Annotated in this window: 52 protein-coding genes (2 of these 52 running past the window's edge); 31 read left to right on the plus strand and 21 right to left on the minus strand. The window is 68.4% G+C overall.

The features are described from left to right. The 4 genes from LQ566_RS12265 to LQ566_RS12280 all read left to right on the plus strand — a co-directional run. Nucleotides 1–109: the final stretch of a carbohydrate ABC transporter permease gene (locus LQ566_RS12265; RefSeq protein WP_231091995.1), read on the plus strand. The gene continues 701 nt to the left of window position 1, outside the view; 109 of the gene's 810 nt are visible here — the last part of the coding sequence; its start codon lies off the left edge, out of view; the stop codon is at nt 107–109. Nucleotides 110–170: 61 nt separating this feature from the next. Continuing rightward, complete coding sequence (lacZ, locus tag LQ566_RS12270) at nt 171–3,206, plus strand: beta-galactosidase, LacZ type (RefSeq protein ID WP_231091996.1); 3,036 nt, start codon at nt 171–173, stop codon at nt 3,204–3,206. A gap of 21 nt (nt 3,207–3,227) precedes the next feature. Continuing rightward, nucleotides 3,228–3,425, plus strand: coding sequence for a hypothetical protein (locus tag LQ566_RS12275; protein WP_231091997.1), 198 nt, complete (start codon nt 3,228–3,230; stop codon nt 3,423–3,425). A 45-nt stretch (nt 3,426–3,470) separates the two neighbouring features. Then, a complete protein-coding gene (locus LQ566_RS12280) occupies nt 3,471–4,208 on the plus strand; it encodes a sulfite exporter TauE/SafE family protein (RefSeq protein WP_231091998.1) in 738 nt (245 codons plus the stop codon). A 3-nt stretch (nt 4,209–4,211) separates the two neighbouring features. Here LQ566_RS12280 and LQ566_RS12285 read toward each other — a convergent pair whose 3' ends face one another. The 3 genes from LQ566_RS12285 to aceA form a co-directional block, all read right to left on the minus strand. Then, nucleotides 4,212–4,877, minus strand: coding sequence for an NUDIX hydrolase (locus tag LQ566_RS12285; RefSeq protein WP_231091999.1), 666 nt, complete (start codon nt 4,875–4,877; stop codon nt 4,212–4,214). 84 nt (nt 4,878–4,961) lie between these two features. Beyond that, the gene (gene aceB, locus LQ566_RS12290) at nt 4,962–6,596 is read right to left on the minus strand and encodes a malate synthase A (RefSeq protein WP_231092000.1); all 1,635 of its coding nucleotides are present in this window, start codon (nt 6,594–6,596) and stop codon (nt 4,962–4,964) included. Between the two features lie 28 nt (nt 6,597–6,624). Next, a complete protein-coding gene (aceA, locus tag LQ566_RS12295; protein ID WP_231092001.1) occupies nt 6,625–7,941 on the minus strand; it encodes an isocitrate lyase in 1,317 nt (438 codons plus the stop codon). Between the two features lie 138 nt (nt 7,942–8,079). Here aceA and LQ566_RS12300 point away from each other — a divergent pair, with 138 nt between their 5' ends. After that, nucleotides 8,080–9,555 (plus strand): helix-turn-helix transcriptional regulator, encoded by a 1,476-nt coding sequence (locus LQ566_RS12300; protein ID WP_231092002.1) that lies wholly within the window; start codon nt 8,080–8,082, stop codon nt 9,553–9,555. A gap of 253 nt (nt 9,556–9,808) precedes the next feature. On the opposite strand, the gene LQ566_RS12305 is transcribed toward LQ566_RS12300, so the two are convergent. From LQ566_RS12305 to LQ566_RS12335, 7 genes are all read right to left on the minus strand, one after another. Continuing rightward, on the minus strand, nt 9,809–10,780 hold the full coding sequence (locus LQ566_RS12305; protein ID WP_231092003.1) for a nucleoside hydrolase: 972 nt from the start codon (nt 10,778–10,780) through the stop codon (nt 9,809–9,811). A 15-nt stretch (nt 10,781–10,795) separates the two neighbouring features. Then, complete coding sequence (locus tag LQ566_RS12310) at nt 10,796–11,482, minus strand: HAD family hydrolase (RefSeq protein ID WP_231092004.1); 687 nt, start codon at nt 11,480–11,482, stop codon at nt 10,796–10,798. Further along, nucleotides 11,479–12,147, minus strand: coding sequence for a DNA alkylation repair protein (locus tag LQ566_RS12315; RefSeq protein WP_231092005.1), 669 nt, complete (start codon nt 12,145–12,147; stop codon nt 11,479–11,481). Before LQ566_RS12315 ends, LQ566_RS12310 begins: the two co-directional genes overlap by 4 nt. Before the next feature lie 79 nt (nt 12,148–12,226). Further along, on the minus strand, nt 12,227–12,877 hold the full coding sequence (locus tag LQ566_RS12320) for an IMPACT family protein (protein ID WP_231092006.1): 651 nt from the start codon (nt 12,875–12,877) through the stop codon (nt 12,227–12,229). Next, the gene (locus LQ566_RS12325; RefSeq protein ID WP_231092007.1) at nt 12,877–13,893 is read right to left on the minus strand and encodes a PfkB family carbohydrate kinase; all 1,017 of its coding nucleotides are present in this window, start codon (nt 13,891–13,893) and stop codon (nt 12,877–12,879) included. Before LQ566_RS12325 ends, LQ566_RS12320 begins: the two co-directional genes overlap by 1 nt. 61 nt (nt 13,894–13,954) lie before the next feature. After that, nucleotides 13,955–14,962 (minus strand): ADP-ribosylglycohydrolase family protein, encoded by a 1,008-nt coding sequence (locus LQ566_RS12330; RefSeq protein WP_231092008.1) that lies wholly within the window; start codon nt 14,960–14,962, stop codon nt 13,955–13,957. 116 nt (nt 14,963–15,078) lie between these two features. Beyond that, nucleotides 15,079–16,788: a 2-isopropylmalate synthase gene (locus tag LQ566_RS12335; RefSeq protein ID WP_231092009.1), complete on the minus strand. Its 1,710-nt coding sequence runs from the start codon at nt 16,786–16,788 to the stop codon at nt 15,079–15,081. A gap of 203 nt (nt 16,789–16,991) precedes the next feature. Between LQ566_RS12335 and LQ566_RS12340 the strand changes: the two genes are divergently transcribed. The 4 genes from LQ566_RS12340 (at nt 16,992) to LQ566_RS12355 (ending at nt 19,983) form a co-directional block, all read left to right on the plus strand. Next, nucleotides 16,992–17,660 (plus strand): FadR/GntR family transcriptional regulator, encoded by a 669-nt coding sequence (locus tag LQ566_RS12340; protein ID WP_231092010.1) that lies wholly within the window; start codon nt 16,992–16,994, stop codon nt 17,658–17,660. A 67-nt stretch (nt 17,661–17,727) separates the two neighbouring features. Then, nucleotides 17,728–18,549 (plus strand): ABC transporter ATP-binding protein, encoded by an 822-nt coding sequence (locus LQ566_RS12345; RefSeq protein WP_231092011.1) that lies wholly within the window; start codon nt 17,728–17,730, stop codon nt 18,547–18,549. 64 nt (nt 18,550–18,613) lie between these two features. Further along, nucleotides 18,614–19,597 carry a UDP-glucose 4-epimerase GalE gene (gene galE / locus LQ566_RS12350; protein ID WP_231092012.1) on the plus strand — a complete coding sequence of 328 codons (984 nt, stop codon included), beginning with the start codon at nt 18,614–18,616 and terminating at the stop codon, nt 19,595–19,597. Nucleotides 19,598–19,599: 2 nt separating this feature from the next. Next, nucleotides 19,600–19,983, plus strand: a complete 384-nt coding sequence (locus LQ566_RS12355; RefSeq protein WP_308070929.1) for a hypothetical protein — start codon at nt 19,600–19,602, stop codon at nt 19,981–19,983. 142 nt (nt 19,984–20,125) lie between these two features. On the opposite strand, the gene LQ566_RS12360 is transcribed toward LQ566_RS12355, so the two are convergent. Further along, entirely contained in the window at nt 20,126–21,463 is a 1,338-nt protein-coding gene (locus LQ566_RS12360; protein WP_231092013.1) for an FtsX-like permease family protein, read from the minus strand. Next, a complete protein-coding gene (locus LQ566_RS12365) occupies nt 21,460–22,296 on the minus strand; it encodes an ABC transporter ATP-binding protein (protein WP_231092014.1) in 837 nt (278 codons plus the stop codon). Before LQ566_RS12365 ends, LQ566_RS12360 begins: the two co-directional genes overlap by 4 nt. Nucleotides 22,297–22,425: 129 nt before the next feature. Between LQ566_RS12365 and LQ566_RS12370 the strand changes: the two genes are divergently transcribed. Together LQ566_RS12370 and LQ566_RS12375 are read left to right on the plus strand one after the other, a co-directional pair. Beyond that, nucleotides 22,426–23,013 (plus strand): TetR/AcrR family transcriptional regulator, encoded by a 588-nt coding sequence (locus LQ566_RS12370; protein ID WP_231092015.1) that lies wholly within the window; start codon nt 22,426–22,428, stop codon nt 23,011–23,013. Nucleotides 23,014–23,015: 2 nt separating this feature from the next. After that, on the plus strand, nt 23,016–23,873 hold the full coding sequence (locus tag LQ566_RS12375; RefSeq protein WP_231092016.1) for a 3-hydroxyacyl-CoA dehydrogenase: 858 nt from the start codon (nt 23,016–23,018) through the stop codon (nt 23,871–23,873). 338 nt (nt 23,874–24,211) lie between these two features. On the opposite strand, the gene LQ566_RS12380 is transcribed toward LQ566_RS12375, so the two are convergent. The 4 genes from LQ566_RS12380 to LQ566_RS12395 form a co-directional block, all read right to left on the minus strand. Next, entirely contained in the window at nt 24,212–27,655 is a 3,444-nt protein-coding gene (locus LQ566_RS12380; protein ID WP_231092017.1) for an error-prone DNA polymerase, read from the minus strand. After that, nucleotides 27,655–29,205 carry a DNA polymerase Y family protein gene (locus LQ566_RS12385; RefSeq protein WP_231092018.1) on the minus strand — a complete coding sequence of 517 codons (1,551 nt, stop codon included), beginning with the start codon at nt 29,203–29,205 and terminating at the stop codon, nt 27,655–27,657. The genes LQ566_RS12380 and LQ566_RS12385 overlap by 1 nt, the downstream gene beginning before the upstream one ends. Then, complete coding sequence (imuA', locus tag LQ566_RS12390; RefSeq protein ID WP_231092019.1) at nt 29,202–29,957, minus strand: DnaE2-dependent mutagenesis accessory factor ImuA'; 756 nt, start codon at nt 29,955–29,957, stop codon at nt 29,202–29,204. The genes LQ566_RS12385 and imuA' overlap by 4 nt, the downstream gene beginning before the upstream one ends. Before the next feature lie 107 nt (nt 29,958–30,064). After that, nucleotides 30,065–31,210: a serine hydrolase domain-containing protein gene (locus tag LQ566_RS12395; protein WP_231092020.1), complete on the minus strand. Its 1,146-nt coding sequence runs from the start codon at nt 31,208–31,210 to the stop codon at nt 30,065–30,067. A gap of 48 nt (nt 31,211–31,258) precedes the next feature. Here LQ566_RS12395 and LQ566_RS12400 point away from each other — a divergent pair, with 48 nt between their 5' ends. The 7 genes from LQ566_RS12400 to LQ566_RS12430 all read left to right on the plus strand — a co-directional run bounded on the left by LQ566_RS12400 (nt 31,259) and on the right by LQ566_RS12430 (nt 35,831). Continuing rightward, nucleotides 31,259–31,567, plus strand: coding sequence for a DUF1905 domain-containing protein (locus tag LQ566_RS12400; protein ID WP_231092021.1), 309 nt, complete (start codon nt 31,259–31,261; stop codon nt 31,565–31,567). 246 nt (nt 31,568–31,813) lie between these two features. Next, complete coding sequence (locus LQ566_RS12405) at nt 31,814–32,401, plus strand: prepilin peptidase (RefSeq protein WP_231092022.1); 588 nt, start codon at nt 31,814–31,816, stop codon at nt 32,399–32,401. Between the two features lie 129 nt (nt 32,402–32,530). Further along, entirely contained in the window at nt 32,531–33,502 is a 972-nt protein-coding gene (locus tag LQ566_RS12410) for an alpha/beta hydrolase (protein ID WP_231092023.1), read from the plus strand. Between the two features lie 59 nt (nt 33,503–33,561). Further along, nucleotides 33,562–34,539, plus strand: a complete 978-nt coding sequence (locus LQ566_RS12415) for a hypothetical protein (RefSeq protein WP_231092024.1) — start codon at nt 33,562–33,564, stop codon at nt 34,537–34,539. Nucleotides 34,540–34,575: 36 nt separating this feature from the next. Further along, nucleotides 34,576–34,791 (plus strand): response regulator, encoded by a 216-nt coding sequence (locus LQ566_RS12420; protein ID WP_231092025.1) that lies wholly within the window; start codon nt 34,576–34,578, stop codon nt 34,789–34,791. Between the two features lies 1 nt (nt 34,792). Then, complete coding sequence (locus tag LQ566_RS12425; RefSeq protein WP_231092026.1) at nt 34,793–35,410, plus strand: CYTH domain-containing protein; 618 nt, start codon at nt 34,793–34,795, stop codon at nt 35,408–35,410. Nucleotides 35,411–35,441: 31 nt separating this feature from the next. Beyond that, on the plus strand, nt 35,442–35,831 hold the full coding sequence (locus tag LQ566_RS12430; RefSeq protein ID WP_231092027.1) for an MmcQ/YjbR family DNA-binding protein: 390 nt from the start codon (nt 35,442–35,444) through the stop codon (nt 35,829–35,831). A gap of 130 nt (nt 35,832–35,961) precedes the next feature. Here LQ566_RS12430 and lpdA read toward each other — a convergent pair whose 3' ends face one another. Beyond that, entirely contained in the window at nt 35,962–37,362 is a 1,401-nt protein-coding gene (gene lpdA, locus LQ566_RS12435) for a dihydrolipoyl dehydrogenase (protein ID WP_231092028.1), read from the minus strand. Between the two features lie 102 nt (nt 37,363–37,464). Between lpdA and LQ566_RS12440 the strand changes: the two genes are divergently transcribed. From LQ566_RS12440 to LQ566_RS12465, 6 genes are all read left to right on the plus strand, one after another. After that, entirely contained in the window at nt 37,465–38,028 is a 564-nt protein-coding gene (locus LQ566_RS12440; RefSeq protein ID WP_231092029.1) for a TetR/AcrR family transcriptional regulator, read from the plus strand. Nucleotides 38,029–38,209: 181 nt separating this feature from the next. Then, nucleotides 38,210–38,674, plus strand: coding sequence for an FHA domain-containing protein (locus LQ566_RS12445; protein ID WP_231092138.1), 465 nt, complete (start codon nt 38,210–38,212; stop codon nt 38,672–38,674). Next, nucleotides 38,674–39,357: a transcriptional regulator FtsR gene (ftsR, locus tag LQ566_RS12450; protein ID WP_231092030.1), complete on the plus strand. Its 684-nt coding sequence runs from the start codon at nt 38,674–38,676 to the stop codon at nt 39,355–39,357. The genes LQ566_RS12445 and ftsR overlap by 1 nt, the downstream gene beginning before the upstream one ends. Before the next feature lie 103 nt (nt 39,358–39,460). Next, nucleotides 39,461–40,000 carry a MerR family transcriptional regulator gene (locus LQ566_RS12455; protein WP_308070936.1) on the plus strand — a complete coding sequence of 180 codons (540 nt, stop codon included), beginning with the start codon at nt 39,461–39,463 and terminating at the stop codon, nt 39,998–40,000. Nucleotides 40,001–40,019: 19 nt separating this feature from the next. Then, a complete protein-coding gene (locus tag LQ566_RS12460; RefSeq protein WP_231092031.1) occupies nt 40,020–40,415 on the plus strand; it encodes a VOC family protein in 396 nt (131 codons plus the stop codon). A 3-nt stretch (nt 40,416–40,418) separates the two neighbouring features. Then, entirely contained in the window at nt 40,419–41,504 is a 1,086-nt protein-coding gene (locus LQ566_RS12465) for a hypothetical protein (protein WP_231092032.1), read from the plus strand. Nucleotides 41,505–41,528: 24 nt separating this feature from the next. On the opposite strand, the gene LQ566_RS12470 is transcribed toward LQ566_RS12465, so the two are convergent. Further along, entirely contained in the window at nt 41,529–42,059 is a 531-nt protein-coding gene (locus LQ566_RS12470; RefSeq protein WP_231092033.1) for a GNAT family N-acetyltransferase, read from the minus strand. Next, on the minus strand, nt 42,056–42,874 hold the full coding sequence (locus LQ566_RS12475) for a ParA family protein (RefSeq protein WP_231092034.1): 819 nt from the start codon (nt 42,872–42,874) through the stop codon (nt 42,056–42,058). The genes LQ566_RS12470 and LQ566_RS12475 overlap by 4 nt, the downstream gene beginning before the upstream one ends. 72 nt (nt 42,875–42,946) lie before the next feature. On the opposite strand from LQ566_RS12475, the gene LQ566_RS12480 reads away from it, so the two are divergent. From LQ566_RS12480 to LQ566_RS12490, 3 genes are read left to right on the plus strand one after another with little or no spacing between them, the layout of a single operon-like run. Next, nucleotides 42,947–46,354, plus strand: a complete 3,408-nt coding sequence (locus LQ566_RS12480) for a pyruvate carboxylase (RefSeq protein ID WP_231092035.1) — start codon at nt 42,947–42,949, stop codon at nt 46,352–46,354. Nucleotides 46,355–46,402: 48 nt separating this feature from the next. Continuing rightward, a complete protein-coding gene (locus LQ566_RS17685; RefSeq protein ID WP_231092036.1) occupies nt 46,403–49,027 on the plus strand; it encodes a nucleotide-binding protein in 2,625 nt (874 codons plus the stop codon). Nucleotide 49,028: 1 nt separating this feature from the next. Continuing rightward, entirely contained in the window at nt 49,029–49,520 is a 492-nt protein-coding gene (locus LQ566_RS12490; protein ID WP_231092037.1) for a peptide deformylase, read from the plus strand. 64 nt (nt 49,521–49,584) lie between these two features. Here the strand turns inward: LQ566_RS12490 and LQ566_RS12495 are convergent, their stop codons facing one another. Further along, the gene (locus tag LQ566_RS12495) at nt 49,585–51,417 is read right to left on the minus strand and encodes an AMP-dependent synthetase/ligase (protein WP_231092038.1); all 1,833 of its coding nucleotides are present in this window, start codon (nt 51,415–51,417) and stop codon (nt 49,585–49,587) included. A gap of 207 nt (nt 51,418–51,624) precedes the next feature. Between LQ566_RS12495 and LQ566_RS12500 the strand changes: the two genes are divergently transcribed. The 3 genes from LQ566_RS12500 (at nt 51,625) to LQ566_RS12510 (ending at nt 54,654) form a co-directional block, all read left to right on the plus strand. Further along, nucleotides 51,625–52,563, plus strand: coding sequence for an ROK family glucokinase (locus LQ566_RS12500; RefSeq protein ID WP_231092140.1), 939 nt, complete (start codon nt 51,625–51,627; stop codon nt 52,561–52,563). Further along, nucleotides 52,560–53,246, plus strand: a complete 687-nt coding sequence (locus LQ566_RS12505; protein WP_231092039.1) for a lysophospholipid acyltransferase family protein — start codon at nt 52,560–52,562, stop codon at nt 53,244–53,246. Before LQ566_RS12500 ends, LQ566_RS12505 begins: the two co-directional genes overlap by 4 nt. A gap of 76 nt (nt 53,247–53,322) precedes the next feature. Further along, the gene (locus LQ566_RS12510; protein WP_231092040.1) at nt 53,323–54,654 is read left to right on the plus strand and encodes a class II 3-deoxy-7-phosphoheptulonate synthase; all 1,332 of its coding nucleotides are present in this window, start codon (nt 53,323–53,325) and stop codon (nt 54,652–54,654) included. A gap of 337 nt (nt 54,655–54,991) precedes the next feature. Here LQ566_RS12510 and pknB read toward each other — a convergent pair whose 3' ends face one another. Next, nucleotides 54,992–57,157: a Stk1 family PASTA domain-containing Ser/Thr kinase gene (pknB, locus tag LQ566_RS12515; RefSeq protein WP_231092041.1), complete on the minus strand. Its 2,166-nt coding sequence runs from the start codon at nt 57,155–57,157 to the stop codon at nt 54,992–54,994. A gap of 116 nt (nt 57,158–57,273) precedes the next feature. On the opposite strand from pknB, the gene LQ566_RS12520 reads away from it, so the two are divergent. Next, nucleotides 57,274–57,286 carry the start of an Rv2175c family DNA-binding protein gene (locus LQ566_RS12520; RefSeq protein ID WP_231092141.1) on the plus strand. Its footprint extends 293 nt past the window's final position, so the window shows 13 of its 306 coding nt (coding positions 1–13); it begins with the start codon at nt 57,274–57,276; the stop codon falls past the right edge of the window.

The raw sequence follows: 57,286 nt of genomic DNA on the forward strand, positions 1-57,286 counted from the left end.
CTATGGCGTGCTCATGCTGGCCGTGCTGCTAGCCTCGCTGCCGACCATGGTCATCTTCCTGATCCTGCAGCGTGCCTTTGCACAGGGCATCACCGGGGCCATCAAATGACGCCGGCGTCGTACCTCCTGATTCCTGCCGCGCGACTCGCGCAGAAAGCCACGGGTGACCAGTGACCTTCGACCTCTCCCGCATCGCCGATCCTTCCTTCTTCGCGGACGGGCGCCTGCCTGCCTGGTCCGATCACCGCTGGTTCGCCAGCGAGGACGAACTGCGTGCCGGCACGAGCTCCTACGAGCAGAATCTCAACGGGCTCTGGAAATTCCACTACGCCCGAAACCCGGAGCAGGCCATCGCCGGATTCCAGCAGCCGGAGTTCGATGTGGCGGACTGGGACGATATCCCCGTCCCCGCGCACATCCAGTTGCACGGGTACGGCCGGCCCCAGTACGCGAACGTGCAGTACCCGTGGGACGGTCACGAGCAGATCGTGCCCGGGGAGATCCCGACACGCTTCAATCCGGTCGGATCGTACGTGACCGACTTCGTGCTCGAGCGCCCCTCGCGACCCGGCGAGCGCGTGGTGATCACGTTCCACGGTGCCGAGAGCGCCATCGCGCTGTGGCTGAACGGCACCTATGTCGGTTACGCGGAGGACAGCTTCACGCCCTCCTCGTTCGACATCACGGACGCCCTTGTCGACGGACCCAACCGGCTCGCCGCGCAGGTGTTCACCTGGAGCGGGGGATCGTGGCTGGAGGACCAGGACTTCTACCGTTTCTCCGGCATCTTCCGTGATGTGGTGCTCACCCACCGCCCGGTCGCGCACGTCGCCGATCTCCACGTGCGCACCGTCATCGACGGGGCCTCCGCGGAGGTCGTCGTCGCAGCCGAGATCGAGGGCGAGGGCGAACTCTCCGCGCAACTGGACGGCGTCGGCACCCTCGTACGCGGGGAGGACGGCACGCTGCGGGTGCGGATCGAGAACGCGCGGCTGTGGAGCCCGGAGGACCCGTACCTCTACGACCTGGTTCTGCATCTGCACACGGGCACCGGCGAGGTGGCCGAGGTGATCCGTCAGCGCGTGGGCGTGCGCCGCTTCGAGATCGAGGGGGGCGTGCTTCGTCTCAACGGCGAACGCGTGGTCTTCTTCGGCGTGAACCGTCATGAGTTCGGGCTGCAGGGAAGGGTGATGACGCGAGAGCAGACCGCCGCGGATCTGCGACTGCTGAAGAGCATCGGCGTCAACGCGATCCGGACCAGTCACTACCCCAACAACTCGTTCTTCTACGACCTCGCCGACGAGTTCGGATTCCTCGTGATCGATGAGATGAACCTGGAGACGCACGGCATCTGGGACGCGGTGCGGGCGGGTGATCTTCCCGTGTCGGACGCGCTGCCGGGTGACCGGGCCGAGTGGCGGGACGCGCTGCTCGATCGTGCGACCAGCCTGCTGCGCCGTGACCGCAACCACCCCTGCGTGGTGATCTGGTCGTGCGGCAACGAGTCCTTCGGTGGCACGCTCATCCGCGACGTCGCCGACTACTTCCGCAGCGCGGACGACCGGCCGGTGCACTACGAGGGCGTCGACTGGGATCCGCGCTACCCCGAGACCACCGACATCGTGAGCCGGATGTACACGCCGGCCGCCCAGATCGAGGAGTTCCTGGCGACGAACCGGGAAAAGCCCTTCATCCTCTGCGAGTACGCGCATGCGATGGGCAATTCCTTCGGCGCCGTGGATCGCTACCTCGATCTGGCGTACCGCGACGAGCTGTTCCAGGGCGGCTTCATCTGGGACTTCTCCGACCAGGCGATCGAGCTCACCGACCGCTACGGCAACACCTACTTCGGTTACGGCGGCGACAACGGGGAGGCGCCGCACGACTCGGACTTCAGCGGAAACGGCATCCTGTTCGCCGATCACACACCGAAGCCCTTCGTGCAGGAGGTGTCGTATCTCTATCAGCCGCTGAAACTGACTGTCGAGCGCGACGGTGTCAGCATCGAGAACCGCAACCTGTTCACCTCGACGGCGGCGTACTCGGCAGTGGCCACGCTGCGCACGGAGGGGCGGACGCTGCTGACGGCGACGATCGAGTCGGACATCGCGGCCGGTGAGCGCGGATTCGTGCCGTTCGACTTCGAAGTGCCGCGCCTGCCGGGCGAGTACACCATCGACGTCGAGTTCTTCCACCGCAGCGCCACGGCGTGGGCGGAGGCGGGTGCCCGGGTGGCGCGCGGGCAGGGGGTGGTGATCGTCGACGGCGCGCCGCCGGCACCGACTTCCGGTGTCCGTCCCGAGCTCATCCACGGCATCCACAACATCGGCGTGCGCGGTGAGCACTTCGAGGCGCTGTTCTCCCAGCTGTACGGCGGTCTCGTCTCGTATCGCTATGGCAGCACCCGGGACGGCGGGCGGGAGTTGCTCGCCGCGATGCCGAAACCCAGCTTCTGGCACGCGCCCACCTCGAACGAACGTGGCTGGGGCGCGCCTTTCGAGGACGGTCAGTGGCTCCTGGCCAGCCGGTACGCCCGCGCCGCGGGCCGCCCGCTGCACACGGCGCGCGTGACGACCGACGACGAGTCGGTCACCGTGTCGTACACCTACGATCTGCCGACGCGACCGGCCTCATCCTGCGATGTCGACTATCGCGTCACGGGCGACGGCCGCATCGAGGTGACGCTGTCGATGACGGTGGCGGAGGAGCTGCCGGACCTGCCCGAATTCGGGATGATGCTGCTCATCTCACCGGAGCACGACCACCTCCGGTGGTACGGCGATGGCCCGGAGGAGAGCGCCGTGGATCGTCGGCTCGGTGCGCGCCGCGACGTGTTCGACGCGGATGTCGCCACCCAGCTCACGCCCTACCTGCGTCCGCAGGAAGCGGGAAGCCACACCGGTGTCCGATGGGCTGAGGTGACGGATCGGCGAGGCTGGGGTGTTCGCGTGGACAGTGAAGACGGCATGGAATTCTCGGCGCTGCCCTGGACGCCGTTCGAGATCGAGAACGCCGATCACCACCACGAGCTGCCACCCACCCGCCACACCGTGCTGCGCCCGGCGCTGATGCGGCGTGGCGTCGCCGGCGACGACTCCTGGGGCGCCCGCACGCATCCGGAATTCATGATCCCCACCGATTCTCCGCTCCGGTTCCGCTTCGCCTTCACCGGGGTGGCGGGTCGGGGCGTCGCGGGACGAGGCTGAGCCGGCACGACGGCGGCGGCGGTGGCGGCGGACAGTTGGGTCGTCGTCGTGGTCGTCGTGGTCGTCGTCGTGGTCGTCGTCGTGGTCGTCGTCGTGGTCGTCGTCGTGGTCGTCGTCGTGGTCGTCGTCGTGCGGTGTCTCGAAACGAGGAGATTTCGTCGGGATGAGGACGAATCCCGGTGGTTCGGCCCGAACGGACGTCATCTTCTTGTTTCATGACGGCTCCGTGCGCGGGCGGGTCCGCGGATCGGGAAGGATGGGGGAGTGCTGGAACTCGAAGCCGGATCATGGGCACTGCTCGTGCTGGGCGCGCTCATCGTCGGTGTCTCCAAGACCGGCATCCCGGGGCTCAGCACCCTCATGGTGGCCGTGTTCGCCACGGTCCTCCCGGCCCGCACGTCCACCGCGGCGCTTCTGCTCCTGCTCATCGTCGGGGACATGATGGCGCTCGCGATGTACCGCAGACACGCGGACTGGCGCACCATCCTGAAGCTCGCCCCCGCAGTCGTCGCCGGGATCCTGGTCGGCGCGCTGTTTCTGTGGTGGGCCTCGGACGGATGGGTGCGCAAGGCGATCGGCGCCATTCTGCTCCTGCTCGTGCTCATCACGCTGCTCCGGCGGCGCGCAACCTCGGCGGAGGCGGGAACCGGACGCACGGTCGCCTCGGCCTACGGTCTGCTGGGCGGGTTCACCACGATGGTGGCGAACGCGGGCGGGCCGGTGATGTCGCTGTACTTCCTGGCGGCGCGCTTCTCCGTGCAGGCCTTCCTCGGCACCGCGGCGTGGTTCTTTGCGATCGTGAACCTGGTGAAGGTGCCGTTCATGCTCGGTCTCGGCCTGTTGACGCCCCAGGTCGCCCTCACCGATCTCGTGCTCGCCCCTGCGGTGATCGTCGGCGCGCTCCTCGGGCGGTGGATCGCCGGCCGGATCAAGCAGCAGGCGTTCGACACGATCGTGCTGGTGCTCACCGTCGTCGGAGCACTCCAGCTGCTGATCTTCTGACGCCTACAGGTCGCGCGTGCGCGACTCGTCCCACGGGATGCTCCACCCGGCCGCGTCGAACAGGTCGTTCAGCAGGAAGGCCGTGAAGCCCCAGAGGACGACTCCGTTCAGATCCCACGCCGGGCCGTGGAAGGCGCCGAGCGGATGGCGATAGACCGAGGTGAATCGGTTCGCGGGATCCAGCAGCCAGGCGACGCTCACGCGCAGCACGTCGGCGGTCTCGCCTTCGTCCACGCTCACGTAGTGCTGCGGGGCCTTTCGCCAGCCGATCACCGGGGTGACGCGGAAGTCGCTTACCGTGCCCACCTCAGGCAGCTGTGCCAGGATGTCGACGTCGGCGGCGTCGACCCCGATCTCCTCGTTCGCCTCGCGCAGCGCCGTGGCGACGATGTCGGCGTCCTCCGGCTCCGCGCCTCCGCCGGGGAAGGCGACCTCGCCCGCGTGTGCGCGCAGTGCGCCCGATCGCACCTCCAGCACGACGTCGAGGTCATCGGCGGTCAGCTCTTCCAGCCCCCGCGTGTCCTCATCGCGAGCCGGACCGAACAGGATGAGCACGGCGGCGGGACGGGCCGTGGGCTTCGGCCGGAACCGACCCGTCCGGCGGCTCTCCAGGTGCGCACCGGCGGCGGCCGCGAGGTGCAGCAGTCCGCCCGGGGTCGTGTTCGACATCCCCTCCAGCCTAGGCGGTGCGTGCGCGACGAGGCCCTTCGTCTCGCTCCATGTTCCGGGAGCGGGATGAAGGGCCTCTGGGGGTCAGACGACGAGGGCGGGTTCGCGCTCGGGGGCGTCGGTGAGGAAACGGTCGTAAGCGTGGACCGTGAGGAACAGCGGGAACTCGTCACCGAGCACCAGCTCCCGGAGGATCTCGGCGGCGTCGTCGAGCCGGTCGTCCGGATAGCGATCGAGCTCGGCGAGAACGCGATCGATGGTGTACTCCACGCGCTCACGGACCACCGGAAGGCCGTCCTCGGTGAGTGCCCCCTGATGGATCCACTGCCACAGCTGGCCGCGGCTGATCTCCGCGGTGGCGGCGTCCTCCATCAGGTTGTCGATCGCGGCGGCACCGGTGCCGCGCAGCCAGGAGTCCAGGTAGCGCAGTGCCACCGAGACGTTCTGGCGGATGCCCTCGCGCGTCACCCGCCCGCCCTCGATGCGCAGATCGAGCAGCTGCTCGGGTCGCACCGAGACGTCCTCACGGAGGCGGTGGGTCTGATCGGTGCGTCCGGCCATCGCGGCGTCGAACTCGGCGCGCGCCACGGGGATGAGGTCCGGGTGCGCCACCCATGTGCCATCGAAGCCGTCCACCGCCTCGCGCCGCTTGTCGGCGGCGACCTTCTCGAAGGCCTCCGCGGTGACCAGTGGATCGCGCCGGTTCGGGATGAAGGCGCTCATTCCGCCGATGGCATATGCGCCGCGCTTGTGGCAGGTGCGGACGAGGAGCTCCGTGTAGGCGCGCATGAAGGGCACGGTCATCGTGATCTGTGACCGATCCGGCAGCAGGAACGAACGGCCACGGGAGTGGAAGTTCTTGATGATGCTGAAGAGGTAGTCCCAGCGGCCCGCGTTGAGACCCGCGCAGTGGTCGCGCAGTTCATACAGGATCTCCTCCATCTCGAACGCCGCCGTGATGGTCTCGATGAGCACCGTGGCACGGATGGTGCCGTGTGCCAGGTTGAGCCAGTTCTCGCTGAAGGTGAAGACGTCGTCCCAGAGACGCGCTCCCTCCAGGCTCTCCAGCTTCGGCAGGTAGAAGTACGGGCCGCGGCCGCGGGCGATCAGCTCCTTCGCGTTGTGGAAGTAGTAGAGGCCGAAATCCACCAGCGCACCGGAGACCGAGCCCTGCTGGCCTGCCGTGGTGGTGTACCGGAAGTGCTTCTCGCCGAGGAACCACCCGCGCGGGCGGAAGACGATGGTGGGAGTCTCCTCGCCGAGGCGATACTCCTTGCCCTCGTCACTCGTGAAATCGATCTGGCGGCGGATGGCGTCGTAGAGGTTGACCTGACCGCCGATGATGTTGTGCCAGGTGGGGCTCGTCGCATCCTCGTGATCGGCGAGCCAGACCTGCGCACCTGAGTTCAGCGCGTTGACGGTCATCTTGCGATCGGTGGGTCCGGTGATCTCGACCCGCCGATCGTGCAGGCCGGGGCCCGGGCCGGCCACGCGCCAGCTCGGCTCCTCCCGTACGGGCGCCGTGGAGTCGCGGAAGGTCGGTGTGTACCCGGCGTTGATCGCCTTCTGGCGCTCGTAGCGCTCGCGCAACCGGTCCTGCCGGCGCGCGGCGAACTGGTCGTGCAACGCCGTGAGGAACGCGAGGGCCTCGGGGGTGAGGATCTCATCGAAGCGGGGCTCCAGTTCGCCCAGCACTTCGAAACGGGGGTTGGTGGTCATGATCGTGGCCTTTCTGCATCCGTGCGGATCAGTGGAACTGGGCGGATTCGGTGGAGCCGACGAGGGCGAGTGTCGCGCTCTCGGGGTTCAGCGCGGTGGCGATCCGGTCGAAGTAGCCGGTGCCCACCTCCGCCTGGTGCTTGGTCGCGGTGTAGCCGCGAGCCTCTGCGGCGAACTCCGCCTCCTGCAGCTGGACGTACGCGGACATCTGGCGCTGCTTGTAGTCGAGGGCGAGTTCGAACATGCCGTGGTTCAGGGAGTGGAACCCGGCGAGCGTGATGAACTGGAACGCGTAGCCCATCGCCGACAGCTCGCGCTGGAACCGCGCGATGGTGTCGTCGTCCAGGTGTCGGCGCCAGTTGAAGGAGGGGGAGCAGTTGTACGCGAGCTTCTGATCCGGGAACTCGGCGTGGATCGCCTCCGCGAACCGGCGCGCGAGCTCCAGATCGGGCTCGCTGGATTCCACCCAGAGCAGGTCCGCGTAGGGAGCGTAGGCCAGTCCCCGGGCGATGACCGGTTCGATGCCGCCGGTGACCTCGTAGAAGCCCTCCGCGGTGCGAGTCCCGGTGAGGAACGGGCGGTCGCGCTCGTCGATGTCGCTGGTGAGCAGTGTCGCCGCGAGTGCGTCGGTACGAGCGATGATCACGCTGGGCACTGCGGCGACGTCGGCCGCGAGGCGTGCCGCATTGAGAGTACGGATGTGCTGGGAGGTGGGCACGAGCACCTTGCCGCCCATGTGACCGCACTTCTTCTCGCTGGCCAGCTGGTCCTCCCAGTGCACGCCCGCAGCCCCGGCGGCGATCATGCCCTGCATGAGCTCGTAGGCGTTCAGCGGTCCGCCGAAGCCGGCCTCCGCGTCGGCGACGATGGGCGCCTGCCAGTCGCGGGTGGTGGTCCCGGTCTCGGCGAATTCGATCTGGCCGGCACGCAGCAGTGCGTTGTTGATCCGCCGCACGACGGCGGGCACCGAGTTGGCCGGGTAGAGGCTCTGATCGGGGTAGGTCTGGCCGGAGAGGTTGGCATCGGCGGCCACCTGCCAGCCGGAGAGGTAGATCGCCTCGAGCCCGGCTCGTACCTGCTGTACGGCCTGATTGCCGGTGAGCGCACCCAGCGCGTAGACCCAGGATCCGGGATCGTCGTTGTTGCGCTGGATCAGCTCCCACAGCTTCTGCGCACCGCGCCGGGCGAGGGTCGCCTCCTCACGGACCGGGCCGCGAAGGCGGACGACGTCCTCCGCGGTGTAGTCGCGACGAACGTCTGCCCAGCGGGCATCGGTGATCCACTCCGCCTCGAGGTCGGTGGCGGTCTGGTTCTGCTGGCCGGGGAGGGCTGCGTACTCGGTCATGTCGGCTCCTTCGCTGAGTGCGGCGAGTGGTTCTGAGACGAGCATGCGCCGCACTTTCGGTCTTCTGCGATGGTTTTCGAGGAGAAATACGGCCGGATTTCTGAGGTTCGAAACGATTGCTCGTGTCATGCTGTCGTCATGGCGATGCAACGACGCACCCGCGGCGACGATGAAGACATGCTCGACTCCCTGACCATCGGCCGGCGCATCCGCGCTCTCCGGCTGGAACGTGCGATGACGGTGGAAGACCTGGGACGCGCGATCGATCGTGCCGCCTCCCAGGTGTCGGTGATCGAGAACGGGAAGCGGGAACTGCGCCTGGCCGAGTTGCAGCGGCTGGCCAAGGCCCTCGGCACCACGCTGGATGCGCTGCTCGAACCCGCGCCGCTCTCCCGTCGTGACGAGTTGGAGATCGCGCTGGAGCGAGCCCAGCGCGGACCGTTGTACCGCTCCCTCGGACTGGAACCCCTGCCGATCCGCCGCTCGCTCAGCGACGAGGCGATCGAGACGATTCTGCGCCTGCACGATGAACTGGGGCGTCTCCACGAGCAGCGCGCGGCCACGCCGGAACAGGCGCGACGCGCGAACACCGAACTGCGGGCACAGCAGCGTCGGCGCGACAACTATTACGAAGAGCTGGAGACATCGGCGGCCGAACTGCTCGGCGCCATCGGTCATCGCGGTGGCCCGCTGTCGCAGCGCGAGACCGGGGAACTGGCCGCCCATCTCGGCTTCTCCCTCCACTACGTCGGCGATCTCCCCGGCAGCACCCGCAGCATCACGGATCGACGGCACGGCCGGATCTACCTCCCGCTCCACCAGCGCGGCACCGACCTGCGCTCTGCGCTGCTCCAGGCGCTCGCCGCACATGTGCTGGGTCAGCCGGAGCCGCAGGATTACGGCGATCTCCTGCGTCAGCGTGTGGAGACCAACTACCTCGCCGGCGCCCTGATGGTGCCGCAGTCCAGTGCGGTGCCGTATCTCACCGAGGCGAAGGCGGCGCGCGAACTGTCGGTGGAGGATCTGCGTGACCACTTCGCCGTCAGCTACGAGACCGCGGCCCACCGGTTCACCAACCTCGCCACCCGGCACCTCGGCATCCCGGTGCACTTCACCAAGGTGCACTCCAGCGGGGTGATCTCGAAGGCCTACGAGAACGATGACGTGCAGTTCCCGACGGACGCGCTGGGATCCGTCGAGGGGCAACGGGTGTGCCGGTGGTGGAGTGCCCGCCAGGTGTTCGAGGTGGAGGACCGGCTCACGCCGTACCACCAGCTCACCGACAAGCCGGTGGGAACATACTGGTGCACGTCGGCCATCGTGAGCGCCAGCAACGGGGAGTTCTCCCTCAGCGTGGGTACACGCTTCGCCGACTCCCGCTGGTTCCGCGGGCGCGACACCCGCCGGCGGATGACGTCAACGTGTCCCGACCCGGCCTGCTGCCGGGAACCTCGCCCGGAGGCGGCCGAGCACTGGCGCGGTCAGGCGTTTCCGAGTGCCCGGCTGAACTCGTCGCTGCTCGCGGCGATGCCGGACGGCAGCACCACCGGCATCGACACCGTGGCGGTCTACGAGTTCCTCGACCGCCACGCCGCCGCCCTCGACGAATCCTGACCCGAATCGGGCACAGGAGCTCGCGTGCCGCGAGGCCGATCCGGGTTCGCCGCTGTCGCGAAATGAGGAGATTGTCGCGAAATGGGGACGTTGTCGCGAAACGAGGACATTGTCGCGAAACGAGGACATTGTCGCGAAATGAGGACCATATCGGCGTTATGGCACTTCTTCGGGCGAAATCTCCTCGTTTCGTGACAAGCCTCACGCCGCGGGCGCGCGGCGTGAGGCGCCCACCACGTGCCGGCGGGACGCGTCAGCGGGGGAAGACGCCGAAGAACGTGGCGAGGACGGCATCGATGTCTGCCCGGAGCGCGATGTCCAGCACCGGCCACGCCCCCTGTCCACCGTGGACGGCGTCCTCGGCGGCATGCGGGCGGCGGTCTACGATGGTGGCCCCGCGACTGGCTCCCGGCGCGAGCTCGACGTGCACGGGGTAGGACTCGAACGTGAACAGCTCCGGGTTGGTGAGGGCGATCACGGCACCGGCATCGCCGATGCGACGGTTGTCCACGATGGTGTCGCCACCGGGGACGGTCACCGTGAAGGAGAGGAGACCGGCGAGGGCCCGCTGGACGGCGTCGTCCTCACGGAGAGCGGCCACCTGCTCGTCGTCGGCGCGGATGCGATCGAAGACGTCCAGTCCGTACATCGTGAGAGGGATGCCGCTGGTGAACACGATGTGCGCGGCCTCAGGGTCGTGCCACACGTTGAACTCCGCCGTGGCACTGGCATTGCCGACCGAAGCCGAACCGCCCATCGTCACGATGCGAGCGATCTGCGGCACCACCTCGGGGTGTGCGCGCAGCAGCAGCGCGATGTTGGTCATCGGGGCGAGGGTGATGATGGTGAGCGGCTGCTCCGCTTCCATCAGCGTGCGTCGCAGCAGCTCGACCGCGCGCACCGGCTCCGGGGAACGAACGCCGCGCGGCAGGTCGATGCCGCCGACACCGTCGGACCCGTGGATCCAGGCAGCGGAGCGCGCTTCGCCGATCAGCGGCTGTTCGGCGCCGCCCGCCACGGGGATCTGCGGCGCCCCTGCCAGCTCCAGCAGCGCCAGCGTGTTGTCCAGTACCTGCGGCAGGTCGACGTTGCCGGCTACGCACGTGATCGCACGAACGTCGATGCCGGGGTGGTGCAGCGCGTACAGCACCGCCATCGCGTCATCGATGCCGGTGTCCACGTCGAGGATGACGCTGTGCTGTGCCGGGGCTGACGAGGTGTTCATAGGTCCTTCTCGGGTTCAGTCGCGCAGGTGCGCGGGCAGATCATGCAGGGTGAGTGGCGATCGGGCCGGTGCCGGTGGCCCCACGTAGAACGCCGACATTCCGGCGCGGCGCGGTCCTTCGATGTCGGCGTCCCAGGTGTCACCGACGAATGCGACGCGCGCCGGATCGGCGGGGTAGCGCGCCAGGGCCGATGCGAAGAGGTTCGGATGAGGCTTGCGCCATCCCTCCGACACCGACAGCACGGTCGCGGTCACATGCCCGCCGAGAGCGAACCGTGCGAGCAGATCAGGCACGAGACGTTCGTCGTGGGTGTTGCTCACGACGATCACGCGGTGGTCCTCCGCGAGCGCGGCGAGAGTCTGCGCGGCGCCGTCGCGGGGCCGGATCGGCGCCGTCCACGCCTCCAGATACTCGTCGACGAGCTCCTGGCGAGCGTCAGCGGAGGCGTCGACCCCGATGAGGGCCGCGAACCGCGCCGCCACCTGGGACATGGAGTACTCGCGCCCGGTCGTCCTCGCCTTCGATTCGTGCTCCGCCCACGCCCGATCCCAGGCGCCGGTGGCATCGGCGGCCGATCCGTGCCGCAGGGCGAAGGCCTGTGCGGCGGTGAGGGACGTGCCGTCTCCGGTACGCACGCTGGGCTCGTACTCGACGAGCGTGCCGAAGAAGTCGAACCAGACGTCGGTGAAACGCGCGCTCACGCGCCTTCCCGTCGGCGCACGATCTCCGCGATCCACAGCGGGGCGAACGGAGACGTGCAGTTCGGCGGGGTGGGATAGTCCTTCAGCACCTCGAGCCGTTCGCCGATCTCCAGCGCGCGTGAGCGGTACTCCGGATGGTGGATGCCGATCTGTGCGAGCGCGTCGTTCATCGCCCACTGCAGGCGATCGGGCGCGTCGCGCATCGCCGGATCGATGAGATCCAGCAGCTGTGACAGGTCCAGTCCCGCCGGCTTCTTCACGATGCGCTCCGAGGTGAGCGCCCACCCTGCTGCCTGCACGAGGGGATCCGGGTCGACGAACCAGCGCTCGCGCAGGACTTCTGCGTGCGGGGACTTCTTCACGATGTAGTTGACCAGCCAGTCCAGCACCTTCGGCGCCCGCGCCTGCCGGAGCATGGTGTCCAGCTCGTCCGCGGTGTGATCCTTCGGCTTCGTGAGCAGCAGCGCAAGCAGGCGTGCGGCGGTGTCGCCCGTCGCCCACAGGTCGTCGGCCAGCGGCTGCTGGGCGCCGATGCGCTTAGCCAACCCGCGCAGCTTCGTCAGGTTGACTCCGTGATCGTCGCCGTGGCGCTCGTTCACCGCCCGCATGCGGGGATCCTCGAGTGCGGCGAGTTCCGCCATCACGCTCGCCACGTCGTCCGACATCGCGCCTCCCCGTCTGCGTCTCGTGCCGCGCTCGCGGCTGCCTCCAGTCTACGGACGGCGTCGGCGCGCATTGGCTCGCTCAGCCGGCCGGGACATCGATCACGGACACTTCGCCGCGGCGGGCGGCGACGAGCCCGGCCGAGGCCGCGGCGAGGTCGGCATCGAACCTGTCAAGCAGCTCAGGGCTCACCCGCACCCCGAGCAGGGCGCCCCTCGCGCCGTAGCCTGTCTGATCCATCACCGCGTCGTGACGGGCGGCCCAGTCCCGCATCAGGTTCTCGTACCGCCCGGCGTCCGTATGCGGCACCTCCACCGACACCGCGACCAGCTCACGGCGATGGATGATCGCAGCGCGATCGAGAGCCTCCGAGACCGCGGACGAATACGCACGGACGAGCCCGCCCGCCCCGAGCTTGACGCCGCCGAAGTAGCGCGTTACGACCACCACGAGATCGGTGAGCCCGCGCCGCCGGAGCACCTCCAGCATGGGCATACCCGCGGTGCCACTGGGTTCGCCGTCGTCCGCCGAGCGAGCCTGGTCGCCCCGTACTCCCGTGATCATCGCGGTGCAGTTGTGGCGTGCATCCCAGTACTGCGTGCGGATGCCGGCGATTGCAGCGTCGGCATCCGGCACGGAACGCGCCGGGATCGCATGCGCGATGAATCGCGACTTCTTGATGACGATCTCATGCTCCACGGCCGCCGCGATGCTGTCGGGGTACCTCGTCATCATGCTCCGTCCGCGCCGGGGCGTTCGTCGTTTCGTGCGTTCGGATCCGGCCGTGTCCCGGGGCGAGAGCGCGTTGTCGCCGCCAGAAGCGCGTCCGTCTCGCGCGCCACGGGCGACGTCGCCGGTCCGCGCCGGGTCACCGAGATCGATGCGGCGGCGTTGGCACGACGTACCGCGGCATCGATCGCGTCGCCGCGCAGGAGCGCCGCGCACAAAACGCCGAGGTGCGTGTCGCCGGCCCCTGTGGTGTCGATGGCGTGCTGGGGAAAGCCCGCCACACTGCGGGTGCCGGCGCCGTCGGCGATCCAGCACCCCGCCCCACCGTCGCGGACGAGCACGATGGCATCCGGTCGGAGCAGGGAGCGCAGGCGCGTCGCGACGTCGATGAGCGGGGCATCGGGTGCAGCGCCGGCGAGTGCGCGGGCCTCACCGGCGTTCGCGGTGAGGACGTCGGCGCGGGCGAGCACGCGCCTGCGCACCTCAGCCGACACCGCACCGAACACCGGAGAAGGATCCAGCAGCACACGGGCGGACGCGATGGAGTCGAGCCAGTCGGGCACGGTGTCGGCACCGGTTCCGGATGTCAGCACATAGCCGGTCACCGCGATCAGATCCCGGTCGCCCACGATGACGGTGGCGAGGTCGCTCGCGGACACGTCCGCCTCCGCGCCATCGACGGTGATGAAGGTGCGCTCCGCAGTGTCGTCCACCATCACGATGCAGTAGCCGCTGTCCTGCTCCGCCGCGGGCGTGACCGGCGTCTCACATCCGATGTCGTGCAGCATGCCGGCGATGATCGTCCCGAACGGACCGCTGCCGTATCGTCCCGCATACGCGATCGCGGCACCGTCGCGGGAGGCTGCGATCAGCGTGTTCGCGCCGCCGCCGGCGGTGATCTCGGAGTGCGTGGCGAGGACCTCGGTGCCGGCGCGGGGAAGCGCGGGCACCGCCACGCCGATGTCGACGATGACGCTGCCGGCATACACCAGCCGACCCTGTTGCGCCGTCTCGGTCATGGGTTCCTCCGTCGGATGTGATCGGGTGCGAGAGCGGGGGTACCGCGTGTGCGGAAGAGGCTCACCGCTCGGGCTCGACATGGCGCAGAGCGAGCAATCCGGTTGCGCGCGACGCGAGATCCAGATCGTTCACCCGAGTGACCTGGGAAGCCGCCTCCGCCGGCCAGGCGTGCATGCCCCCGCCGGCACCGAGGACCGCTCCCGCGATCGCCCCGATCGTATCCGTATCGCCGCCGACGCTGGCCGCGACTCCGAGAGCGGCCCACGGCTCCAGTCCGCTGGCGGCGAGGGCGAGAGCGGCCACCACCGACTCCTGGGCGGCGACCGAGGTGCCGATGAGATCGATGCACAGCCGCGCGGCCTCGCCGGGGGAGGCTCCCTGCAGCAGATCGACGGCCCAGCGGATGCGCGGTGCCACCCGGGCCCCGTCGATCCATGGCGCGAGCCGTTCCGCCTCCTCGGCGGCCTCGGCGCCGATGAGCACGGCATCGCGCACCCCGGTGCCGTCGATTCCGGCGCTCACTGCTGCGGCGACCGCGGCGGCGGAAGCCAGACCGATCGAGGTGTTATGCGTGACGAGCGCAGAATCCCGCACGGCGTCGATCAGGCGTCCACGCCGGCCGGCGGAGAAGGCGATGCCGACGGGCGCGACGCGCATCGCAGCGCCGTTGGTCGCACCGCGCGTACCCGTGACAGCGGGATCTTCGCCCGCCTGCAGCCGTGACAGTGCGCGCTTCGTGGACGGGCCGAGCAGATCGAGCGACCCGGCCGCGATCATCCGCTGCTCCCAGGCGAGAAGCTCCTCAGCGAAGCGGTGCGGGTCGATCGTGCCGGCCGCGTCGATCAGGAGGTCGGCCAGCAGGATCGCCTGTTCGGTGTCATCGGTGATCGTTCCGGCAGGCAGACCGGCCGCGATGAGCTGATGCGGCCCGGCGTCGCGCAGCTCGCGGATCTCGCCGTAGTCCGCGAGGATCACGTCCCGTGACAGGTCTTGCGTCGGCATGCCCAGCGCGTCGCCGAGGGCAAGGCCGGTGAGCGCAGCCTGGGCGCGATCGAGCGCGTTGTTCATGGGTCCACTCTGAAGCTCCCGCGCCGTGGCGGCAACTCGGGAGGCTCGGTCACGCACCGGGGGTGCCCGCAGCGCAGGAGCAGCCTGCTCGGCAGCGTTGCGGGCGCCGCGCCGGCTCAGGAAGCGGCGGTGAGGACGGCCAGGGCGGTGGCGGTGACCGTGGAACGATGACGCCCGGCGGCCCAGCCCATCCCCGCTGGCGAGCGGTACTCGAGCAGCGTCAGGGCGTCCGCGTCGGCACCACGGCCGATGGAGGTCTGATGCAGGCTCAGCACCTCGATCCCGGCAGCCGCGGATCCCAGTGCCGCCAGCACGGCCTCCACCGGGCCGCCTTCGACGCTCGCGCGGACCTCGGTTCCATCGCCGCCGACGATCCGCGCCGTCGTGCCGTGCTCGTCGGTGTCGATCTCGCGCACCGCGTAGCGGGCCGGACGCAGGTACACCCGCGTGAACACCGCCCACAGTTCGGCAGCTGACACCTCGTCGCCGGTCGCGTCGGTGTGGCGCTGCACATGACGGGAGAAGTCCACCTGTGCGCGACGGGGCAGCTCGACGCCGTACTCGGTCTCCAGCAGGTAGGCGATGCCGCCCTTCCCGGACTGCGAGTTGACCCGGATCACGGCGTCATACGAACGCCCCAGATCCGCGGGGTCCACCGGCAGGTAGGGCACGCGCCACGCTGCCTCGCGTTCGTCGACCCCCTCGGCCGCGGCGCGCTCGCGGTGCTCGGCGAAGCCCTTGCGGATGGCGTCCTGATGAGTGCCGCTGAACGCGGTGTGCACGAGATCGCCGACGTAGGGGTGCCGCGGGTGCACCTCGATGCGATTGCTGTGCTCGACGACGCGACGCACGTCGTCGATGTCGGAGAAGTCGATCATGGGATTGACGCCCTGTGCGTGCAGGTTCAGGGCGAGCGTGGCCAGATCGACGTTGCCGGTGCGTTCGCCGTTGCCGAAGATGCAGCCCTCGACGCGCTGCGCGCCGGCGAGCACGGCCAGCTCCGCGCATGCGATGCCCGTGCCACGGTCGTTGTGCGGGTGCACGGACAGGATCACCGCGTCGCGACGTGCCAGATTGCGGTGCATGAACTCGATCTGGTCCGCGTACACGTTGGGCGTCGCGATCTCCACGGTGGCCGGCAGGTTCAGGATCACCGGCCGATCCTCCGACGCCTCCCACAGATCGGTCATACCGTCGCAGACCTCCAGGGCGAACTCCGGTTCGGTGAGATTGAACACCTCGGGGGAGAACTCGAATCGTACGTTGGGCAGGTCTCCGGCGAACTCCAGAACGTCCCGCCCGCCCTGCAGGATCAGATCGAGCAGCTCCGAGCGGTCCCGGCCCAGGACCACGTCCCGCCACATCGGCGCCGTCGCGGTGTACATGTGGATGACGACGGGGTTGCGGATACCGCGAATGGATTGCACCGTGCGTTCGATCAGGTCGCGCCGGGCCGGTGTGAACACCACGATCGTCACGTTCTCCGGCGCGATGTCCGAAGTGGCGATCAGTCGCACGAAGTCGTAGTCGGTCTGCGATGCGGACGGATAGCCGACCTCGATCTCGGTGTAGCCGATCCGCACCATCATCTCGAAGAAGCGGCGCTTTCGGGCGGGGTCCATCGGCTCGGCGAGCGCTTGATTCCCGTCGCGGAGGTCGACGGGGACCCAGAGCGGCGCCTCGGTGATGCGAGCGTTCGGCCAGGTGCGTTCGGTGAGCGGCACCTCGACGCGGGAGAACACGTCGGTGTACCGGTGCGACGGCATCGGGGACGGCTGCTGGCGATTCCAGAACGGAGCGGTGGCGGCGCTGGCGGTGGTGGTCATGACTTTCCTCTGCTTCTGAGTGTGATCGACCGGTGCACACAAGCCACGACGGGTACCGGTCGGTCAGAGCCCGTCGTGGCGGAGAAGGAGGAGAAGCCGCGTCATGTCGTAGACTGTACACCACTCCTCAGACAAGTAGACATGCTGTGCATCGCGGACGCCCTGGTTCCGGATACTGGAGGACACGAGAGCGGAGGCGCGACATGACCCAGGTGCGACGAGAGCCGCTGGCCGATCAGGCCGCGCGCCTGCTCCTGGAGCGCGTGCGCTCAGGGGAGTGGGAGCTCGGCGAGAGGCTGCCGGGGGAGACCACGCTCGCTCCGCAGCTGGGCGTCGGGCGCTCGACCGTCCGCGAGGCGATCCGTCTCCTCGCCGGCCGGGGAGTGCTTGCCGCCCGTCAGGGAGCGGGGGTGTTCGTCACCGCCCTGGATGTGGTCGAGGAATGGGACGACGTCGTGCGGCGTTCCGACCTCGCCGCCGTGATCGAGGCCCGCATCGCCATCGAGACGGAAGCCGCGTCACTCGCCGCAGGACGCCGCACCCGCACGGATATCCGTGTGCTCCGTGAAGCGCTGGCCGCACGCGCGGACGAGAGTCTCGGTCGTGACGAGTACGTCGCAGCGGATCTCGCCTTCCACCGCGCCGTGGTGGCTGCGGCGCACAACCCGATCCTGCTGGAGCTCTTCGACGGCTTCACCCCGCGCCTGCGCGAATCGATGCAGGACATGGTCCGTCGGCGTCCGACGGGGGGACCCGACGCCGATCACGATGATCACATCGCGCTGGCGGAGGCCATCATCGATCGTGACGCGCCGCGCTCAGCCGCCACCAGCCGCACCCACCTCACCGCGCTGAAGGACTTCCTCTCGTGAGCGACACCTCTGCGCGGGTCGCGGTGTCGCAGCGTCCACCCCACACCCGCCGTGAAGGAGTTCTGCCATGACCGTCCCCGATTCCGCCGCACCCGTCCTCGAGCTGCGCGACATCGTGTTCCGGCGCGATGGGCGAACCATCCTGCACGGCATCGACCTCACCGTCCGCGCGGGGGAGCACTGGGCTCTCCTCGGACCCAACGGCGCGGGCAAGAGCACGATCCTCGGCTTCTGCGGCGCGCAGACGTTCCCGACGTCCGGCACCGTCGATGTGCTGGGCCGCCGGCTCGGCCGTGTCGAGCTCGCCCTGCTGCGGCGCGACATCGGACACGTGAATCCCCGGCACCCCATCCGCACCGCCCACTCGGTCCAGGACATCGTGCTGACCGGGATAACCGGCACCGTCGAGCGGCCCATGCGGTGGGAGCCGAGCGCCGCGGAGATCGCCCGGGCGGACGAGCTCATCGCCCTCGTCGGGCTCACTGCGCAGCGCGACGGGCTGTGGCAGCACCTGTCGCAGGGGGAGCGCGGCCGATCCCTCATCGCGCGCGCGCTGATCGCCGAACCCCGCCTCCTGCTCCTGGACGAGCCGACGACGGGCCTGGACGTCGCCGCGCGCGAGCAACTGCTGGAGACCATCGACGATCTCGCGCGAGACGTGCCGGAGGTGGCCTCGGTGCTGGTGACTCACCATCTCGAGGAGCTTCCGGAGTCCACCACGCACGCGCTCGTCATCTCGCACGGCGCCACGGTCGCCTCCGGCGCGGCGCGCGACACCGTCACCACAGACGTGATCTCCCGGGCTTTCGAGCACCCGATCACGGTGGGACACGAGGGCGGCCGATGGTCGGCACGCGCAGAGCGAGCACGTCACGCTGCCGGATCCTGACGGGCCGGGTCCGCGGCCGGAGCGCCCGACGGGAGCGATGCGCCGCACCTGGCAGGATGGAACCATGACCACCTGGCTTGTCACCGGCGGCGCCGGCTACATCGGATCCCACGTCGTTCGCGCTCTGCAGAGTGCCGGGATGACCCCGGTCGTCATCGACGACCTCTCCAGCGGGCACGCCTCGTTCGTGCCGGAGGGGGTCGCCTTCGTCCAGGGAGACATCCTGGATCGTGATCTGCTGGTCAGCGTGATGCGCGATCACGGAGTGAGCGGTGTGATCCACGTCGCGGGCTACAAGTACGCCGGCGTCTCGGTGCGACGCCCGCTGCACACGTACCAGCAGAACGTCGAGGCCACCCGCGTCGTGCTCGAGGCGATGGCGGAGACGGGCGCGGACAAGCTCGTCTTCTCTTCCTCGGCCGCCGTCTACGGCACCCCGGACGTGGACCTCGTGACCGAGGATCTGCCGAAGGCGCCCGCATCGCCCTATGGGGAGTCCAAGCTCATCGGCGAATGGCTCATCCGCGATCAGGCCGTCGCCACCGCCGATGGTGACAGGCCGCTTCGTCACACCTCGCTGCGCTACTTCAACGTGGTCGGATCGGGGGAGAAGGGTCTGCCCGACACCAGCCCGCACAACCTCTTCCCGATGGTGTTCGATCGCCTGATCGACGGGCGCACCCCCGCGATCTTCGGTGACGACTACAACACCCCCGACGGCACCAACGTGCGCGACTACGTGCACGTGTCGGATCTCGCGATCTCGCACGTCGCGGCGGCTCGTCGCCTCGATGCCGGCGAGCCGGTGGAGCCGGCCTACAACCTCGGTTCGCAGAACGGGCTCTCGGTCAAGCAGATCATGGACGCGATGGCCCGTGTCACGGGTATCGACTTCACTCCGGAGATCGCGCCGCGTCGTCCGGGTGACCCGGATCGCATCGTCGCCACGGGCGAGCTCGCCGCGCGCGACCTCGACTGGGCGATGCGTCATGACGTGGACGAGATGGTCCGCTCCGCGTGGGAGGCGCGACAGGCCTTCGCAGGCTGACGATGACACGCTCCGGCGGGGCGGGGATCGCCTCCGATAGTCCGGAGATCGTGTGCATCTGCGGCTCGGCACGGTTCGCCGCCGAGATGCGCGCGGTGAACCGGCAGCTGACGTTCGCGGGCGTCATCGTGCTCGCACCCGCGGAGACGGGCGAGCCTGTCACGCCGTCACAGAAGGCCGTCCTGGATGCCGTGCACCTGCGCAAGATCGATCTCGCGGATCGTGTCATCGTGGTCAGCCCGGGCGGGTACATCGGGGAGTCCGTGCGGCGCGAGATCGACTACGCCATCGCTGCGGGTAAAGCGGTTTCGTTCATCGGTGCGGTGAGCGTGGGAGAACCCGGTCATCTGCTGCGGCGCGCGGCGACACGTCACACAGCGCTGTGATCAGGAACACGACGCGTGGCGCATGCCGAGCGCCTGTGCCGACGAGAGCACGACGCCGAGGCGCAGAGGGCGTACGGAACCGTGACACCTCCTCTCTTCCCGGGGAGGGTCACGGTTCCGTACGTGTGACGTCAGACGAGCGTCAGCTGATGCGTGCGGTTCCTGCCAGGAGCGGGCGGGAGGTCATGAGGGCGATCCGCACGATCCCCGCACCGACGAGGAGCACACCGCCGATGACGACGAAGGTGAGCGGGGCGATGATGAGACTCGCGCCCACCAGCGGGAACAGGACGATGGCAGCGATCGCGGCCGATCCGAGGCTGGTGATCAGCAGCGGTGACATCACCGAACGGCGGCGGGCGGCGTCCATGGTGGAGAGCTCCGTGCCCAGCATCGTCAACGAGCGCGACAGTTCGCGGCGGTCGATGACGTCGGCGGACTGCGAGACCCCCACCGCACACGCCACCATGATGAACGAGCCCACCACGGTGATGATCAGCCCGGTCCGGATGTCTGCGATCAGGAACTGGTCGGTGGCGTTGCCGGCATCGTTCCCGATCATGCCGAGCAGGGAGACGCCCGCACCCGCGAACACCGACATGAAGCTGGTCATGGCGATGCCGGAGATCTGCCGCCACGCAGCCTTCGGGTCCTCGGTCACACGGCGGGCGGCGAGGAGCTTCGCGGGCGTTGCCGCTCGGCGTGCCTGACCGCGAGCGACGGTGGCGAGCACCCACGGGCCCACGAGGTTGAGGAGGGCGAGGGTGCCGCCGAAGCAGAGCGCGAGGATGCCGAGGATGATGAACGGTGCCGCGGCCACGCCGCCGATCGCGCCGGCGACGGTCGAGGCGATGGCGACGAACACCACGGCGATCACCGGCCGCAGCCACGACAGGCGCGGCGCGTCCTGACGCGTTCGCACACCGAGTGGGGAGAGGATCACGCGCTGCAGGCTGAGCATGGAGCTGACCGCCGCCAGCAGGACGACCGTCGCGGCCACGGCTGCGAAGCCCCAGAGCGGCGGGACGACGGCTGCGAATCCGAGCGGGGCGCCCCGGAACGGCACGAGCGCGATCAATGGGAGGAGAGCGAAGGAGCCGAGCGATCCGAGAACGGCGCCGAGGAATGCGATGGCGGCCGATTCGACGACCGTCGCCACCCGGATCACCGAGGAGGGCACGCCGAGCAGGCGGAGGGTCGAGAGTCTCTCATCGCGACGCCCCGCCGACAGACGTGCGGCGGCACCGCCGAGTGAGAGCATCGGTGGCAGGAGCAGAGCGAGCGCGATCACAGCCAGCGCCTGATACATCATCGACACTTCGTCCTGGTACGCCCAGAACGTCTGTGCTCCACCGAAGAGCACCAGGATCAGTGCCGTGACGATCGCGAACGCGACGAGCGGCAGGATCACGGTGGAGCGGCTGCCCTTCTCATTGCGCAGGGACAGGGAGAGGACCTGCCTGATCATGCGTGAGGTCATCGTGCGTCTCCTGCCTGTGCGGAGGTGGGCATCGCCACAGCGGCAAGGAGTGCATCCGGGTGGGAGGCGGTGACAGCCGGGACGGGAGAGTCCTGCCGGGGCGCGTTCGGCTGCGCGGAGGATGCCCCGGGTGTGCCCTCCGCCTGCGGGGCGGCCCAGGTTCCCGCGATGCGGCCGTCGCGCATCTCGATGATGCGGCTGCAGCGCGTCGCCACCGTGCGATCGTGCGTCACGACGATGAGGGTGCGGCCCTGGCCCGCCGTCGCCGCGATGAGCGCGGTCATCACCTCGGATGAGGTGCGAGAGTCCAGTGCTCCCGTCGGCTCGTCGGCGAACACCACGGGCGCCCCGGTGACCTGGGCGCGCGCGATGGCCACTCGCTGAGCCTGACCGCCGGAGAGCTGGCCGAGGCGCCGATCCTCCATGCCGCCCAGGCCGAGCTGTGCGAGCCATGTCCGCGCCCGCGCCTCGGCATCCGTGCGCGAGGCGCCGGTCAGCATCGCGGAGAGGGCGACGTTCTCCAGTGCCGTGAGCTCCGGCAGGAGCAGGCCCTGCTGGAACACGAAGCCGAAGGACTCCCGGCGCAGCCGCGAACGTTCGTTGTCACTCATACGGGCGACATCCTGTGTTCCTGCGCCGGTGCTCAGCATCACGGAGCCCGAATCCGGGGTGATCACGCCGGCGAGGGTGTGCAGGAGGGTGGTCTTCCCGGACCCGGACGCGCCCATGATCGCCACTGATTCGCCGGGGCTCACGGCCAGGCTCACCCCGGCCAGGGCGGTGGTGGCGCCGTACGTCTTCACGAGGTTGTCTGCGCGGATGATCGAGTTCATGCCTCCAGCCTCCGCAATCGCCGGTGCGGACGCGTCGGCCCGCGGGCTGATTCCGGTCATCCTCGCGCATGACCCCCCATCATCCAGAAAAGTGAGTACACTCATAAATGAGCAAACTCAGGAGTGATGATGAGCGGGCGACGAGATCGCAACAAGCAGGACAAGCGGGACCGCATTCTCGCGGCCGCTCGTGACCTGTTCGCCGAACGCGGGTTCTCCGGCGTGACGACGCAGCAGATCTCCGAGCGCGCTGACGTGGCTGCCGGCACGCTGTTCCGGTACGCCGCCACGAAGGGGGAGCTCATCCTGATGGTGGAGAACGACGCCTTCGCGGCGTCGGTGGACGACGGCATCGCTCGGGCGCGTGCGATCGCCGACCCCGCAGAGGCGGTGTTCACCCTTGTCGAGCCGGTGCTCGCGCTCGCCGAGCGCAACGCCGAGAACACGATGGCCTACCAGCGTGAACTGCTCTTCGGCGGTGCGGACGAACCGCATCGCCAGGAGGGGATCGCCGTGATCGTCCGCCTCGAGGAAGCGGTCGCCGCGCTCCTGCCCGTCGACCACGCGGCAGCGTACATCGCGGCTCGTTCGGTGTTCGCCGTACTTCACCTCGCGCTCGTGAGCGCGTCTCTCACTCCGGTCGAGCGAACCCGCTCGGTCCGGCTTCAGATCCAGCAGATCGTGCGCGGCGCAACCGCGTCAGAGGAAAGGACATAGACATGACCAGTGACATCCGCAAGGTGACCGTTCTCGGCACCGGCGTGCTCGGCTCGCAGATCGCCTTCCAGACGGCGTTCCACGGGTTCGAGGTGACGGCGTACGACATCGACGAGGCCGCATTGACGGCTGCACGGGACCGTTTCGCCAAGCTTGCCGAGATCTATCGCACCGATGTCGACGGTGGCGCCGACAAGGCCGATGCCACCCGCGACGGCATCGTGCTGAGCGCAGACCTCGCCGCGGCGGTGGCAGATGCCGACCTCGTGATCGAAGCGGTTCCGGAGGTGCTCTCCCTCAAGCAGGACACCTACCGCAAGCTCGGTGAGCTGGCGCCGGAGAAGACCATCTTCGCCACCAACTCGTCCACGCTGCTTCCCAGCGACATCAAGGACTTCACCGGTCGTCCCGACCGGTTCCTCGCGCTGCACTTCGCCAACCAGGTGTGGAAGTTCAACACCGGTGAGGTCATGTCGACGCCCGACACCGATCCGGCCGTCTTCGACCGCGTGGTCGAGTTCGCTGCCGAGGTCGGCATGGTGCCGATCCCGATCCGCAAGGAGAAGGCCGGCTACGTGCTGAACTCGCTGCTGGTGCCGTTCCTGGATGCCGGCATGGAACTGGCCGCGTTCGGGTACGCGGAGCCCGCCGACGTGGACAAGGTGTGGCGGATCGCGACCGGAGCGCCGATGGGCCCGTTCCAGATCCTTGACGTGATCGGCCTGACCACGCCGTACAACATCTCCAGCCACGGAGATGAGAAGGGTCAGCAGATCGCCGCCTGGCTGAAGGAGAACTACATCGACAAGGGGAAGCTGGGCATCGCCACCGGCGAGGGCTTCTACTCCTACGGCAAGTGACCACCCTTCAGGGCTGCGCTCGGCGGTGATGTCGAGCAGGCTCTGCGGCCGTCCTGCACCGGGCCCGGGCGAGTCTCCCGTGAGACTCAACCGGGCCCGATGCCGTGCTGCTGCGGGGTGTGCGATGGCGGTGCGTACGGTGGCGGCGAGCGCGGTCGTGGCGCGGGCGGTTGGGGTGATTCCGGTCGTGGCGCGGGCGGCTGGGGTGGTCACGGCGTGGCGCGGCCGGCTGGGGTGATTCCGGTCGAGGCGCGGCCGGCTGGGGATAATCGTCGTCCCGTGCGAGCGGTCGTGGCGCGGGCGGCGGGGACACCCGGGACATCGGCGACGGCGGCTGATCAGCGGAAGTCGCGGGAGGCATGCGAGACGCCCACTCTCAGATCTTCGAAATCGTCGGCGAGGATGTTCGTGACACCTTCGGGCGAACGCTCCAGCATGCCGCGGATGATGAGAGCGGGGGAGTCGCGCACCACGCGACGATGGCGGTTCCACACGCCCTGTGAACAGATCACGTTGACCAGTCCGTCCTCGTCCTCCAGATTCAGGAACGTGATGCCGGAGGCAGTCGCCGGGCGTTGCCGGTGCGTCACCAGGCCCGCTACGAGCACCCGACGACCGGTCTCGTGCGTGCGCAGCTGAGAGGAACGCAGCACACCGCGATCGTTCAGGACCGAGCGGAAGTGCGTCATCGGATGATCGTCCGTGGAGACGCCGGTGGCCCAGAGATCTGCGGCCAGAGTCTCGTAGGCGGAGGGATCGGCGAACAGGGGCGGCTGCACAGCGATCGCCGTCCCGGGGAGGTACTCGGAACGATCCTCCGCGGCAGCACCCGCCTGCCACAGCGCCTCGCGTCTGCTCATGCCGAGATGCTCGAAGGCGCCGGCGGTGGCGAGCGACTCCACCTGAACCGCGGTGATGCCGGTGCGACGCACCAGATCGTGCAGGTCGGCGAACCTCCCGCGGGCCTGACGCTCTGCCACGATGCGGCGGGCGGTGGGGGCTCCAATGCCCTTCACCCCGGCAAGGCCCAGCCGCACCGCCCACGCTCCATCCCGGCGATGGGCGACGGAGCGATCCGGTGCTTCGCGATCGAACAGCCCCACCGGGGGCTGGGTGGCGTCCAGGCAGGAATCGAGCCCGGTGGCCGTGGGGTCATCGCCGATCAGCTCGACCCCATCGGTCGCACCGGACAGCTCCAGGTGAGGACGGAGCACCTGGACCCCGTGATGGCGGGCGTCGGTGACGAGAGACGCGGGCGAGTAGAAGCCCATCGGCTGAGAACGCAGGAGCCCGGCCAGGAACGCCGCCGGATAGTGCAGTTTGATCCAGGAACTGGCGTAGACCAGCAGGGCGAACGAAATCGAATGGGACTCCGCGAAACCGAAGTTCGAGAATGCCTGGATCTGTGCGTAGATGGCATCCGCCGCCTCATCGCTGAGGTTGTTCTCGCGCATACCGGCGTAGAGCTTCTCCTTCAGCGAATCGATGCGCTCCAGCCCGCGTTTGGATCCCATCGCGCGCCGCAGCAGATCGGCGTCCTCACCGGTGCAGTTGCCGATGGCCATCGCCATCTGCATGAGCTGCTCCTGGAAGACCGGGATCCCCAGGGTCCGCTCCAGCACGGATTCGAGCTTGGGGTGCGGGTAGGTGATCTTCTCCTGCTTCATCTTGCGCCGCACGAACGGGTGCACGGCACCACCCTGGATCGGACCGGGACGGATCAGGGCGATCTGGATGACGAGATCGTAGAACCGCCGCGGCTGCAGGCGCGGCAGCAGTCCCATCTGGGCTCGCGACTCCACCTGGAACACGCCGATGGAGTCAGCGCGGCACAGCATGTCGAAGACCGCGGGCTCCTCCTTGGGGATGGTCTCCAGTTTCCAGACCTCGCCCGTGGACTGCTCGATGAGGTCGAAGCAGTGCTGTAGCGCCGCCAGCATCCCGAGCCCCAGCAGGTCGAACTTCACCAGCCCCATCCATGCGGCGTCATCCTTGTCCCACTGTATGACGGTGCGATTCGCCATGCGCGCATGCTCGACGGGAACGACCTCCCCGACGGGCCGGTCCGTCAGCACCATCCCGCCCGAATGGATGCCCAGATGGCGCGGAGCCTTGAGCAGCTCGGTGGCGTACTCGACCACCTGGCCGGGGATGTCGTGGTTCTGCTCACTGGACAGATCAGCGCCCCAGCGCTCGATCTGACGGGACCAGGCATCCTGCTGGCCGGGGGAGTACCCCAGTGCCCGAGCCATGTCGCGCACCGCGTTCTTCGGGCGGTACTGGATCACGTTGGCCACCTGCGCGGCGCGCTCGCGACCGTACTCGCCGTACACCCACTGGATGATCTCCTCGCGACGATCGGAGTCGAAGTCCACGTCGATGTCGGGCTCCTCATCGCGGAGGGAGGAGAGGAAGCGGGCGAAGGGCAGGTCGTACTTGATCGCGTCGACCGCGGTGATGTCCAGCAGATAGCAGACGGCGCTGTTCGCAGCCGATCCGCGTCCCTGGCAGAGGATTCCTCGTCGGCGCGCTTCCTGCACGATGCCGTACACGATGAGGAAGTAGCCCGGGAAATCCTTCTGCTCGATGACGGCCAGCTCGTCGTCGATGCGCCGGATGACCGCGGCATCGGCATGCGGGTACTTCCGAGGCACTGCACCGTGCACCAGCTCGCGGAGATAGCTCATGGGGGTGTGCCCCTCCGGAACGTCCTGCTTCGGAAGCGCCGGGCGGGCGCGACGCAGGGGGAAGGCGAGCTCGTCGGCGAGGGTCACCGTGCGTGCCACCGCTCCCGGATACCGCGTGAAGCGCAGGTGCATCTCCGCTCCGGAACGCAGATGCGCTCCGCCGTGTGCCGGAAGCCAGCCGTCGAGTTCGTCCATGCTCCGGTTCGCACGCACTGCGGCGACGGCGGAGGCGAGGTGCGACTGCCGGGGGCGGGCGTAGTGGACGTTGTTGCTGGCGAGAGTGGGGAGACGATGCCGGGCGGCCAGCGCGGCGAGGGTGTCGTTGCGCACGGTGTCTTCCGGTTCGCCGTGATCGGTGAGCTCCACGTGCACGTTGTCACGCCCGAACAGCGCGGACAGTCGCTCCAGCGCCGCGGATGCTCCGTCGACACCGGGGGCGCCGGTAGCGGACTTTCCGAGCAGCCGGCCGAGCAACGGGGAATCCGGTCCCTCCAGTGCCTGCCGGACGAGGCCCTTGCGGCATCCGGTGAGCACCGCCCACTCGCCGCCGGATTGTGCACCGAGCTCGTCGAGGTCGTACACCGGGCGGCCCTTCTCGCCACCGCGCAGCTGGGCTCGCGTAATGGCTCCTGCGAGCCGGTGATACCCCTCTTCGCCGCGAGCCAGCACGAGCAGATGCGCTCCCGCCGGATCGGCCTGCCCGTTCTGCGGGCCCGGCAGCCCGAGGGAGAGCTCCGCACCGAACACCGTACTGACGCCCGTCGCCTCTGCAGCCTCGGCGAAGCGGACGATGCCGTAGAAGCCGTCGTGGTCGGTGAGGGCAAGGGCATGAAGTCCGAGCCGTTCCGCTTCTTCGACGAGCTCTTCGGGGGAGGAGGCTCCGTCCAGAAAGGAGAACGAGGAGTGGGCGTGCAGCTCGGCGTAGGGCAGCGCGTCCTCAGGACGCACCACGGGCGGGGGCGAATAGGCTCCGCGGTGCCGGCTCCATGCGGGGCTGTCCCCGCCATCGGCTCCGGCCGGTACGGGAGTCTCCCGAGTGCCGCTCAGCACCTTCTCCAGCTTCGACCAGGAGATCGGCGGGTTGGAGAATCCCATCAGTCATACCTCCCTTCCACGCGCCATCCGGACTCGTCTCGCAGTACGAGCCAGGCGGATTCGTCGGCACACAGCAGTTGCAGGCGGTGAGCGCGGACGGCGTTCTCCGCGTCCCACTCCCGTTCGCGCAGCGCCCAGGGGCCGGCCCACCCCTCCACATGACGCGATGAGTCGTCATGGAGGAGCATCACCGGTTCTGCGCTCAGCACACCGCGTTCGTCCACTTCGATCTGCTCCCCGTCATGCCCGAGCACGCGGACGGAGCGGCGCTCACGAAAGACCGTCGTCGGCAGCGGGTCCGGCATCCGTCCAGGCCACGGGCGGTGCGGATCCCGCGTGAGGACCGCACGATCGCCCCAGGGGATGAGGGACTGCCGATCGGCGAGCAGACGACCGCCCGAAGCGGCGGCGACCAGCACCCCCTCATGGCCGAGGATTCCCTGCACACGGGAGAGGGCATGGTGCAAGCGGGCATCGGTGCCCTGGCCGAACAGGCCCGGCTGATGGTGCGCGGCATCGTCGACAGCCTCGGGGATGAGCTTGACCCGGCAGACGCCTCCTGCCAGCAGCGGTTCGGACGCCTCCCACGAGCTCTGCAACTGCCATCGGACGCGATCCACGATCCCGCTGGCGTCGAAGCACGAGGGATGCAGCCAGATGCGCTCTGCGATGTGACCACGATCATCGTGCAGTTCGATGCGCAGCTCGGTGCACACCAGGGACACATCGGCCAGCGCCCGAATGACCGCGTCCGCTGTGGTGCGCACCGCGAACGCGACCTGATCCGCCTGTTCCAGGGGCGGCTCGAAGGAGACCTCGCGGGACAGTTTCGGCGGCGGGGTGCGACTGGTCACCGGACGCGAGTCCGCTCCGGCGGCCAGCGTCTGCAGGCGTGCGCCGGTTTCGGAGAGACGATCATGGACGCGGGTGGGATCGAGTGCGGCGAACTCGCCCAGAGTGCGCACTCCGAGCCGAGCCAGGAAGTCGGCCAGTGCGGGCTCGTCGAGCACCGTTACCGGGAGGGGGGACAGGAACTCGGCGGAGTCTCCCGGGGCGACGATGTGGACATCGTCCGCCGCGGCTGCCCGCGCCGCATGCTCGGCCGTGAAGGGGCCGTCCGCGACTCCCGCCCGCACTCCCGGTGCACCATGCTGGGAAAGCACGCGCAGAAGAACGCGAGCCGCCTCGTCCTCACCGCCGTAGTAGCGGGCGGGGCCACGGGCGCGCAAGGCGCACAGGCCGGGGCGCAGCAGCTGGACGCCGGGGGAGAGCTCTTCGACGGCGGCGATGAACGGCTGGAAGAATCGTGCATCGCGATCCGGATCGTCGGCGACGAGATGGACCGACGGGCAGGCGGCCTGTGCGTCGCGGCGGCGGCTTCCTCGTCGTACTCCTTCCGCGCGGGCGGATGCGGAGCATGCGATGACCGTGTTGGCGCGGATGATCGCCACGGGGGCGGCGGGATCCCAGGGCTGTGGCAGGCTCAGCGAATACGCCGTGACCGGCCAGTCCGGAAACCACAGCACGAGAGTGCGTTCGGGAGTGTTCATCGTGCCCCCGCAGATGCGAGCACGCGTTCATCGCGGCGGGTGGCGAGCTCGTCCTCTCCGATGACGGAGGAGGTGAACGGAACGGGAACGGGAGGCTGCGGGGTGTGCAGGGCCCCTGTCGGTCCGGGAAGCTGGACACGCGAGCGTCGTGTTCCGGACGAGCGGCGTCCTCGTGCGGTGACCGTGACGGTGCGCGATCGCAGCAGGCCGTACCCTGCGCCGAGTCCGTCCCAGTGCGGATCGTCCAGACGGAGTGTCACATCCGCGCCCGACCAATCGCCGTCGATCACCAGGACGCTGCCGCGGTCTCGCAGGCGTGCGCTCAATCGTGCGACCTCGGCGTCGCGGGGGCGTGTCGGCGGGCGGACGACGATCAGCGGCATGACTTCGGAGACAGCGGCCGCGACCGACATCCAGCGCTCGCCGGGCCGGGGGATGAGGGCGAGACGGTCCAGGGCGATGCCATAGGCGGAAGCCGCCTCCGTGCCGAGTGCGGGGATGCCGAGGACCGCGCACCAGGATCCTGCGCGCGACGCTTCGCTCAGTAGCGCCAGCAGCAGACTGGTGGAGGAATCGACAGCGTAGACGGAACCGGGGGCAAGGCCGCCTCCGGGAAACAACGAGGAGAGCTCCTCGGAGACGGGCACCAGGGCTGTGTCGGCACGGCGTCGCTGCATGGTGTCGATGCGGCCCTGCAGGCGCTCGATCTCGGCGGCGAGGTCGCCGAGATCGGTTTTTCGTGCCAGTGCCATGGATCGATCCTAGAAAGTATGTTCGAATATCGCAACGCGATACGAGCACACTAATTCGAACGTCGGACATTGTTGCCCGGCGTTCGGATTCGATCGATGAGCGGGCGTCAGGAGTACACGGCGCGCTCGAAGGCGTCCAGGCCCCGCTCCGCCGCATCATCGAACCAGGGCAGCAGCTGCGCGCTCCAGACGGCGGCGATGCCGCTGCCGCGATCGATCCAGAAGTGCACGTTGGCCAGTCCCGCCCACGACAGGGAGCCCGCCCGGCGGCCACCGGGAAGGTCCTCCTCCAGGCGCAGCAGCGACACCGCCCAGGACTTCGCCCTGCCGGGGAAGAGGTCCACGGGCCGGGTGAGCGCGGGGATCGCGGACGTGAACGGGTGCACCGTCACGCCCGGCATCGCCTGTACCGCCCAGGAGATCGTCTCCGGTCGCAGAACGCGTCCTGCCGGCGCGGCGCCGTCCCCGAGCCAGGCCCGCAGGAAGGCCAGGTAGTCGGCGACCGTGCCGAACAGCCCCTGTCCGCCCATGTCCACCTCGGGGCGCACGGGCGGAATCGCCGGGGAGGGGCGCAGCGTGCCGTCGCTGCGCCGCCGGTGTGCGGGCACGAGGCGTGCGGCACGTTCCGGCGGCATGTCGAAGGAGGTGTCGGTCATCGCGCACGGCTCGAAGATCCGGGTGCGCAGGACGTCCTCCAGGCGCTGCTCGCGCACGGCGGCGATCACCAGTCCCAGCCAGTCCATCGAGATGCCGTAGGTCCACCGCTCGCCGGGGTCGTGCAGCAGGGGCTGAAACAGGGAATCGCGCAGCGGGGTCGTGGTGCCGGCCCGGGAGCGGGCCAGCAGCGCGAGGCGCTCGTCGAACATGTCGTACCCGAAACCCGATGTGTGCAGCAGCAGATCGCGCACGGTGATCGGGGTGCGAGGTGGACGCGTGTGCGGTGTCCCGTCCGCGTCGACGCTCTCCAGCACCCCCACGCGCTCGATCTCCGGGAGCAGTCGAGCCACCGGGGTGTCCAATGCGAACAGGCCGTCTTCGATGCACTGCAGGGCGGCAGTGGCCGTCACCTGTTTGGTCGCCGAGTACAGGGCGATGATCCCATCGGCGCGGAGCGGATCGGGCTCGTCGGCCCGGGGCCGTCCCCGCGCAGTCAGGTGCCGGACGCCGTCGATGCCCGTCACGCCCGCGATGATCCCCGGAATGCCCTCGTCCACCGCATCCTGGACGGCCCTGTCCACAGCCTCTGCACGCATGAGCAGAGCCTATGTCGCGGTGTCGGCGGTGTGCGTCAGGATCAGAGCATGCGATTCGAATTCGACGCTCCGCTCTGGCGCTGGGAGGCGCGTACGGCGGACTGGTACTTCGTCACGGTTCCCGCCGAGCTCGGCGGTGACATCGCCGAGCTGCCCCGGATGAGACGTGGATTCGGCGCGGTCAAGGTCGAAGCGACCATCGGTGTCACCCGGTGGCGCACCTCGATCTTCCCGCAGCGGGAGATCCCCGGCGTGGGTCAGGAGTATGTCCTTCCCGTGAAGAAGGAGGTGCGCGTGGCCGAGGGGCTGGAGCCGGAAGCGGACGTGCGCGTGGTCATCGACCTCGTCCTCCCGTGATCTGGGCCGGGCTGAGGTTCCTGGGAGCGTTTGCAAGTTCATGAGAAAAGTCTCATACTCGGAGGAGTACTCGTTCTCCTGCGCTGCGAGAGTCGCCACCCGAAGGCGATAGCAGGAGTGACGGTCAGGCCGAGATCGTTCCTCCCGGCTTCGCCCGTCCGACGCCGACCCCCTCGGTTCCGGACGGGCGATTTTCGTTGTCCACAGGCGGTCTCGCCGCTGCGTGCAGCGGCCTATCCTCCCGGGATGAGCGCACCCCGCACGCAGACCCGCCGGAGAGTCCTCGTCGCCATCGCCACGGCTCCGCTCAGCCTCGGCGCGCTCGTCCTGGCTCTGGACGCCATGATCCGCGGCCGGCTGCCGCTTCCGGGATCCCCGCTGGTCGGTGTCGTCGCGGTCCTCGTCCTCGCGGTGGCGGGCGCCGCCTTCACCGTGATCGACATCACCGAGCACCGTCTGCCCAACACGATCATGCTCTCGAGCTTTGCCGCGCTGGTGGCATGCGTGCTGATCGGCTGGGGTCAGGACGGCGACGGCTCCGCTGTGCTGCGAGCGGCGGGAGGGGCGCTCGGTCCGTTCCTCGCGTTCTTTCTGCTGTCGTTGCTGCGCCCCGGCGGGGTGGGCGGCGGTGATGTGAAACTCGCCGGCCTTGTGGGAGCGCTCGCGTCCTGGGCGTCCTGGGAGTCGCTCGCCCTCTGTTTCGCGGCGGCCTTCGTCAGCGCGGGAGCCTTCGCGCTCGGGGGCCTCGCGCTCGGACGACTGCGCGCGCATCAGGCCGTTCCCTTCGGTCCGTTTCTCATTCTGGGTGGGTGGTGCGGCCTGCTGCTGCGATGACCGCGCACCTGGCGGACGTACGGCGCTCACTTCGCCGCATTCGGCGGTTCTCGCCCGTCCGAATGCGGCTCATGATGGGAAAACGCCCTCCCGGGCGCGAGACCCAGCGTGAGAACACAGGAGTTCCCCATGTCCGACACCCTCGTCCGTCCTCCGTTCGATGCCGAATCCGAAGCGGTGCTCACCCTCGTGCAGGAGCAACTCCCGCCGGTCACTCCGGAGACCATCACCCTCATGCGACAGGGCGCCCTGCAGGAGGGCGACAGCCGGGTCGCCGATGCCCTCGCGGCGGCCGGGATCAGCAGGCGCGATGTGACGATCCCCGGATATCGGGGTGAGGAGATCGAGGTCTCCGTTCTCTCACGGGCGGATCACACCGGCCTCGGGCCCGGCATCTTCCACACCCACGGCGGCGGCATGATCGTGGGCGATCGCCTGGTGGGCATCGAGCAGCTGATCCCGTGGATCGTGGAGCACGACGCCGTCGTGGTCACGGTGGAGTACCGCCTCGCGCCGGAATTCCCCGACCCGTATCCCACGGAGGACGCGTACGCCGGGCTCATCTGGACCGCGGAGAACGCCGCCGAACTGGGCATCGACCCGGCCCGGATCCTGGTCGCCGGTGCAAGCGCGGGCGGGGGTCTCGCGGCGGCGATGGCCTTGATGGCCCGTGACAGGAAGGGGCCGGCGCTGATCGGCCAGCTCCTCATCTGCCCGATGCTCGACGATCGCGATGCCACCGCCTCCACCCACCAGTACCCCGACCGCGGCACCTGGGTCCGTTCTGCGAATCTGACCGGCTGGTCGGCGCTGCTGGGGGAGCGACGGGGTGGCGACGACGTCTCCATCTACGCCGCTCCCGCACGTGCCACCGATCTCACTGGCCTTCCCTCCGCGTACATCGACTGCGGCTCGGCCGAAGTGTTCCGCGACGAGGACGCCGCCTACGCCACATCGCTGTGGCGCGACGGTGTGCAGGCCGAACTGCACGTGTGGGCCGGCGGATTCCATGGCTTCGACATGCTCGCCGGGCACACCGCTCTGGCGCAGGCGGCGACGGCTGCCCGGAACGCCTGGGTGGCCCGGCTCATCGGAGCCTGATCCGCCGGGAGCGCGGCGGACGGATCGATAGACTGGCGTGCGAGCGCGAGGGAGCGCAGATGCAGCGACTGGCCGGAAACCTCCGAACGATCGATCCCGAGGCGAGTGAGAGCCTGCGGATCGTCTCGTACTTCGATGTGCTCATCTCCCGTGGCGTCTCGGTCGACGCGCTCCTGCGCGGGGCCGCGGTGATGGCGAACGCGGTGGCGGGAGCCGCCGTACGCGGACGTGTCATCCGCCGTGACCCTGAGGGGCGCTCGCCGCAGGAAGAGACGCCGGACGGGTCGCCGCGGATCGACGGCGGCGAGTGGAGCGCCTGGATCGAACGGGACGGCGGGCCCGCCCCACTCGACGATGTCATCCTGGAGCGGCTGGCGCTCGGCATCGCCCTCAGCGAGTCCCGTCGTCGCGCGCCCGGCGGCATCGACGCGGTCATCGATGCCGCAACCGGTGAGGTGGAACGGGTCGCCGCGCTGGCGCGGTTGCGCATCGAGCCCGGGACCCCGATCCGTGTGGTGGCCACGTCCGCCGATGCCTCCGAGGCGCTCGCCGACACGATCATCGTGCCGACGCGGCGGGCGCTGGTACGCGTGCGCCTGGATCGAGAGTTCGTCACGCCCGCGGCGCCGGGCCTATGGGGTCTGGGAACGGTGGTGCGCGCCGATCATGCCCCGGAGTCCCTGGATGCGGCCCTGATCGCTCTACGTCTTGCCGACGAGCGGGACCGCATCGTCGACGCCGCGGAGTTCGGCTCACTGCTGCTGCTGGCGCGTGCGTTCGATCCCGATCACCTTCCCGCCGATGTCGTCGCGCTGGCCGCCTTGGACGAGCGTTCACAGCTCGTGCTGCGAGCGCTCGCCGAGGCCGAGAGCATGCGCTCGGCCTCGGCGGCACTGGGCATGCACCACTCCAGCGTGCAGGCGCGACATGAGGCGCTGACCCAGGCGCTGGGCTACGACCCGCGCACTCCGCTCGGACGCGCCCGATACGCGGCCGCCGCGATGCTGTTCCGGCTCGCCGGATCCTCGGAGCGATGACCGGGCGATGTCGATGCCCGGGAGTAGCATGTGGCCATGGCGATTGCACGACTTTCCGGTGGCCCGCTCGACGGCCAGCTCCTGCCCCTTGACGATGCCGACCAGGATGAGCTGATCCTGCCCTACACCGAGGGACAGGTGGTGTACCGTCGCGCCGGCGCCCTGGAGAACACCGGCGCATCGGACGGCGCCACGACGGCGGAGTTCCACTTCGTCGAGGACACCGAGCCCATCAATCCTTCCGACGACTGACGTGGCCGGTCCGCAGCGCAGTTTCGAGATCGAGGTCACCTTCGACGCGGACACGACGACTCCGCTTCCGGATTGGAGCGTCCTCCCGGGCGTCCATCAGGTCGTGGGGCCCGAGATCCGCCCGCTGGATGCGCTGTATCTGGACACAGCGTCGGGAACGCTGGCACGATCCGGCGTGGCCATCCGGCGCCGCACGGGTGGACCCGACGAAGGCTGGCACCTGAAGGGGCCGATCGTCGACGGCGGGCGGGTGGAGCTGCACTGGCCGATCACCCCTGGCATCGACATTCCGGACACCGTGCGGCAGGCTGCCGCCGAGTGGACCGAGGAGCCGCTGGTTCCGCTGGCGCGGATCCGTAACGAACGCCACGCGTTCGAGCTGCGTGACGGCGAAGGCGGGGTCATCGCCGAGATGGTGGACGACCACGTCGAGGCGGAGGATCTCCGGTCAGGGCAGGCGCGCGCCTGGCGGGAATGGGAGGTCGAGCTCGGCCCTGCCGCTCCGGCGGATCGGGGCGAGCGGGACGAGTTCTTCGCCGCGGCCACCCTGCTCGCTCATGGAGCGGGCGCACGACCGGCGTCGTCCGCATCGAAGCTGGCCCGCGCACTCGGCCACTGAACACGGTCACGGAGAAGGCAGAGGAGCCGGCATGCGCGCGGAAGACCTGCACGAGGTGGCGGCCCGGCGTGCGGACGAGCTTCCCGGTGCCGAACTCACTCATCCCTTCGGGCCGGACTGGGACGTCTACAAAGTCCGCGGGAAGGTCTTCATGCTGCAGGGGGCACGCGGCGGCGAGGTTCATGTGACGCTCAAGTCGGCGCCGGAGGACGCACGTGCTCTGCGGGAGTCATACGAGGACATCACCGCGGGCTATCACATGAACAAGAAGCACTGGATCACGGTGTACGCCGGAGGAAGCCTCGACGAGGAGCTGCTGCGCGAGCTCGTCACCGAGTCCTACGTGCTCGTCCTCGAGGGCATCCCTCGGCGCGACCGGCCGGTCGATCCGGCGAGATTCGCGCACCGCTCGGCGGGCTGAGGGCGAGATCGCCCACCACGCTACCGAAGCAGCCGGCACCGCCCGTCACCGTCGCACGACCACTGCGCAACGCGCGTGATGCGCTGAGGGCGCCGCCCGGATTCCCGGACAGCGCCCTCAGTGTGATCGATCAGAAGTTGATCATGTGGCCGGTGAGGCCGTGGAACGTCTCCTGCAGCGCCTCCGACAGCGTCGGGTGCGTGTGCACGTTGCGCGCCAGCTCCCAGGCCGTGAGATCCCACTTCTGTGCGAGGGTGAGCTCAGGCAGAAGCTCGGAAACGTCCGGGCCGATCATGTGAGCGCCGAGGAGCTCCAGGTGCTCCGCGTCGGCGATGACCTTGACGAAACCGACGGGCTCGCCCAGGCCGTGAGCCTTGCCGTTGGCCATGAAGGGGAAGGTCGCCACCTTGATCTCGTGGCCGGCGTCCTTCGCCTGCTGCTCGGTGAGGCCGAACGAGGCCACCTGCGGCTGGCAGAACGTGGCGCGCGGCATCATGCGGTAGTCACCGAGCGTCATGGTCTCGGCGTTGCCGATGGTCTCGGCGGCGACGACACCCTGGGCCTCGGCGACGTGGGCCAGCTGCAGCTTGGCGGTCACGTCACCGATCGCGTAGATGTGCGGCACATTGGTGCGCATGTGGTCGTCGATGTCGATGGCGCCGCGGTCGGTGAGGGCGACACCGGTGTTCTCCAGGCCGTAGCCGGTGACGTTCGGGGCGAATCCGACCGACATCAGGACCTTCGATGCGTCGATGGAGCCGGCCTGGCCGTCCTTGCCGGTGTAGGTGACCGTGACGTTGCCACCGTTGTCGGTGATCGTCTCGACCTTGGTGGAGGTGAGGATGTCGATCCCGTAGTTGCGGTACTGCTTCTGGATCTCCTTCGAGACGTCGGCGTCCTCGTTGGGGAGGGCGCGATCGAGGAACTCGATGATGGTGACCTTGGCGCCGAAGTTGGAGAGCACGTAGGCGAACTCCATGCCGATGGCACCCGCACCCACGATGACGATGGACTCAGGGACATCGCGCGTGAGGATCTGCTTCTCGTACGTGACGACGTTCTCGCTCAGCTGCACGCCGGGCAGCAGGCGCACGGTCGAGCCGGTGGCGATGATGACGTTGTCGAACGTGACCGTCTCCTCGCCGCCCTTGCTGAGCGCGACCGAGATGGTGTTGGCATCGGTGAAGGTGCCACGGCCGTCGTACTCGGTGACCTTGTTCTTCTTCATCAGGTAGTGGATGCCCTTGACGCGGCCGTCGGCCACCTCGCGTGAGCGATCCCAGGCCACGCCGTAGTCCATGGAGATGTTCTGACCGGAGATGCCGAAGAAGTCCAGCTTGTGAGTCAGCGTGTGGGCGATCTCGGCGTTCTTCAGAAGCGACTTCGACGGGATGCACCCGACGTTGAGGCAGACGCCTCCCCAGTACTTCTCTTCGATGATCGCGGTGGACAGTCCGAGCTGAGCGCTTCGCACGGCCGCGACGTATCCGCCGGGGCCCGCGCCGAGGATGACGACGTCATAGTGAGGCATGCCTCCAGCCTAGCGCTCCGCGGCGGGCAGTCACTCCTGTCGTGGAGGTCTGTCGGCTTTACGTACACTGTGTACGTATCGCCGACAGAGGGGGACTTCCGCATGCCTCGTGCCACACGGGCCGCTGCTGAGCGGACCCGCATCTCGCTCCTGAGGACAGCCGCATCGCTTTTCGCTGAACGCGGGTTCCACGCCGTTTCAGTCGGGGACGTGGCCGGCGCGGTCGGCGTCAGCAGGGGAGCGGTCTACCACAACTGGGCCGACAAGACGGCGTTGTTCGCGGAGGTGGTCGAGCACGCTCACGCCGATGCCGCTGAGCGGGCCGCCGCCGCGGCGGACGGAGACGACCCGATCGACGTACTGGTTGCTGGTGCACTGGCCTATGTGGCGGCGTGCGCCGATGATCGCCATCGGCGCATCCTGCTGGTCGACGGCCCCGCCGTGATCGATCGTGCGCGCTGGGCCGCCCTGGAGCGCGAGTACGCGGCGTCGTTGCTGGCTGACGCCCTGGAGCTCGCTGACGTGGACCCGATGCAGCGCCCCGCCGTGTCGCTACTGCTCGCCGGTGCCGTGCAACGAGCGGTCGTGGGCGTCGCCGAGGGGATGCCGCTGGAGGCGCTGCACGCTCCGCTGCGGGCCATGATCGAGGCGACGGTTCGCCGCTGACGACAGACGACGATCGTCACGCGCCGGTCGCTGCGATATCAGACCAGGAACATTCGTACGGAACACCAACATCAGCACAGAGATGTATGGGATACCCCTCTCTCGAATTGCCTGTCCCCAACATGATTCGGATAGGCTGGTCAGACGAAGGAGGACGAGCGTGTCTGCAGATGAGAACGGCCTGAGCCAGGTCCACCGCGAAGGTGACCGGTACGACCGGGGATCGGACAACACCCAGACTTTCGGTGGCCACGATTCCGACCTGTCGTTCGTGCCCTTCGGAGCCGAGCTCACCGAGGCGGAGGTCGACGCCATCGGCGCGCTGCCGTCCGGATCCGCGATCCTGCTGGTGCGTTCCGGCCCCACGGCGGGTGCACGCTATCTGGTGGACGGTGACGTCACCACGATCGGTCGTCACCCGGAGGCGGACATCTTCTTCGACGACGTCACGGTCTCGCGCCGTCACGCCGAGATCGTGCGCAGCGGTCGCACGTTCGAGATGATCGACCAGCGCTCGCTCAACGGCACCTACCTCAACGGCGAACGCGCTGACCGCGGCGTGCTGACCAACGGCGCAGAGGTTCGCATCGGCAAGTTCCGCCTGAACTTCTTCGCCTCGCCCGCTGATCTCGGAACCGACGCCTGATGGCCGCCGCCGCCGACGCACGGGCGGCTTCCGGTTCTCTCCTCGGCATCGGGCAGGTGCTGCGGAGGCTGTCGCCGGAGTTCCCGGCACTCACCAGCTCCAAGCTTCGATTCCTGGAGGTGCAGGGAATCGTCACGCCGGCGCGCACTCCGAAGGGGTACCGGAAGTTCTCGCCCGCCGATGTGCAGCGGCTTACACTCGCACTGACCCTGCAGCGGGATCACTACCTTCCTCTTCAGGTGATTCGCGATTACCTGGACGACATCGACGCCGGACGGGAACCGGCCATCCCGGTGCCGCTCACCATCCACTCCACGGCTCGCCGGTACAACCGCGCGGAGCTGCTCGCCGCGAGCGGATCTGGAGCCCAGCTCCTCAACGATGCGATCAGCACCGGTCTCATCGCCGCGGGGGATTCCTACGGTGAGCAGGCGCTCACGATGCTGCGTGCCCTCGTGGCGCTGGACCAGCACGGCATCGAGCCGCGGCACGTGCGCGGTCTTCGTCAGTCCGCGGAGCGCGAGGTCGCCCTGATCGAATCCGCTCTCACTCCTCTCCTTCGCCGGACCGATGCGCCCTCGCGTGCGCGCGCCGATGAGGTTGCCCCGGAGCTCGCTGCGCGCTTGGATGAGGTGCGACAGATCTTCGTCAAGTCCGCCCTGGAGCGGATGCTCTCGTCCTGAGAGCGACACGCCGAATCGCTCACGCGAATGTCTCGGCGAGAGGACGACTCCTGCTCTAACTTTGGAGTAGAAGTTGAAAGTTTCTATCAGGAGGTGCGGGCATATGCTCGACGAGGGCGACGAGGCGCAGTTCTCCGCTGAGCTTCTCTTCACCGACGGCATGCCCGAGCTCGGCAACGAGGTGGGCTACCGCGGTGCGCAGGCCGCCCGCGCCGCAGGCATCACCTACCGTCAGCTGGACTACTGGGCCCGCACCGAGCTGGTCGAACCCACGGTGCGCGGTGCATCCGGCTCCGGTTCGCAGCGTCTCTACGGCTTCCGTGACATCCTCGTGCTCAAGCTGGTCAAGCGCCTCCTGGACACCGGCATCTCCCTGCAGCAGATCCGCACCGCGGTCGAGCAGCTTCGCGCCCAGGGCATCCGCGATCTCGCAGGCATCACGCTCATGAGCGATGGCGCCTCGGTCTACCTCTGCACCTCGAACGACGAGGTCATCGACCTGGTCAGTCGCGGTCAGGGCGTCTTCGGCATCGCCGTGGGCAAGGTGCTGCGTGAGGTCGAGTCCACGCTGGTGCAGTTCGATCCCACCGCTCCGGATCCGGTCGACGAGCTCGCCGCCCGCCGCGCACGTCGTACGGCCTGAGCGCTCCGTCTCTGAGACGATGCCCGGTCTGCATCACGTCGAGATCTGGGTGGCCGACACCGGTGACGGCCTGGACGACTGGCGGTGGTTGCTGAAAGAGCTGGGCTGGTCGCGAACGGCTGCGTGGCCGGAGGGGGAGACCTGGGCTGCCGGCGACCTGTATCTGACGTTCACCGGATCGCCGAATCTGCGTGACGTGCCCCACGATCGTCGCCGCCCCGGGCTCAACCACCTCGCGTTCCATGGCGGTGACCGGAGTGCTGTCGATCGGCTCATGACCGACGCCGTCGGCCACGGCTGGACGGCGCTGTACCACGAGCGCTACCCGCACGCCGGTGGACTCGACCACTACGCCGGATGGCTGGAGAACTCCGACGGCTTCAAGGCGGAGGTCGTCGCGCAGAGGCAGGAGTGACGCATGGGACTGACCCCCGAAGAACTGCTCAGCGGACCCCGTGGACGTCGGCTCTGTCTCGAACTCGCAGCGCAAGACCCCGACGTGACGAACGCGGTGTTCTGGACGTCCCACGCCCACGATGCAAGCTCCGGAGCGTCTGCGAGCTTCGGATGGGGGAGGCGCGAGCCCGACCGCGAGTTCTCACCGGAGACCGTCGCGGAACTGGTCGAGTCCGCATCGACGATGGTGACGGCGGAGACCGTCGGCCGTGCACTGGAGTACAGCGTCTGCTCCGCCCGGTACTGGCAGGAGCCGGACGGTCGCGATGTGCTCGCCGCGCAGGGGCGCATGATCGCTGCGCTGCGGCCGATGGCCGAGGCTGTCGCCGCCTGTGCGGGGATCGAGTGGTGGACATCCGCTCCCGCACACCACTGGCTCGTGGAGTATGACCCGCCGCAGGGGCTGGCGGAGCAGACAGCGCTGGATCCGGTGACCGATGTCAGCCGCGTGCGAGAGCGGATACGCGAGTGGCGGCGTGCCACCGTCACGGAGGAAGCGGTCGCGAAGCGCGACTATCCCGAAGACCCCGAGTACCCCAGAACCGGATCGTGGTGGTCGCTGGCGGGGTGGTATCGGCACACCGTCAGCCGCCTGCCTGACGCCCTCGCTCTCATGGAGGACAGCTACGGGCCGAAGGTCGCACGCACTTTCCCGGTGCACGGCGGATCGCGCGTCCTGGAGATCCGCACCCCGGAAGACTGGGTGAAGCTGTGCCGGAATGCGTCGGTTGATGTGTCGGCTTCACGCCGTCATGACTGGTTCCGAACGACCGGACGCGCCGGGGAGTGGGTGCTGCCCGACTGGGACGCCGTGGCCGAGCAGTGGGATGGCGTCCACCTCACGGTCGCCGCCTATCTGGCCGGGGCGGGTCGCGCGCTGGTGGTGGACGAGAGCCGCGCGTCGGTCATCGCGGGATGGGATCCCGACACGACGTTCTGGCTCACCAACACACTGGTGCTCGCGGATCTGCCGCCCCAGGATTGGGTTCTCGATGACGAGGGCGGGTGGCAGCCGCCGTCGCAGAACGGCGCCGGCGTGGCTTCGTGACGAATTGTGACGGTGACGGTTCGGTTACGATTGCGCCGATTCACGCCCGCGCACCCGCGTGAACAGGATGTGGTCCTGGCGCCGACCGGCGATCTCCAGGTACGCGGGGGACAGCCCGATGCGCTGGAAACCGTTCTTCTCGAGCACGCGCTGCGAGCGAAGGTTGCCGACCAGGGTGGCCGCATCAACGCGGTGCAGATCGAGCACGTCGAACGCGTACGCGACCGATGCCGCGACGGCCGCCGTGGCGAGTCCCTGCCCGTTGTGCCGCTGGTCCACCCAGTAACCCAGCGAGGCCGATTGGGCGACGCCACGCTGGATCGAACTCAGCGTGATCCGGCCCGACACCTCGCCGTCGTCGTCCAGGATCACGAACGGGACGGCATCGGTCTGATCAAGCAGCGCCGCGATCGCGATGCGCTGGCGGCGAGGTGTTGCCCAGTCCGCTGAACGCGACGGCTCGAACGGTGCAAGAAAATCGGCGTTGGAAAAGACGAGGTCGGCGAGCGTTTCCGCATCGCCGACCTCGATGAGTCGAATGACCGCGCCGCTCACGCGGACGAAGCCGCCTCTTCGCCGGGGGCAGCGATCCGCCCCGATCGCATGATGCGATCCAGCAGGGCGTCGAAATCCGCGGCGAGTTCCTGGGCCGAGTCGCCGGGCCAGATGTGCAGGGGCTTGGCGGCACCCTGCGCCTGCTGCAGCGACGTGCGCTCCGGGAGCTGGGGGGACAGCACCAGCGGGCCGAACATGTCGCGCAGTTCCTTGATGCGGAACTGGTGTTCGATCGACTGGGGGCGCACGCGGTTGACCACGATTCCGAGCGGCTGCAGACGTGGCGACAGTCCGCGGCGGATCTCCTCGATGGCGCGCAGTGCACGGTCTGCGGCCGCGACAGAGAAGAGGCCGGGCTCGGTCACGACGATCACGCGGTCGGATGCCGCCCACGCGGTACGGGTGAGGGCGTTCAGCGAGGGCGCGCAGTCGATGAGGACCAGGTCGTAGTCCGCCTCGATCGTCGCCAAGGCCTCCTCGAGCTTCCAGACGTCGCGCACGCTCGGGTGCGGGCCGTCGAAGTTGATCGCTGACGGGCTGCCGATCAGGACATCGATCGTTCCGGGGTGAACCTTCGCCCAACCCGAGGACGTGATGGCCTGACGGACCGTCTTCTCCTTCGGGTTGGCGAGGACATCGGCGATGTTCAACCGCCCGGCCACCTGGATATCCATCCCCGTAGAGACGTCGGACTGCGGGTCGAGATCCACGACGAGTGTGCGGATGCCGCGCGCGAATGCCGCGGAGGCAAGTCCGAGAGTCACTGTCGTCTTGCCGACTCCGCCTTTCAAAGAGCTGACGCTGAGTACGTGCACAATCAACCACGTTACCGTCCCGTAGGGTGGAAGGGCTATTCCCCCACACGTCTCACAGAAGACAGAGGTGTCATGTTCTCGAAGATCCTCGTAGCCAACCGTGGTGAGATCGCCATCCGCGCATTCCGCGCCGCCTATGAAGTCGGTGCCCGCACCGTCGCCGTGTTCCCGTATGAGGACCGCTTCTCCCTGCACCGTCTGAAGGCGGATGAGGCGTACCAGATCGGTGATGTCGGCCACCCCGTGCGCGCGTACCTCGATGTCGATGAGATCATCCGCGTCGCCGTCGAATCCGGCGCCGACGCCATCTACCCGGGCTACGGCTTCCTCTCGGAGAACCCCGACCTTGCGGCGAAGGCCGCAGCCAACGGCATCACCTTCATCGGACCTCCCTCCTCCGTCCTGGAGATGGCCGGCAACAAGGTCACCGCCAAGGAGCACGCGATCGCGGCCGGGGTACCGGTGCTGCGCTCCACCGAGGCATCCGACGACGTCGACGCGCTCGTGGCTCAGTCAGACGAGATCGGCTTCCCGTTGTTCGCCAAGGCCGTCGCCGGCGGTGGCGGCCGGGGTATGCGCCGCGTGGAGACCAAGGAAGAGCTCGCTCCTGCTCTGGCCGAAGCCATGCGCGAGGCAGACTCCGCGTTCGGTGACCCCCGCATGTTCCTGGAGCAAGCCGTGCTGCGTCCGCGCCACGTCGAGGTCCAGGTCCTCGCGGACTCGCACGGCGCGACGGTCCACCTGTTCGAGCGCGACTGCTCGGTGCAGCGTCGTCACCAGAAGGTCATCGAGATCGCTCCGGCCCCGAACCTCGCACAGGAGATCAAGGACGACCTGCACCGCTATGCGGTCGCCTTCGCCGAGTCCATCGGCTACCAGAACGCCGGAACGGTCGAGTTCCTCCTCGAGACCGCGGGCCCGCGCACGGGCGAGGTCGTCTTCATCGAGATGAACCCCCGTATCCAGGTGGAGCACACGGTCACGGAGGAGGTCACCGACGTCGACCTCGTCCAGACGCAGATGAAGATCGCCGCCGGCGCCTCCCTCGCGGAGCTCGGGCTGGAGCAGGAGAACATCCACCTGCGCGGTGCTGCGCTGCAGTGCCGCATCACCACCGAGGACCCGACGCAGGGCTTCCGTCCCGACACCGGCAAGATCACCACCTACCGTTCGCCGGGTGGCGCCGGCATCCGACTGGACGGCGGTACCACGGCCGCGGGTTCGCAGATCAGCCCCCACTTCGACTCGATGCTGGCCAAGCTCACGTGCCGCGGCCGTGACTTCGCGGCCGCCGTCTCGCGCGCCCGTCGTGCACTGGCCGAGTTCCGCATCCGCGGCGTCTCCACGAACATCCCGTTCCTGCAGGCGGTGCTCGATGACGCTGACTTCGTGCACGGCGACGTGTCCACCTCGTTCATCGACGAGCGTCCGCAGCTGCTGCGCGGCCGCGAGTCCAAGGACCGCGGCACCAAGGTGCTGAACTGGCTGGTGGACACCACGGTCAACAAGCCCAACGGCGAGAACCCGCTCTCGGTGAACCCCGCCGTCAAGCTTCCCGTCATCGACCTGACCGCCCCGGCCCCCGCCGGATCGCGCCAGCGTCTGCAGGAGCTGGGACCTGCGGGGTTCGCGAAGGAGCTGCGTGCGCAGACCGCGCTCGCCGTGACCGACACCACGTTCCGTGACGCCCACCAGTCTCTGCTGGCCACGCGCGTGCGGACCAAGGATCTGCTGGCTGTCGCCCCCTACGAGGCGCGCATGCTGCCGCAGCTGCTGTCCGTCGAGGCGTGGGGCGGTGCCACCTACGATGTGGCCCTGCGCTTCCTGGGCGAAGATCCGTGGGAGCGCCTGGCGAAGCTGCGTGAGGCGCTGCCGAACGTCGCGATCCAGATGTTGCTGCGCGGACGCAACACCGTGGGGTACACGCCGTACCCCACCGAGGTGACGGACGCGTTCATCCGTGAGGCCGCGGCTACCGGAGTGGACATCTTCCGCATCTTCGACGCGCTCAACGACGTCGAGCAGATGCGCCCGGCCATCGAGTCGGTGGTCGCCACCGGCACCGCGGTGGCCGAGGCCGCCCTGTGCTACACCGGTGATCTGCTGAACCCGAACGAGGATCTGTACACCCTCGACTACTACCTGAACCTTGCCGACCAGATGATCGCCGCCGGTGCGCACATCATCGGCATCAAGGACATGGCGGGACTCCTGCGACCTGCCGCCGCCGCGAAGCTGGTCTCCGCGCTGCGCGAGCGCTTCGACGTGCCGGTGCACGTGCACACGCACGACACGGCCGGCGGACAGCTCGCAACCCTCATGGCGGCGGCCCAGGCGGGAGCAGACGCCGTCGATGTGGCCTCGGCACCGATGTCGGGAACCACCAGCCAGCCGTCGATGTCGGCGCTGGTCGCGGCTCTCGCTCACACCGAGCGTGACACCGGGATCGACCTGCAGGCCGTCTCGGATCTGGAGCCCTACTGGGAGGCGGTGCGCCACATGTACGCGCCGTTCGAGTCGGGACTGCCCGGCCCTACAGGACGCGTGTACCACCACGAGATCCCCGGTGGCCAGCTCTCCAACCTGCGTCAGCAGGCGATTGCGCTGGGACTGGCCGACGACTTCGAGCTCATCGAGAACATGTACGCGGCCGCGAACGAGATCCTCGGCCGGGTGCCGAAGGTCACGCCCTCCTCGAAGGTGGTGGGCGATCTCGCCCTGCACCTGGCGGCAGTGAAGGCGGATCCCGCAGACTTCGCCGCCAACCCGGAGAAGTACGACGTTCCGGACTCGGTGGTGGGCTTCATGGCGGGCGAGCTGGGCGACCTTCCCGGCGGATGGCCCGAGCCGTTCCGCAGCAAGGTGCTGGCCGGTCGCAATGTGAAGATCGGTGTGACCCCGATCACCGCCGAGCAGGAGGCCGCGCTGAACGGTGACTCCGCCTCGCGTCGCGCGATGCTGAACACCCTGCTGTTCCCGGCGCCCACGCGCATCTTCGAGGAGACCCGGGAGGCGTACGGCGACCTGTCGGTGCTGGACACGGCCGATTACCTCTACGGCCTGGTTCCGGGTGCCGAGCACATGGTCGAGATCGATCGGGGCGTGCGCCTGTACTTCGGTCTCGAGGCCATCGGTGAAGCCGACGCCAAGGGTATGCGGACCGTGATGACCACCCTTAACGGTCAGCTGCGTCCGGTCTTCGTGCGTGACCGCAGCATCGAGGTCGCGTCGCGTTCGGCGGAGAAGGCCGATACGTCCAAGCCGGGTCAGGTGGCTGCGCCGTTCTCCGGTGTCGTGACCATCAAGGCCGCCGTCGGTGACGCCGTCGAAGCCGGTGCACCTGTGGCCTCGATCGAGGCGATGAAGATGGAGGCCGCGATCACGTCGCCGGTCTCCGGAGTCATCGAGCGCATCGCGATCGCGGGCACTCAGCAGGTCGAGGCAGGCGATCTTTTGGTCGTCGTCCGGCCCGCCCAGTAACCTGGGTGGGCGGGACAGCCTCGCCAGCAGTACGGAAGTGATGTTTCAGTGACGTCTGATCCCAGTATCAACGCGCCCTCCGACGAGCCGGAGAACGGCGTTCTCGCCGAGACCGGTGCCATCGACACCTCGGACCTCGGTCTGCTCACCACGAACACGGCCCACGTGAACGTGATCCTGCCGACCGCCGAGGAAGACGATGACGACGATGTGGTGGACGACGACGACATCTCGATCCTCTTCGACTCGCTGCTGAGCGGTGACGCGGTCACCGCTCAGCAGGAGGACGTGGCGGCCGTGGTCGTCGGCATCCCGCATGTCGCTGCGGAGGAGACGACCGACCCGGTCGACGAGATCGACCTCGTCGAGGCGGAGCTCGTAGAAGACGACCTTCCGAGCGTCGCTGCGGCTGATGGCCTCGTCGTCGACGACGCAGATGACCTCGCTGAGGATGACTCTGTCGAGGCTGACGATGCTGAGGACGGGGCGCCGGAGGAGATCTCGGATGAGGTCGACGACGCTGCTGGGAGTGAGGACGACTCCGACGACGACCCCGATGCCGACGCGTCCGAGGACGACGACGTCGCCGCGGCGGACGAGGACTTCGTGGACGAGGACTCCGTGGACGACGACGACGCTGCGGACGAAGTCTCTGCGGATGACGACGCCGCTGCGGACGAAGTCTCTGCGGATGACGACGACGCTGCGGACGAAGTCTCTGCGGATGACGACGCCGCGGACGAAGTCTCTGCGCAGGATGTGTCCGTGGACGATGTCTCCCTGGATGACGACTCCGTCGAGGTCGACGCGTCCGCGGACGTCTCCGCAGAAGACGACTCCGATGCGGCGGAGGGAGCCACCTCCGAGAGCGCGTCGATCCAGGATGACTCCGTCGAGGCCGACGCGATCAAGGACGAACCCTTCGAGGACATCTCCACCGAAGACGTCTCCGTCGAGGATGACTCGCTTGCGGACGTTTCTGTCGAGGATGACTCGCTTGCGGACGATTCCGTCGAGGATGACTCGCTTGCGGACGTTTCCGTCGAGGATGACTCGGTCGAGGACGACGCTATCGAAGACGTCTCCGCCGAGGATGACTCCGCCGCCGAGGACGAGCGAGGCGAGCCTGATAGGGGTGACTCCGCCGACGATACGTCTGCCGAGAATGCGCCCCGAGCTGAGTCCTCTGAGCACGAGTTCCTCACGCGTGACGCAGTCCACGCTGGTTCCGTTGCGGATTCGGCGGAGGACGCCTCGGATGAGGCAGGCGAGGATGAGGACGAGTCCGCGGCAGTCCGGGACGAGGGCCCGGCCGACACCCAGATCGCCGAGTCCGCCGAGATCGCCGCGGATGCCCCGGTGTCCGATGAGGAGCCCACTCCCACCGACGAGTCCGCTCAGACCGAGGACGAGGGCGGGGCTGTGACCTCCGCGCTCGCCCACGACGATATTCGCCCGGCCACGCCGGTCGTCCAGGTGTCGCCTGTCGATGCCGGGGAGGCCGAAGACACGGTGACTGCGGACCTGTCCGCCGGTGAGTTGCTCGCCGGCGCAACCGGGGGCCGGGCCACCGTGACTGATTCAGCATCCGCTCAGCGGAACTCCGTGGAGGAACCCCCTGTGTCCGAGACCCGTGATATCCACGATCTGGAGCGCGTGACCGTGCGCACCGGCGCCGTCGAGACGACTCCAGCGCCGCGCCGCCTGGGCGACGTCGGCGGCGACGCCTCCCGCGAGACGCCCGACCTTCTCACGGCGGATCGCCTCCTGGACCCGAACCGCAAGCCCAAGCCGGAGCCGGAGGGCGCCTGGCAGCATTTCGTGTACTCGATCTCGGGCAAGCGCATCAACCTGGGCGACGGCAAGCGTGCGCGCGAGCGCAAGGCACTCACCGAGCGCATCGCGGCCCCGATCACCGGTGGTTCGCGCTTCGTGCCGGTGCTGTCGCGCAAGGGCGGCGTGGGAAAGACCACCGTCACCACGCTGATCGGCATGGCCCTGGCCGACGCCCGTGACGACCGCGTCGTGGCCGTGGACGCCAACCCCGACCGTGGCACGCTGGCCGAGCGCATCTCGCGCTCCAGCACCAAGACCGTTCGTGATCTCGTGCGCGTGCGCGACGAGATTCGTGGCTACAACGACCTCTCCGGCATCGTCTCGCGTGATGAGACACGCCTAGACGTGCTGGCGAGCGACAGCGATCCGCGGGTCGCGGAGGCCTTCAGCGACATCGACTACCGCCACGTCGCCGACGTGGCCAGCCGGTACTACTCCATCGTCCTCACCGACACCGGAACGGGCATCGTGCACTCCGTCATGGGGGCAACCCTCGACCTGGCAGACCAGCTCGTGATCGTGGCGGGACGCAGCGTCGATGAGGCGCGGGCCGCGTCCGAGACCCTGACCTGGCTGGAGACGAACGGGTTCTCCGACATCGCGCGCCGTGCCATCGTCGTGCTCAACCAGACCTCCGCCGGTGCTCCCGTCGTGCGCATGGACGAGGTCGAGGAGCACTTCCGCACCCGGGTGAGTGAGGTCGTCCGCATCCCGTACGACCCGATGATCGCCTCGGGCAGCGCCATCACGTTCCGCGACCTGCAGCCGGAGACGCGCGTCGCTGCACGCGAGCTGGCGGCCCTGGTCGTCAACGGCCTGCGCGGAACGGGCGCCTGACGTGGCGGTTCGCCCGATCCGTCTCTTCGGCGACCCCGTGCTCCGGCAGCCGAGCGAGCCGATCACCGATATCGACGACGGCGTTCGCGCGCTCGTGGAAGATCTGCTCGACTCGGTGCGCGAGCCCGGCCGTGCTGGAGTCGCGGCGCCGCAGATCGGGGTCAACCTGCGCGCCTTCTCGTACAACGTCGACGGGGAGGTGGGCTACGTGCTAAACCCCGTCGTCGTCGAGGTGCGCGGCGAGCCGGTTCCCACCGGCGAGGGTTGCCTGTCGGTGCCGGGGCTCTGGCATCCGGCCCTGCGTCACCCCTACGCGCGGGTGGAGGGAATCGATCTGGACGGCGAGCGCATCGTGCTCGAGGGCACCGGGCTGATGGCGCAGGCGCTGCAGCACGAGACCGACCACCTGGACGGGATGCTCTACCTCTCCCGCCTCGCTCCCGAGGACCGCAAGGTCGCGATGCGCGAGGTCCGTGAGAGCGACTGGTTCTGATCTCCCGCAGATCGAACGACGAATGCCCCGGAGGTGTCCTCCGGGGCATTCGTCGGTGCGGTGATCAGCCGGCGACCGAGACGTTCGTTGTCTGGGCGCCCGGAGCGGCGTAGAGCTCCTCGACTTCGGAGCCGAAGTCCTTCATGATCACGTTGCGCTTGATCGACAGCTTCGGCGTGAGGTGGCCGCTGGCCTCCGTCCACTCGGTCGGCAAGATGGTGAACTTCCGGATGGACTCGGCACGGGACACGTTCTTGTTCGCGCGGTCCACGGCCGTCTGCACCTCGGCGATCACGCGCTCGTTCTTAGCCGCCTCGGCGAGAGGCATGTCCTTCGGGAGGCCGTTGTTCGCCAGCCAAGTGGGCAGCATCTCCGGGTCGAGGGTGACGAGGGCGCCGATGAACGGACGCTGATCACCCACGACGACGACCTGCCCCACCACGGGGTTCGCGCGGATGACGTCCTCGAGCGGTGCGGGGGAGACGTTCTTTCCTCCCGCGGTGACGAGGATCTCCTTCTTGCGGCCGGTGATCGTGAGGAAGCCCTCGGTGTCGAAGGATCCGATGTCGCCGGTCTTGAACCAGCCGTCGTCGAAGGCGGCGGCCGTCGCCTCGGGATTGTTCCAGTACTCCTTGAAGACGTTGATGCCGCGCACCTGGATCTCGTCGTCCTCGCCGAGACGGATGCCGACGCCCGGGAGGGCGGGGCCGACCGTTCCGATCTTGGACTTGTTGGCCTGATTGACCGTGGCGGGCGCGGTGGTCTCGGTGAGGCCGTAGCCCTCCAGGATGTGGATGCCGAGACTGTGGAAGAAGTGGCCGAGGCGCGCGCCCAGCGGCGCCGACCCGGACACGGCGTACTTCACGTTGCCGCCCATGGCCTCGCGCAGCTTCGCGTAGACAAGCTTGTCGAACAGCGCGAATCGCAGCTTCAGCCCGAACGGGATCTTCTTGCCCTCGCCGAGCAGCGTCGAGTGCTCGATCGCCGTGGCGGCCGCAGCGCGGAAGATCTTGCCCTTGCCTCCGGTCTCTGCCTTCTGCTCCGCGGAGTTGTACACCTTCTCGAACACGCGGGGCACCGCCAGGAGGAAGGTCGGCTTGAACGAGCCGAGCGTGGGCACCAGGTTGCGGGTGTCGGGCTCATGGCCGGTGCGGACGCCGGCATGGATGTCGAGGATCGAGATGAAGCGGGCGAAGACATGGGCCGTCGTGATGAACAGCACGGTCGAAGCGCCGGACATGTTCACGACCTCATCGAGCGAGCGGGCCGCATTACGTGCCAGCTCGACGAAGTTGCTGTGCGTGAGCACGCATCCCTTGGGGCGGCCGGTGGAACCCGAGGTATAGATGAGGGTGGCGATGTCGTCGCCGTTCGCGATCGTGCGCCGGCGCTCGATCTCCTCATCCGTCACTCCCGTGCCGCCGGCGACCAGCGTGTCAAGGGCGCCCAGGTGCATCTGCCAGACGGTACGGATGTTGGGAAGCTCCGAGGCCACCTCGTCGAACCGGGCGAAGTGATCGCCGCTTTCGGCGATGAGCGCAACAGCACCGGAGTCTTCCATGTACCACTGGATCTGCGCGGGGGAGCTGGTCTCGTAGATCGGCACCATCACTGCGCCCGCATAGAACAGGGCGAAGTCGACGAGCGTCCACTGGTAGGTGGTGCGGGCGATGAAGCCCACCTTGTCGCCGGGCTCCAGGCCCGCGGCGACGAAGCCCTTTGCGAGGGCGATGACCTGCTCGCGGAACTGCGTCGCGGTGATGTCTCGCCACCGGCCCTGTTCGGGAACGGAGAACAGTGCGCGGTCGGGCGTCGCCGCCACGCGCTGTTCGAGCAGGTCGGTGATGTTGTCCTGCGGGGCGGCGGGAACGATCGCTGGGACTTCGAATGCAACCACGGCAGCTCCTTCGATACCGGACGGGTGGATACGACCCGGGTGGTCGTATGTCCACTCTAAGGCACACCCCTTGCCGACTCTGGAACCCAGTGCCAACGATTGAGAAACCGGGTTCCGCGGAAGTCCTTCGGCGTCATGACGACGATCACGCTCGGTAGACTTCTTGATCGTGCGCACGCGGGTGCGCGCGGGAAGGACCACGAACGCGTGCTCACCATCGGCATCGACATCGGCGGAACGAAGATCGCGGGCGGTGTGGTCACCGAAGACGGTGAACTGCTCTCACCACGACGCACCCCCACTCCGGAGAACTCCGCAGGCATCGAGGACGCCGTGGCGGCGATGGTGGCGGACCTGCGAGCCGAGCACGAGGTGGGTGCCGTGGGCGTCGCCGCGGCGGGCTTCATCGATCGCGGGCGTGCCGTGGTCACCTACGCCGCGAACCTCGCCTGGCGCAACGAGCCGCTGAAGGAGCGACTGGAGAAGCGGCTCGAGCTACCGGTGATCGTCGAGAACGACGCGAATGCCGCCGGATGGGCCGAGTACCGGTTCGGGGCGGGCCGCGGCGTCAAGGACCTCATGATGCTCACCATCGGCACCGGCATCGGGGGTGCCGTCATCGTGAACGGCGAGCTGTTCCGCGGCGGTTTCGGTGCCGCCGCCGAGCTCGGTCACATGCGTTTCCAGCGTGACGGACTGATGTGCGGCTGCGGCCAGCGAGGATGCGTGGAGCAGTACGCCTCCGGGCGCGCTCTCCAGCGCGTCGCAGGCGAGCTGGCGGACGCCGGGGGGATCGGCGGCGGACTTGCCGCGGCGCGCGCCGCGGAGGGGTCCCTGGAAGGTGCGACCATCTCGCGCCTGGTGCTTGAGGGCGACCCCGGGGCGCTCGAAGCGCTGCGGGCCGTCTCTGCTGCGCTCGGTGAGGCCTGCGGGACCTTCTCCGCGGCATTCGATCCGGCCGTCTTCGTCATCGGCGGCGGCGTGTCGCAGCTCGGTGAGGTCCTTCTCGCTCCCATGCGCGAGGCCTATCATCAGTATCTGCCCGCGCACGGCAACCGTCCGGGCGGTGACTTCACCATCGCGCAGCTGGTGAACGACGCCGGAGTGATCGGCGTCGCCGATCTCGCCAGGGAGGGCAGCGAGTGATCTACTGGTTCCTGAAGTACGTGGTCATCGGACCCGTGGTCAAGGCCGTGTTCCGGCCCTGGATCACGGGTCGGCGTAACGTCCCGGCCTCAGGAGCCGCCATCCTCGCCAGCAACCACCTGTCCTTCGCCGACTCGATCTTCCTGCCGCTGATGCTCGACCGGCCCGTCACCTTCCTCGCGAAGAGCGACTACTTCACCGGAAAGGGCATCAAGGGATGGCTGACCAAGCTGTTCTTCATCGGCACCGGACAGCTTCCCATTGATCGCTCGGGCGGGAAGGCGTCCGAGGCGTCGCTGAACACCGGCCTGCAGGTGCTCGGTCGTGGTGACCTCCTCGGCATCTACCCCGAAGGCACCCGCAGCCCTGATGGCCGTCTCTACCGGGGGCGAACGGGTATCGCCCGTATGGCGCTGGAAGCTCGCGTCCCGGTCATCCCAGTGGTGATGGTGGACACCGACACCATGATGCCCATCGGGCGGCGCATGCCGCGGATCATGCGGGTGGGCGTGGTGATCGGCGAGCCCCTGGACTTCTCCCGATTCGAAGGCATGGAATCGGATCGGTACATTCTGCGCAGCATCACGGACGAGATCATGGTGGCCATCCAGCAGCTGGGGGAGCAGACCTACGAGGACGTTTACGCTTCCACGGTGAAAGACCGCCTGAAGCCTGCGTCCTGAGCGCTCGGGGAGGTCTGCTCCGACGCCCGGTGTCACGTTGGTCGGAGGCCCCTCGCGGGGACGATACGATCATGGAATGTCCCTTGCAGATCTGGATTCGTGGCGCTCGCTTCCCATCAAGCAGCAGCCGGAGTGGCCCGACGCAGACGCCGTCGCCGCCGCTTCCACGCAGCTTGCCTCGTTCCCCCCGCTCGTGTTTGCGGGCGAGGTCGACGACCTGAAGTATCGCCTCGGTCGCGCCGCTGCCGGTGAGGCGTTCCTGCTGCAGGGCGGCGACTGCGCCGAGACCTTCGCCGGAGCCAACGCCGACAACATCAAGAACCGCATCAAGACGATCCTGCAGATGGCCGTCGTGCTCACCTACGGCGCCTCCATGCCGGTCATCAAGATGGGACGCATGGCCGGCCAGTTCGCCAAGCCGCGCTCCAGCAACATGGAGACGCGGGGAGATGTCACGCTGCCGGCGTACCGCGGCGACATCGTCAACGGCTACGACTTCACCGAGGGCTCTCGCACGGCAGACCCGCAGCGCCTGCTGCAGGGCTACCACATGGCGGCCTCCACGCTGAACCTGATCCGTGCCTTCACCCAGGGCGGCTTCGCTGACCTGCGCGAGGTGCACGGCTGGAACCAGGGCTTCTCGAAGAACCCGGCCAACGCGCGCTACGAAGGTCTCGCAACCGAGATCGATCGTGCGATCAAGTTCATGGAGGCGGCGGGTGCCGACTTCGACGAACTGCGTCGCGTGGACTTCTACACGGGCCACGAGGGCCTGCTGATGGACTACGAGGCACCGCTCACCCGCATCGACTCGCGCACCGGCACGCCGTACAACACCTCAGGCCACTTCCTGTGGATCGGCGAGCGCACGCGCGAGCTCGACGGCGCTCACGTGGACTACTTCTCGAAGATCCGCAACCCCATCGGCGTGAAGCTCGGCCCGACCACCACGCCGGAGACCGCGCTGGCGCTGATCGACAAGCTCGATCCCGAGCGTGAGCCCGGCCGTCTGACCTTCATCACCCGCATGGGGGCCGGCAAGATCCGGGAAGCGCTCCCGCCGCTCCTGGAGGCCGTGAAGGACTCCGGCGCGACACCGCTCTGGGTCACCGACCCCATGCACGGCAACGGCATCACCACGCCCACCGGGTACAAGACGCGTCGCTTCGACGACGTCGTGGACGAGGTCCGCGGCTTCTTCGAGGCGCATCGAGCCGTGGGCACCCACCCGGGCGGCATCCACGTCGAGCTCACGGGCGACGACGTCACCGAGTGCCTGGGAGGTTCGGAGATGATCGACGAAGCCACCTTGGCCACGCGCTACGAGTCGCTGTGCGACCCGCGTCTGAACCACATGCAGTCACTGGAACTCGCGTTCCTGGTGGCTGAGGAGCTCGAAAAGCGCTGACGCCCGCGCATGTGGGAGAGCCCCCGATCCAGACGGATCGGGGGCTCTCCCACATGCGGGTCGCCTTCCCTCTGCGCAGGGCCTTCGCGGGCGCGAACGCTCCGGGCCGCTGCAGCACGGTGCTGCTGCTACAGAACGGTGCTCCTGCCACGGAACAGTGTTGCTGCTACAGAACAGTGTTGCTGCTACAGAACAGTGTTGCTGCTACAGAACAGTGTTGCTGCTACAGAACAGTGTTGCTGCTACAGAACAGTGTTGCTGCTACAGAACAGTGTTGCTGCTACAGAACAGTGCTGCCGCCACGGAACAATGCTGCTGCTACAGAGCGGTGCTGCTGCTACAGAACAGTGCGGATAGTGATGGTGACGTCCGTGCCCTTCGGACGCATCTCCCCGGCCCCGGGGGTGGTTCCCACGGCTTCGGTCGAGCTGTCGGGCAGAAGGTTGAGCAGGCCGTTGTAGACCGGGTTGAAGCCGTGGTCGCGCAGTTCCTGCGCGGCCTGGTCCCGGGTCAGGCCGGAGACATCGGGGATCTCGAACAGCTCCGGTCCCTTGGACGTCACCAGGGTGACCGTGTCGTTCACCCGCCAGGCCCCGCCGTCCTCGCGATCCGCGATGCGGATCACGTTTCCCTTCGCGATGTCGCTGGAGAACTCCTCGACGGTGGCCGACGCCACCTGGAGTCCCGCGCCGCCCAGGATCTCGGTTGCCTTCGCCACGGACAGGCCGGAGACGTCGGGAACGAGGCCGGCGGACACGATCAGAGTCACCGTCTCATCCGGCTGCCAGTTGCCGCCTCCGTCGCGGTCCATGATTCCCACGACGATGCCGGACTGCTGCTCGTCGGTGAAGATCTTCACCTGATCGGTGTTGACCTTCAGCCCTGCGTCGGTGAGCGCCTTCGTCGCGGCATCCACTGTCATCCCGGCGACCGGGGGCACCGGTCCTTTCGAGACCAGCAAGGTCGCGGTGTCGCCCTCGAAGGCATCACAGCCGGTGAGGCAGTCGTAGGGATCGCCCGAGGCCGGGACAACGGTCAGGTTCATCAGGCGGCCCGCGGGCGGGTCGTCGGTGAACTGATAGGTGGCGGTGGAAACGGTGATGTTCTTGTTGCCGAGGATCTCGCGAGCGGTCGCCTCGTCCACTCCGGACAGGTCCTCGATCGTCGTCGGCGCCGGACCGCTGGAGATGATGAGCTGGACGGACGTGCCTTTGTCGACGTGCTCGCCACCGGCAGGATCCGTTCCGATCGCGCTGCCTGCCGGCACGGTGAGACTGGGCGCCTGTGCGGTGGTGACCACGATGTCCTGCTCACCCAGCTTGGCCATCGCGTCCTGTTCGCTGAGGCCGGCCACGTCGGCGATGACCACCTGCGATCCCGGCCCCGAGCCGAAGTACCACCCGATCCCGCCGGCGAGGGCGGCGACGAGGATCACGATCAGCAGCAGCCACCCGCCCTTGCGGCGATCCCGGCGCGTGACCGTCCGCAGCCGCGCGGAGTTGTCGACCGGGGCGAGGGAGTCCGTGGCCGGAAGCGGCATCACCGGTGCCGAGTCACGGGGGAGCACCGCCGTGAGCCCACCGCTGGAGGACAGGTCCTCCGGGATGGCCAGACCCGCGGTGAACGACGGTTCGCTGCGCGTGATCACCGGTGTGATGCCCAGCTCGCGCTCGATCTCGCGGAGACGATCGAGCATGACCTGTGCGTCAAGCGGGCGATCATCCGGTGCCCGCTCGGTCGACCAGAGCACCAGCTCGTCCAGCTGCTCCGGCACGCCGGGGTTTCGCACGCTGGGTCGCGGCACGGACTCCGTGGCGTGCTGGAAGGCGATCTGCATCGGCTGTTCGCCGCGGAACGGCTGTTCGCCCACGAGCATCTCGTAGAGCATGATGCCCAGAGCGTAGATGTCGCTGCGGGCATCCGCGGTGCCCCGGGTCACCAGCTCCGGCGCCAGGTACGCGATGGTTCCCATCAGCTGCTGCCCGGTGGCCGTGTTGGCGGTGGTGGCACGAGCGAGCCCGAAATCGCCGATCTTGATGCGGCCGTCCTCCGCGAGAAGGACGTTCTCGGGCTTCACGTCGCGATGCACGATCCCGGCGCGGTGCGCGGCGGCAAGACCGCTCAGCACGCCGTCCATGATGGTGACCGCCTGCGAGATGCTCAGCCGACGCTGCTCCTTGAGCAGCTCTCGCAGCGTGATCCCGGGAAGGTACTCCATCACCAGATAGGCGAGCTCGCCATCCTGGCCCTGGTCGAAGACGTTCACCACGTTGGGGTCCGCCAGTCGCGCTGCCGCTCGCGCCTCCTGGATGAACCGGCTCTGGAACACCGAGTCGTCGCTGAGGTGACTGTGCATCACCTTGAGCGCGATACGGCGCTCCAGCCGCAGATCGGTGGCTACATAGACGGTGGCCATGCCGCCTCTCGCGATGCGCGCACGCACCCGGTATCGACCGTCGACAAGCCGCCCGATCAGCGGGTCAGCGGTCTGGTGAGAGGTCACCCGTCGAGTCTACGGAGCAATTCCGCTCAACCACGGGAGCGCCGCGCCTCCGTGGATGAGAGACTGGAGGGGTGACTGCCACACGCGAATTCCCCGTTCCCACCGACTGGCTCGCGATGCCCGACCTCG

The organism is Microbacterium nymphoidis (assembly GCF_021044885.1).
Lineage (GTDB): Bacteria > Actinomycetota > Actinomycetes > Actinomycetales > Microbacteriaceae > Microbacterium > Microbacterium nymphoidis.

What these genes read in the sequence shown, in the direction of transcription:
- LQ566_RS12385 (WP_231092018.1), bottom strand. Translation starts at nt 29,205, where the DNA reads ATGAACACTCCCGAACGCACTCTCGTGCTGTGGTTTCCGGACTGGCCG.
- lpdA (WP_231092028.1), bottom strand. Translation starts at nt 37,362, where the DNA reads ATGCCTCACTATGACGTCGTCATCCTCGGCGCGGGCCCCGGCGGATAC.
- LQ566_RS12510 (WP_231092040.1), top strand. Translation starts at nt 53,323, where the DNA reads ATGTCCCTTGCAGATCTGGATTCGTGGCGCTCGCTTCCCATCAAGCAG.
- LQ566_RS12380 (WP_231092017.1), bottom strand. Translation starts at nt 27,655, where the DNA reads ATGGGATTCTCCAACCCGCCGATCTCCTGGTCGAAGCTGGAGAAGGTG.
- aceA (WP_231092001.1), bottom strand. Translation starts at nt 7,941, where the DNA reads ATGACCGAGTACGCAGCCCTCCCCGGCCAGCAGAACCAGACCGCCACC.
- LQ566_RS12410 (WP_231092023.1), top strand. Translation starts at nt 32,531, where the DNA reads ATGTCCGACACCCTCGTCCGTCCTCCGTTCGATGCCGAATCCGAAGCG.
- LQ566_RS12315 (WP_231092005.1), bottom strand. Translation starts at nt 12,147, where the DNA reads ATGTCGGACGACGTGGCGAGCGTGATGGCGGAACTCGCCGCACTCGAG.
- LQ566_RS12285 (WP_231091999.1), bottom strand. Translation starts at nt 4,877, where the DNA reads ATGTCGAACACGACCCCGGGCGGACTGCTGCACCTCGCGGCCGCCGCC.
- LQ566_RS12430 (WP_231092027.1), top strand. Translation starts at nt 35,442, where the DNA reads ATGCGCGCGGAAGACCTGCACGAGGTGGCGGCCCGGCGTGCGGACGAG.
- LQ566_RS12355 (WP_308070929.1), top strand. Translation starts at nt 19,600, where the DNA reads ATGACACGCTCCGGCGGGGCGGGGATCGCCTCCGATAGTCCGGAGATC.
- LQ566_RS12465 (WP_231092032.1), top strand. Translation starts at nt 40,419, where the DNA reads ATGGGACTGACCCCCGAAGAACTGCTCAGCGGACCCCGTGGACGTCGG.
- aceB (WP_231092000.1), bottom strand. Translation starts at nt 6,596, where the DNA reads ATGACCACCAACCCCCGTTTCGAAGTGCTGGGCGAACTGGAGCCCCGC.
- LQ566_RS12360 (WP_231092013.1), bottom strand. Translation starts at nt 21,463, where the DNA reads ATGACCTCACGCATGATCAGGCAGGTCCTCTCCCTGTCCCTGCGCAAT.
- LQ566_RS12365 (WP_231092014.1), bottom strand. Translation starts at nt 22,296, where the DNA reads ATGAACTCGATCATCCGCGCAGACAACCTCGTGAAGACGTACGGCGCC.
- galE (WP_231092012.1), top strand. Translation starts at nt 18,614, where the DNA reads ATGACCACCTGGCTTGTCACCGGCGGCGCCGGCTACATCGGATCCCAC.
- LQ566_RS12405 (WP_231092022.1), top strand. Translation starts at nt 31,814, where the DNA reads ATGAGCGCACCCCGCACGCAGACCCGCCGGAGAGTCCTCGTCGCCATC.
- LQ566_RS12395 (WP_231092020.1), bottom strand. Translation starts at nt 31,210, where the DNA reads ATGCGTGCAGAGGCTGTGGACAGGGCCGTCCAGGATGCGGTGGACGAG.
- LQ566_RS12375 (WP_231092016.1), top strand. Translation starts at nt 23,016, where the DNA reads ATGACCAGTGACATCCGCAAGGTGACCGTTCTCGGCACCGGCGTGCTC.
- LQ566_RS12415 (WP_231092024.1), top strand. Translation starts at nt 33,562, where the DNA reads ATGCAGCGACTGGCCGGAAACCTCCGAACGATCGATCCCGAGGCGAGT.
- LQ566_RS12400 (WP_231092021.1), top strand. Translation starts at nt 31,259, where the DNA reads ATGCGATTCGAATTCGACGCTCCGCTCTGGCGCTGGGAGGCGCGTACG.
- LQ566_RS12300 (WP_231092002.1), top strand. Translation starts at nt 8,080, where the DNA reads ATGGCGATGCAACGACGCACCCGCGGCGACGATGAAGACATGCTCGAC.
- LQ566_RS12320 (WP_231092006.1), bottom strand. Translation starts at nt 12,877, where the DNA reads ATGACGAGGTACCCCGACAGCATCGCGGCGGCCGTGGAGCATGAGATC.
- LQ566_RS12480 (WP_231092035.1), top strand. Translation starts at nt 42,947, where the DNA reads ATGTTCTCGAAGATCCTCGTAGCCAACCGTGGTGAGATCGCCATCCGC.
- LQ566_RS12370 (WP_231092015.1), top strand. Translation starts at nt 22,426, where the DNA reads ATGAGCGGGCGACGAGATCGCAACAAGCAGGACAAGCGGGACCGCATT.
- LQ566_RS12330 (WP_231092008.1), bottom strand. Translation starts at nt 14,962, where the DNA reads ATGAACAACGCGCTCGATCGCGCCCAGGCTGCGCTCACCGGCCTTGCC.
- LQ566_RS12325 (WP_231092007.1), bottom strand. Translation starts at nt 13,893, where the DNA reads ATGACCGAGACGGCGCAACAGGGTCGGCTGGTGTATGCCGGCAGCGTC.
- LQ566_RS12340 (WP_231092010.1), top strand. Translation starts at nt 16,992, where the DNA reads ATGACCCAGGTGCGACGAGAGCCGCTGGCCGATCAGGCCGCGCGCCTG.
- LQ566_RS12345 (WP_231092011.1), top strand. Translation starts at nt 17,728, where the DNA reads ATGACCGTCCCCGATTCCGCCGCACCCGTCCTCGAGCTGCGCGACATC.
- LQ566_RS12420 (WP_231092025.1), top strand. Translation starts at nt 34,576, where the DNA reads ATGGCGATTGCACGACTTTCCGGTGGCCCGCTCGACGGCCAGCTCCTG.
- ftsR (WP_231092030.1), top strand. Translation starts at nt 38,674, where the DNA reads ATGGCCGCCGCCGCCGACGCACGGGCGGCTTCCGGTTCTCTCCTCGGC.
- LQ566_RS12455 (WP_308070936.1), top strand. Translation starts at nt 39,461, where the DNA reads ATGCTCGACGAGGGCGACGAGGCGCAGTTCTCCGCTGAGCTTCTCTTC.
- LQ566_RS12335 (WP_231092009.1), bottom strand. Translation starts at nt 16,788, where the DNA reads ATGACCACCACCGCCAGCGCCGCCACCGCTCCGTTCTGGAATCGCCAG.
- LQ566_RS12440 (WP_231092029.1), top strand. Translation starts at nt 37,465, where the DNA reads ATGCCTCGTGCCACACGGGCCGCTGCTGAGCGGACCCGCATCTCGCTC.
- LQ566_RS12460 (WP_231092031.1), top strand. Translation starts at nt 40,020, where the DNA reads ATGCCCGGTCTGCATCACGTCGAGATCTGGGTGGCCGACACCGGTGAC.
- LQ566_RS12305 (WP_231092003.1), bottom strand. Translation starts at nt 10,780, where the DNA reads ATGAACACCTCGTCAGCCCCGGCACAGCACAGCGTCATCCTCGACGTG.
- imuA' (WP_231092019.1), bottom strand. Translation starts at nt 29,957, where the DNA reads ATGGCACTGGCACGAAAAACCGATCTCGGCGACCTCGCCGCCGAGATC.